The following is a 56374-nucleotide window of genomic DNA, read 5'->3' on the forward strand; positions in this document are numbered from 1 at the left end:
GGTTGTGCCCTTGGGTGCCAGGTCTTCGGACCGACTCGAGGAACTGCGGCCTTCGACCCTGGTGTTGCCGCACCGTGGGTCGAGGGCCGTCTCTTATCGGGCTTCCGGCGGTATCGCCTGCATCCAGGCGAACTCCTGCCCGAAGTACTTGACGGGATCCTTCAGTTGCTCGACAGGACTGATGCCCTCCTCCAGATAGAGCTTCCAGGCCTGACGCCAGAACCTGGAGCCGCCCAGCGCGTCTGTGCGAATCTCCTCGACGAGCTGGTGAACGTACGCCGATTCCGCCTGGAGCAGCGCCAGCCGGAACTCCGACTCGACCCAGAAGATCCGCGGGAACTCCATCGAGGCCATGTGGTCGTGTGCCGCGGTGATCTCCGAGATCTCCGTGTCGACCGCCTTGAGCCGCTGCTCGAGCAACTCGACGGCGCGATCGGGCGGCAGACCGGGCAGGTAGGCAAGCCCGGCCTCCAGCGGGTGGAACTCCCGAGCCGGCGTACCGACGAGCTCTGCCAGCCAGTCGCGGAACTCAGCGGAGCCCGCCTCGGTGATCTGGTAGACCGTCCGCTCCGGCCGGTTGCCCTCCCGAACCGTCTCCAGCGCCTCGACGAACCCGTGCCTCTCGAGCGCCGCGACGACCGAGTAGAGCGAGCCGTAGTTCACCTTGATGCTCTGGTCCTTGCCACGGGCCCGGAGCATCGTCGAGATCTCGTACGGGTGCATCGGCCGCTCGCTCAAACTCCCGAGCACCGCGAACGCGAGCGGGTTCGCCACCTTGCGCCGCGCCATGCGCCCTCCTCGATCTCGATTACTTGAAATCGAGTATTAGTTTGTGAGTATCCGATGTCAAGTATTCAGCCAGGCGAACGCGCGGGCCCCGAGACCGCGGACGCGGAGGTGGGCGAAGGCGCGGTACGCCGGCTCCTCGACGTACTTCGTCAGCAGCCAGGCGAGCCCGATCACGCCGATCACCGCGCCCGCGATCTGGGTGAGCCGGCCCGCGCCGAGCTCCATCAGGCGGTACGCGATCAGATAGCCGACCACCTGGTTGAGCAGGTACAGCCCGAACGAGATCCGCGCCAGGAACTGGATCGGCCGCCGGAAGCGGGTGAGCAGCGTCCAGTCCGGACCGCGTGCGGCCAGCGCGACGATCACGAGCAGCACCCCGATGCCCAGCGACGACGGCAGATCCGACGTGTGCGCGTGCTGCGCGAAGACGGTCGCCACGAGCAGGGCGGCGAGATGCACCACACCGATGCGCCGCTGGGCCCAGAGCCAGATCGCGATGCCGATCGCGAACAGTTGCAGGCGATGCAGTCCGAGACCGTTCCACGCCTGCTGCACCCAGAACGGGCTGTGGCCGATGCGGTCGTTCCACTGCAGCACGACCGGCGCGATGATCATGATCCAGAGCAGCGTGGTGATCCGCTGCCCGAGGCCGCGCGGCCAGAGCAGCGCCGCGGCGCCGAACGCCATCAGCTGCAACGGCAGCGTCCAGTACGAGCCGTCGATGAGCTGGACGCCCGGGTCGAACGAGGCGGCCAGCGTGAGGTTGCTCCAGAGATCACGCCGCGTCGGCAGCACCCAGTTGCTGGGCCCGAACCGCACCACGACCAGATAGGTGAACAGCACGGCGATCAAGTACGGCGGGAGCACGCGACACACCCGCCGCCACAACCAGCGGTACGTCGAGCCCTTCCGGACCGTCACGCAGACGAAGTACGCGCTGATCACCAGCAGAATGCTGGCACCGACCTGGAACGGGTACGGCCCGAGTGGTGCGCCGAGCTCAGGGTGCAGGAACGGGCCCATGTACGTCGTGTGCGTGAAAATCACTGCCAGTACCGCCAGGACCCGCACCACATCCCAGCTCAGTCGGCGTGCGGTCCTGCCCGGGGGGCGGTCCGGCGTCGTCACAACCACTCCATCTACGTTCGCCTGTTACCCCCCTGTGACCTTAGCCAGAGCGTGGGGTGGCGATGCAAATCCGCCCGGTGATGCCTTGCTCACATCGGGCGGGTCAGAGCGGCTTGACCCAGCGCGACCACTCGGGCTGCGGCGCGTAGCCCGCGGTGGACCAGACGCGGTGCGCGGGGGCGTTGTCGTCGAGCACCATCGCGTCTGCGCGGGTTCCGCCGTACGTCAGGAAGCGGGCCTCGGCGCGGGCGACGAGTTCGCGGCCGATGCCCTGGCGGCGATGGGTCGGCGCGACCGCCAGCCGGTACAGGTGGCAGCGCCACCCGTCCCAGCCGACGATGATCGAGCCGACGACCGTGTCACCGTCGACGGCAAGGATCAGCGCCTCCGGATCACGCTCGATCAGCCGCCGGACGGCGTCGGCCGAGTCCGGCGGGCGGTGCGAATCCTCGGCGGCGGTCGCCCAGAACCTCAGTACTGCGTCGATGTCGGTCGCGGCAGCGTTGCGGTAGGCAACCATCAGCCGGCGGTCCGGAAGGTGCGGCGGTAATCCTGTGGTGGCACGCCCACCACCCTACGGAAGTGGTGCCGGAGCAGCGCGGCCGTCCCAAATCCTGACTCGGTGGCGATCTGCTCGATGCCCATCCGGGTCTGTTCGAGCAGGGTGCGGGCCCGCAGGACGCGCTGGGTCGTGACCCATTTGAGTGGCGTCGTACCGGTCTCGGCGACGAAGCGCCGGGCGAAGGTGCGCTCGGACATCTGTGCGCGCCGGGCCAGCGCGGGCACCGTGTGGTCGACGGTCAGGTTGTCGACCATCCAGTCGAGGACCGGCTGCAGGCTCTGTCCGGACGACTCCGGCACCGGTACCTCGACGTACTGCCGCTGGCCGCCGTCGCGCTGCGGCGGGACCACCATCCGGCGGGCGATCCGGGTCGCGACCGCGCTGCCGAGCTCACGCCGTACCAGGTGCAGGGCGGCGTCGATCCCGGCCGCGGTGCCGGCGCTGGTGATGATGTTGCCGTCGTCGACGAACAGCACGTCCGGGTCGAGCTTCGCGGCCGGGAACTGGTCATGGAACTTGTCGATGTAGCGCCAGTGCGTCGTGCAGGCCCGGCCTTCGAGCAGGCCGGCGGCACCGAGCACGAACGCTCCCGAGCAGACCGTGAGCAGGATCGCGCCACGCGCCTCGGCCCGCCGGAGCGCGTCCAGGATCCGCTCGTCGTACGCGTGCCGCCAGGTGGTGGCCGGGATGCCGATCAGGTCGGCGTCCTCGAGCTCCTCCAGTCCGTACGGCGCGACCACCTGGGAGTGGCTGCTGGTCTCCATCGGCACGCCCGGCGTGGTCGAGCACACCTTGAAGTCGAAGGGCGGCACACCGTCGTCGGTGCGGTCGATTCCGAAGACCTCGGCCAGTACGCCGAACTCGAACAGGGCAACGTCCTCCATCAGAACGACGGCGATCTTCTGCAGCATCTCGCCAGTATGGCAGTAATTTGTCGGACTATGTCAATAGTGCCACTGGTGGCAGGATCTGATAGATAGAATCATTACTGCCATGACCGGATACATCGTTCTCGTAGTCACCGTGCTGGCCGTGATCGCGGCTCTGGAGATCAGCAACAGGCGCAACTCGACCGGTCCGGCTGCCGGACCGCGGGGCACCTGGATCGCCGACGACCGTGACGTGGCCCGGACCAAGCTCGACCTGCTCGCCCTTGGCGCAGCGGCCAAGCCCTTCAACCACAAGCCTGCTTCCACGACCGGGACCGTGCACAGCATCCGCACGGCCCGCCTGCACCACGGCCGTCACGCGGCCTGAGTGAGTTTTCGCCAGCTGGGGGTGGTCCCATTGGTGACCGCCCGCAGCAGGCCTTCGACCGGGCCGTAGCGGAAGCTGCTGAGCCAGACGTGGCTCAGCAGCACTTGCAGGACGAAGATGCCGACCGCGAGGCCCACTGTCTCCAGCGGAGACACCTGACCCGACAGTCCGAAGCCGACACCGGTGAAGATCAGCATGGTCGCCACCGACTGCCCCAGGTAGTTCGACAAGGCCATCTGGCCGGCCGGTGCTAGTAGTTGGCGGATCTCCTCCCCGCGGTCGGAGTGCATGATTCGCAGCAGTGAAGCGACGTACGCCGCAGTCAGGAACGGTGCTGTCATCACACTCATCAGCACTGCCCTGGTGTCGCCGTTACCGCCCGACGCGTAGACGAGCCCGCCGGTGATACCGATCGCGAACCCGACCAGCTGGATCAGCCGCAGCAGCGCATCGGCCCCGTGCGTATTCTGCAGCAGGCGCCGTCGACCGGCCACCATGCCGACGAGGAACGCGGCCAGTGTGGTCGGGCCCTGCACCGTCAGCAGCGACAGGCCGTACGTCGGGAGCGCGCGGACGTGCTCGCCGATGACGTCGCTGAACGAGCCCGCCAGGTTCGCAGTCGTCTCCTGTGCGGCTGCTACTGCCGTGGTGGGGTCGGTGAGCTGCGTGGTGTCGACGAAGAGCGCGGCGAGCGCGAGGGTGATGAAGAGGTACGCGTAGATGCCTCCTGCGACCAGGAGCGCCGTACGGTCCTTCACTCGGCGCATGGCGAGCAGGACCAGGCCGATGATCGCGTAGACGCTCAGGATGTCGCCCGTGATCAGGAAGACGCCGTGCAGTGCCCCGAGCACGAACAGACCGCCGAGCCGCCGCAGCATCCGTGGTCTGAACGCTGCACCGGCTCGCTGCGCCGCCTGCATCTGCAACTGGAAGCTGTACCCGAACAGGAACGAGAACAGCAGGTAGAACTTCATGTCCACGAACACCGACGACAGCCAGTGCACCGAGTGGTCGAGCCAGGAGTCGTACGCCGGATTCTGCGCCAGGTGGATCGGGAACCCGGAGGCGGCGAAGGTGATGTTCACGACCAAGATGCCCAGGAGGGCGAAACCACGCAGCGCGTCGATGTCCTGAATCCGCGTTCGATCGAGTACCTGGCTCATGTACTCCAGCACATCAGGGCAACCCTGAGTGCACAGTCAGGCTGAATCCTCCTCGACGGTGGAGGTAGCTCTACCCTCGAGCATGTGAGCGACTATCGCGACGTCAACCGGGCCAACTGGGACGAGCGGGTGCCGGCGCACGTGGCGTCGCCCAGCTACCACGTCGACGACTTCCTGTCCGACCCGTCGTACCTCAGTGCGGTGGTTCGGTTCGACCGGCCGCGGCTCGGTGACGTCAGTGGGCTGCGCGGCGTACACCTGCAGTGCCACATCGGCACCGACACCGTGTCGCTCGCGCGGCTCGGTGCGCGGATGAGTGCGCTGGACTTCTCGGAGCCGGCCATCGAGCACGGCCGATCGCTGGCAGCGCGGCTCGGGTTGTCGGTCGACTTCCACGTGGCAGATGCCTACGACGCGGTGCCGGTGCTGGGCGCGTCGGCGTACGACTTCGTCTACACCGGGATCGGCGCGCTGTGCTGGCTGCCGGACATCGAGCGCTGGGCCCAGGTCGTGGCCGGCCTGCTGAAGCCGGGCGGCCGACTGTTCGTCCGCGAGGGCCACCCGATGCTGGGCACCCTGGAGCCTGGTGAGCGGTACGCCGACGTGCGATACCCGTACTTCGAGACCGCAGCGCCGAGCGTCGTCGACGAAGGTGGGACCTACGTCGAGACCGACGCCGAGTTCAGCAGTACCGAGACACACGAGTGGAACCACGGGCTCGGCGAGACCATCACCGCCGTACAGACGGCGGGTCTGGTGTTCGACTCACTCACCGAGCACGACAGCGCACCGTGGAACGCCCTCCCCGGCCTGATGACCGAGGACGCCGAAGGTGAGTGGCGCCTGACGGAGAACCCGCACCGCCTGGCCGCCACCTACACCCTTCAGGCCCACAAGCCTCAGTGAGCCCGGCGCTGCTGCACCTTCTGCACTGCCTGCTTGATCTTCTGCTGGTTCTCCGGCTTGCTCAACTCGCGCTGCGCGACCTGAACCAACTTGGCCACGACAGCACCCTTGAGCATCGTCTTCACAAACCCCATCAGGGCCTCCCAACTCTGTTGTCACCGAAACTACCGGTACCCACAACCCATCCCCATGGGTGATCCACCGGAACTGTCCCTGGCATCAGGCACACTAGGAGGGTGCCTGAGTTGCCGGAGGTTGAGTCGCTGGCCGTGTTTTTGCGGGAGCGGGCGGTTGGGCATGCCTTTGTGCGGGCCGACATCACGGCGATCAGTGCGCTGAAGACCTACGACCCGCCGATCTCGGCGATGGTCGGGTTGCTGATCGACGACGTGCAGCGGCACGGCAAGTTCCTGGACATCTCCGCGCAGGGCGTGCACCTGGTGATCCACCTGGCCCGGGCGGGCTGGCTGCGGTGGAAGGACGAGCAGTCGACCGGCCTGGTGCGCCCGGGCAAGGGTCCGATCGCGCTCCGGACGGTCCTGGACGACGGCTCCGGGTTCGACCTGACCGAGGCCGGGACCCAGAAGAAACTCGCGGTGTACGTCGTCCGCGACGTCTCCGAGGTCCCGGGGATCGCACGCCTCGGCCCGGACCCGTTCACGCTGTCGCTCGAGGACTTCGGCGAGATCCTGAAAGGCCAGGGTCGCGTCCAGCTCAAGGGCGTCCTGCGGAACCAGTCCGTGATCGCCGGCATCGGCAACGCGTACTCCGACGAGATCCTGCACGTCGCGAAGATGAGCCCGTTCAAACCGGCGTCGAACCTGTCCGACGACGAGCTCGAGACGTTGTACGACGCGATGCGCGAAACCCTCAAGGACGCGGTCGACCGCTCCGCCGGCCTCGCCGTACAGGACCTGAAGTCGGAGAAGAAGTCCGGTCTGCGGGTGCACGGCCGCAAGGGCCAGAAGTGCCCGGTCTGCGGAGACATCGTCCGCGAGGTGAGCTTCGCCGACTCCTCCCTGCAGTACTGCGCGACCTGTCAGACCGGCGGCAAACCGCTGGCCGACCGGAGGTTGTCGAAGCTGCTCAAGTAGGTTCCCGCCCATGCGGAAGATCTACGTGGCAGCACACGTCTACATGATTCTCGGACTGATCAGCGGGCTGTTCTACCGCGAGTTCACCAAGCTGAACGACTTCACCGGCGACTCGCAGCTCAGCGTCGTCCACACGCACATCCTTGCGTTGGGCATGCTGTTCTTCCTGATCGTGCTCGCGCTCGAGAAACTCTTCACCCTGACCGCGGGCAAGCTCTTCACCGCGTTCTTCTGGGTCTACAACGCGGGCCTCGCGCTCACCGTCGGGCTGATGATCGTCCGCGGCTCGATGACCGTGCTCGGCCACGAGCCCGGCGCCGCCCTCGACGGCATCTCCGGCCTGGGCCACATCACCATCACCCTCGGCCTGATCTTCTTCTTCGTCAACCTCGGCAAGTGCCTGCCCGCCAAGGAGGAGGCGTCCCTCTCAGAGGTCCACGACGTACGGCGATGACGCCGAGCGCCGGCCCGCGTCCAGGCGCACTCGCAGTTCGCGTGCACCGGCCGGGCCGGCGATCCGTGTCGCCCATCCGATCGACCGGCCCGGGTCGAGACCGTCGAACGTCCACGCCTGCTTGCTCGCGGACCAGCCCGCCGGGAGGGGGAGCTCGACTTCGCCACGTGCCGGGGTCCGGCCGAAGTTCGTCACGACCACGGTGAGTTCGTCGCGGCCGGGGTGGATCGAGGCCAGCACTGTGCCGACCGGTGCGACGAGCACCCGCCGTACGCCGGCCGGCACAGGCAGCGGAAGGACGCGGAGTTCGGGCATCGGGAACGGGCCGATCGTGGTCCGGGTCAGGTCGTGACCGGTCACGCTGTACCTGCGACCGGCCAACCGGATCTGGTGCCGGGTGTCGGCATCGATCAGGCCGAAGAACCGTACGGCGACATCGGTGGCGCGGCGGGCGACGAGGTGGGCCGGCGTACCGGTCGGAGTCAGGTCCCAGACGCCGTCCGCGTTGGCGGTGACGGTGTCGGGCGGGACGATCCGCAGCTTGCCCTGCAGCGCGACGCGGACCACCGGTGGCTCACCCGCCTCCGGCAGCCGGACGACCAGGTCGTCACCGTCGCGGCGCCAGGTGAGCGCCTTCCCGGTGTGGTCCTCGACGACGTGCCGTGGCGTGGTCGCGAGGCCGGGCAGACGTACCTCGTGGTCCGGTGGCCGGCAGGCGATGCGGAGCAGGAGCAGCTCGCGACTCCGCAGGATCGCCTCGCCCCAGGGTTGCGGCTCGAACTCCCCCGGGATCCCCTGAATCAGTGCCACCGCAGCCTCCTTCGAGCCACGGTCCGAAATCCGCCGTCCGCTGTCAACGCCTTATCCGGACTCCGGGCAACCGCCTCGCCCCGGGTCTGACATGCTTGGGGCATGTTCCGGAACCAGGAGATTCCTTCGGTCGTGGTGGCCGAGCTCGACGACGACCTGCTGGCGGAGGCGTTCGTGCTCGACGTGCGGGAGCCGGACGAGTGGGACCGCGGTCACATCGAGGGCGCCACGCACATCCCGCTCGGCGAGCTCCAGGAGCGCGTGGGCGAGGTGCCGCTGGACCAGAAGGTGCTCTGCGTGTGCGCGGTCGGCGGCCGTTCCGGCATGGCCACCCAGTTCCTGAACCAGCTCGGCCGCGAGGCGATCAACCTCGACGGCGGCATGCACGCCTGGCAGACCTCCGGCCGCCCGGTCAGCACGAACTGAGAAGAAAACCTTCCACACGGTGATCGCAGGGGTTACTTTGTCACCGGTCGGTTGATCGGCGTACACCTGCGGCTCATGAGGCGGTAGCGCGCGCGGCGTCGGATGACCGCGTCCGTCCACCGTGGGGAGGCTCCTGTGTCGCTCATCCGTCCCTTGACCACAGCGATCGGCGTAGGTGGCCTGTTGGCCGGCGTCCTGGTCAGTCCAGCTGCAGCCGAAACGACTGCAGGCATCCCGGACGCCGCGATCGCCGAAACCGGCGTACTGACGTCCCGTGACGACAGTCCGGTCGCGCCAGGCGTGAACTACACCTCGTTCGAGCGTCTGGACGCGAAGGGCTGGCAGCGCGGGGACATCCTCGACACCGACCTGGACAAACACGGTGTGACCGTCGACCTGGTCAACACCGGCAAGGTCTCCGGCGGTCAGCCGCTCAGTCAGCAACTGGCCCGCAAGGGCGCGATCGCCGGCGTCAACGGCGACTTCTTCGACATCAACGACACGACAGCGCCACTGGGTGTCGGGGTCGAATCCGGCAAGTTGCTGAACGCGCCCGACGCCGGCCACAACGACACCGCGGTGATCGGCAAGGACGGCCTCGGCAAGATCGCCGAGCTCTTCCTGCAAGGTACGGCGACCGATCTCAGCCGACCCGACGACGCCACCAAGCTCGAGCTGACCAACCTCAACTCGCCGACCGTCAACGCCGGCGGCATCGGCCTCTACACCCCGGAGTGGGGCGATGCGGCCCGGACCCGGACCGTGGACGGCCTGCCGACCGTGCGCGAGGTGATCCTTCGCGACGGTGTGGTCGTCTCCTCGGTCACCACTCCGGCCACTACCCCGTTGGCAGCCAACGAGCAGGCGCTGATCGGCCGCGAGGCCGGCGCCGACGCGCTCACCGCGTTCGAGGTGGGCGACAAGGTCGGCGTCGAGTACGGCCTGCGCCCGGACGCGGGTGAGGTGGCTGCCGCCGTCAGCGGCAACTACCAGCTCGCGAAGGACGGCAAGGTTCCGGACACGGTGCCCGACGCCGACCTCGCGCCGCGCACCGCGATCGGGTTCGACGCCGACGGCAGCCGGATGATCCTGCTCACCGTCGATGGCCGCGCGACCGGTTCGCGGGGTCTGTCGCTGAAGGAAATGGGCCAGCTGATGATCAGCCTCGGGGCTGACGACGCGCTCAACCTGGACGGCGGCGGCTCCTCCACGATGCTCGCGCGGACCCCGGGCAAGGCCGCGCCGGAGGTCGTGAACGACCCGTCCGACGGCGGCGAGCGGCTGATCCCGAACGGACTCGGCCTGGTCCCGGTCAAGGGCTCCGGCCAGCTCAAGGGCTTCCGTGTCGAGGCCGTCGGCACGTCCGAGGAGAGCCCCGACACCGACCTCTCCCGCAGCTCCCGCGTCCTCACCGGACTCAGTCGAGTCCTCACCGCCACGGGCCACGACGAGACCTACGCTCCCGCGACCGGTACGCCGTTCTGGTACGCCGGCAGCAACGTCCGCGTCGACCAGAACGGTGTAGTCACCGGCCGCCGCGCCGGTGACGCGATCGTCACCGCGACCCGTGGTGCGGCGAACGGAAGGTTCCCGATGACAGTCCTCGGTACGCCGACCCGCCTGGCGCCCTCGACCCGGCAGGTCTCGCTCGCCGACGCCGCCGCCAAGGGCTTCTTCGAGGTCGACGGGTGCGACGCCGACGGGTTCTCGACCTGGATCGAGCCGCGCGACGTCAAGCTCAGCTACGACCCGGCACTGGTGAAGATCGTTGCGAAGGGCAATGGTTTCGAGGTCAACGCGGTGAGCGGAGAGGCCGTCTCGGCCGTCGTGACCGCGACCGTCGGCACGCTGAGCACGCAGCTAAGCGTCACGGCCGGCCTGACCAGCACGGTGGTCGACGAGCTCGACGACGTCACCAAGTGGGCAGCGAACGCCGTACCGGCCGGGAAGGCGACGGCATCCCTGTCCGCTGCGGAAGGGCATGACGGCGGGCAGGCGATCGCGCTCGACTACTCGCTGACGGGCAGCACTGCCACGCGCGCGGCGTACCTCTCGCAGACTCCGCAGCAGACGCTGCCGGGACAGCCGCAGAAGCTCGGCGCCTGGGTGTACGGCGACGGCAAGGGCGCCTGGCTGCGCGCCAACGCGTACGACGCCGCCGGTGGTACGGCGCAGACCCTCAACCTGGCTCCCACCGTCGACTGGACCGGGTGGAAGTACGTCGAGGCGGACATCCCGCCCGGGCTGGCGATGCCGCTGCGCTTCTGGCGGATCTACGTTGTCGAGACCTCGCCGACCCGGCAGTACGCGGGCCGGATCGTGGTCGACGATCTGACTGTCCGCAGCGCGCCGCCGGTGACGATGGACCCGCCGGCGAAGGTGATCGACCCGATGGTCGTGACCGACGGGACCGTGACCACGAGCGGTCGCTGGCGCTTCGCGGTGATGTCCGACGCGCAGTTCACCTCCGACGACCCGAACTCGGACTACGTGAAGCAGGCTCGCCGGACGATCCGCGAGGCGCTCGCCCAGAAGCCCGAGTTCCTGGTGATCAACGGCGACTTCGTGGACCGGGCGTTCGGACCGGACATCGCGCTGGCCAAGCAGATCATCGACGAGGAGGTGGCCGGCAAGGTGCCGGTGCACTACGTGCCGGGCAACCACGAGACCTACGGTCCGGGCGACCTGTCCGAGTGGAAGAAGGTCTTCGGCAACGCGACCAGCACGTTCGACCACTTGGGCACCCGGTTCGTACTGCGGGACTCGTCGCTCGGATCGCTGCGGGCCGGAGGATTCGACCAGATCCTCGATCTCCGCAAGCAGCTCGACGACGCGGCGACGAACAAGTCGATCCGGAACGTCGTCGTGATGGCGCACCACCCGATCGACGACCCGTCGCCGACCCAGAACTCGCAGCTCGGTGACCGCAAGGAAGCCGCGATGATCGTGAAGTGGCTGGCCGATTTCCGCGCCTCGACCGGCAAGGGCGCGGCGTACATGGCGGCGCACGCGGGCACGTTCGCCGCGACCCGGACCGACGGCGTACTGCTCCCGCTGACCGGCAACTCCGGCAAGAGCCCCGCGGCGGCACCGGACGCCGGCGGCTTCACAGGCTGGGCACTGGTCGGAATCGCGACGACACCCAGCTCGTCGGCGCACCCGTGGTTCCAGGTCGAGCTGCGACCACACGTCGATTCCCTCGAGCTGACCGCGCCGACATCCCTGCGTCGCGGTGAGACCGGCACGGCCGCGGCAACCGTCGTACAGGAGAGCCGTCGGGTACCGGTCGCGTTCCCGGTGTCGGCTGACTGGTGGGGCTCGTCCACCCTGCACATCGGTCCGGCGAAGACGGCCCCGTTCTGGGCGGTCGCCTCCTATGACCCGTCCACCGGCGTGGTGACCGCACTACGCCCTGGCACGGCCCAGCTGGGTGTAACGGTGAACGGGGTCTCCAAGAGCTCGACGCTGCAGGTCGGTTGGTAGCGTCGGCGGCGTGACTGACGTGGTGGTGCCGCAGCGGCTGCGGAGCGGGGACCGGGTTGCTGTAGTGGCCCCGTCGGGGCGGGTGGACGCTTCGCGGCTCGACGCCGGAGTGGTCCACCTCAGGTCCTGGGGCCTCGAGGTGGACGTGATGCCGTCGGTGCTGGCCGGGCACGAGCGGTTCAAGTACCTGGCGGCCGACGACAAGGCCCGTGCAGAAGACCTGCGGAACGCCTGGCTGGACCCGCGGTACGCCGCGGTGTTCTGCGCACGTGGTGGGTACGGCGTGCAGCGGATGCTCGAGTACGTCGACGTCGACGAGCTGGTCGCCGTACCGAAGTGGTTCGTCGGGTTCAGTGACATCACCGCGCTTCACGAGCCGCTGAACGCACGTGGTCTCGTGACGCTGCACGGGCCGATGGCTGCTGCTGTGGAGCAGCTGGACACAGATGCAGGGCGTGAACGGCTGCGGGCGCTCCTGTTCGAGCCAGAAACCGTCACAGACCTGCTCGCACCAGCTGGGGCACGCACCGTGGTGAACGGCGTCGCCGAGGGTCTGCTGCGCGGAGGCAACCTGGCGTTGCTGGCGGCAAGCATCGGTACGCCGACCTACGCGCCGCCGGTGGGTGTCGTCGTACTCGAAGAGGTCAACGCGGAGGCATACCAAGCCGATCGGCTGCTCACTCAGCTGCTGCGTGCCGGGTGGTTCGAGCAGGTGACCGGTCTGGTCATCGGTGACTTCAGCAAGGGCGGCGAGGGACTCGACGACACCATCCGCGAGCGGCTCGAGCCACTCGGCGTACCGACGGTGGAGGATGCGGCGATCGGACATGAGGCGCTGAACCTCGCCGTACCGCTGGGACTGCCGGTACGGCTCGACGCGACCGCCGGGTCCCTTATACCAAGTGGTCTCGCAGGAAACTGAACGCCTGCGGGTACGCGTCCAGGCGGTTCGTGAGCTTGGCCAGACCGTGGCCCTCGTCCGGGTAGACCAGCAGCTGGCACGGCACGCCGCGCTTCGTCAGAGCGTCCGTGATCTGCTCTGCCTCCGACAACGGGACCCGTGGGTCGTTGGCACCGTGGATGACGAACAGCGGCGCCCGGATGTCGTCGACCCGGCTGAGCGGACTCGCCGACTCCAGGAACTCCCGGTCCGTCGCCAGGTACCCGTACTCGCGCTCCCGCATCGCCCGGCGGTAGTCCGAGGTGTTCTCCAGGAACGTCACCAGCGAAGCGATTCCGACGATGTCCACGCCGGCCGCCCACAGGTCCGGCTGGAACGCGACACCGGCCAGCACCATGTACCCGCCGTACGAACCGCCCCAGAGCGCTGCACGCTGCGGGTCGCCGTCGATCGTCGGCAGCCACGCGTTGATCGCGGCCAGGTCCTTCACCGAGTCCAGCCGCAGCTCACGGTCGTCCAGCGAGTACCAGCGCTTGCCGTAGCCGGCCGAACCGCGGACGTTCGGTACGACGACTGTGTGACCCTCACCGGCCAGCGCCGAGATGATCGGGCTCCAGATCCGCATCGCGGCGCCTTCTGGACCGCCGTGCACATGGACCACGGTGGACCCCAGGCTCGGACCGGTCGGCCGGAACACGAACACCGGCACCTGCTCTCCGTCGAACGACGGAACACGCATGCTCTCCGGGTGCTGCAGCTCAGCCGGAACCTCCACCGGGCGTAGCGCAGTCAATTCACCGCCCGGCACGAACCGGTACACGGTCGGCGGGACGACCGGGGAGTTGTAGGTGATCGCCGCGAACGAGCCGTCCGGCGACCAGATCGGGTCCGGGGTGGCGTACTGCAGCCCCGCGCAGCCACCGGCGGGCAGGCCGACCGGAGCGATCGCCGACCCGTCCTCCAGCCGATGCAGCGCCAGGGCGACCTCGCCGTCCTCCAGTACGCCGACCAACAGGTGCTCGCCGTCCGGTGAGGGCCACCCGGCGAGGTCGCGGTCGTCGTCTGCCAGGAGTTCGCTCCACGCTGCGGTGCTGACGTCGTACCGGCGGATCGCCATCCGGTCGCGGTCGGCGTTGCTCGACACCAGGAACGCGGACGAGTCGGGCAGCCAGGCGACCGGCCCTTGGTCGTTGTGCGCGTCCTCCGCGGTGGGCTCGGTGACGGTGCGGCTCGATGTCTCGAGCAGGAGCAGTTGCCTCGAGTTCGCCGGGCTGCTCGCCTTCGAGAGGACGACCCACTTGTCGTCCGGCGACGGGTCGACGCCCATCACCCAACCGCCGCCGTCGTACAGGACGGTCTCGCGGCCGGTGGCCAGGTCATGGGTGACCAGGTCGAAGTCCACGCCGTTGCGGCGGTTCGTCGTGTAGAGAACACTGCCGGCCCGAGCTGCGACGAGGTGGTGGATGTATTCGGCGTCATGGACCAGTGGGGTCAGTGTGGGCAGACCGGGTTCGTCGAGGTCGAGCAGCGACAGCTGACCGCGCTCGTCGCCGCCTGTGTCGTGCTCGACGACCACGCGGCTGCTACCCGGAACGAACCGGGCGCCGCGGCACGTGTCGTCGAGATCGGTGAGTGCACGCCAGGTGCCGTCCGGGTCGACCTCGTTGACCTGACGGGTGCCGGTGTCGTCGTACAGGACCAGCATGCGGCCGTCGTCGTCGACGTCCAGGGCCATGGTGGTGGGCAGAGAGAAGAGCGTCGTCAGCAGCACGCCTTCATCCTCACACGACCAGGGGGTGTCCGACGGTGCTCCGCCGGACACCCCCGCGCGTTATCGGTCGCCGTGCCAGGAGTGCCAGAGCGCGGCGTACGCGCCTTGCGCATCGACCAGTTCGTCGTGGCCGCCCAGCTCGACGATCTTGCCGTCCTCGACGACCGCGATCACGTCGGCGTCGTGCGCGGTGTGCAGCCGGTGCGCGATCGCCACCACGGTCCGGCCCTCCAGCACGGTCGCCAGCGACCGCTCCAGGTGCCGGGCCGCGCGCGGGTCCATCAACGAGGTCGCCTCGTCCAGGACCAGCGTGTGCGGGTCAGCAAGCACCAGACGTGCCAGCGCGACCTGCTGCGCCTGCGCCGGTGTCAGCGAGACCCCACCGGAACCCACCTCGGTGTCCAGCCCGTTGTCGAACCCGGCCACCCAGCCGTCGGCGTCGACCGACCGCAGTGCCGCCCACAGGTCCGCGTCGGACGCGTCCTGCTTGGCCAGCCGCAGGTTGTCCCGCACGCTGCCCACGAACACGTGGTGCTCTTGGTTGACCAGGGCAACGTGACTACGCACCTGCTCGGCTGACATCCGGTCCAGCGCCGCACCACCCAGGGTGATCTCACCGACGCGTGGCGAGTAGATGCCGGCCAGCAAACGACCCAGCGTCGACTTGCCCGCACCGGACGGCCCGACGAGCGCCACGCGGGCACCTGGCTCGACCGTCAACGTGACCCCGTGCAGTACGTCGCGGCCCTCCAGGTACCCGAACCGCACGTCGTCGGCCAGCACCGTCCGCCCGTCCGGCTCGTCCTCGCTCGTCGTCGCCTCGGTCTCCACCTCACGGACGCCGACCAGCCGTGCCAACGACACCTGTGCCACCTGCAACTCGTCGTACCAGCGGATCATCATGTTGACCGGCTCGACGAGCATCTGGATGTACAGCGCACCTGTGGTCAGCGCACCGACCGTCAGCCAGCCCTGGATCGCGAAACCGCCACCGATGACCAGTACGGCGGCCAACGCGACCGTGTGGGTCATGTTGATCACCGGGAACAGGATCATCCGCAGGTACAGCGTGTACCGCTCCCAGGCGACCCACTGGCCGATCCGGGTGTCGCCACCGGCGATCCGGCGGGCGCCGAGCCGGTGCGACTCGACGGTCCGGCCGGCGTCGACCGTCTCGGCCAGCGCCGACGCGACCGCGGCGTACCCGGCCGCTTCCGACCGGTATCCCGCTGGTGCACGGCGGAAGTACCACCGGCCGCCGATGATCAGGATCGGCGCCGCGATCACCACGGCCACAGCCAGGGCCGGTGCGGTCACGATCAGCGCGCCGATCAGCAGCGACGCCCAGATGATCGCGATCGTCAGCTGCGGTACGGCATCCCGCATCGCGTGCGACAGCCGGTCGATGTCCGTGGTGATCCGGGACAGCAAATCACCCGTCCCGGCGCGCTCCAGCACGCCCGGCGGCAGTCCGACCGCGCGGACCAGGAAGTCCTCACGGAGATCCGCGAGCATCTCTTCGCCGAGCACTGCTCCGCGCAGGCGCGTGAGCCGTACGAACACCGTCTGCACCGCGAGGGCGATGACGAAGCCGATCACGACGTACGGCAGGTCGACGTCGGTGTGGCCCTCGGAGAGCTTCTGTACGACGTTGCCGAGCAGCCACGGCCCGACCATGCCGCTCAGCGCCGCTACCGCGTTCACCAGCGTCAGCCACAGGAACTGGCGCCGGTGCCGGCGGAACAGCTCCTTGATGTAGGCACGGACGGTCGCGCTACTGGCCACCGGGAGCCGCACTACCTCCTGCGGGGCTGCCGGGTCGTACTCCGGGCGCTTCACGCGAACTCCTCGAACGTCGGTTCTTCTTCACGGGTCACAACGGCGCGGTACCGCGCGTTGGTGTGCAGCAGCTCGTGGTGCGTGCCGACCGCGTCGACGCGGCCTTCCGGCACGAACACGACGCGCTCCGCCCGGTCCAACATCAGCGGACTGGACGTGAACACCACCGTGGTCCGGCCGGCGCGCAGCAACTGCAGACCGTCCGCGATCCGCGCCTCGGTGTGCGCGTCGACCGCACTGGTCGGCTCGTCGAGCACCAGCACCTGCGGGTCGACGTACAGCGAGCGAGCCAACGCCACCCGCTGCCGCTGGCCACCGGACAGGGACCTGCCGCGCTCGGTCAGCACCGCGTTCATGGCGTCGGACTCACCAGCAGGCAGCGTCTGCCGCAGTACGTCGAGGATGTCCGCGCACTGCGCCGCGTCCAGTGCTGTCTCGGGTGAGACCGCACCACTGGCCGGTACGTCGAACAGCTCGCGCACCGTCCCGGACAACAGGACCGGGTCCTTGTCCTGCACGAGTACGACGGTGCGCGCCGACTCCAGCGGGATGTCGTCCAGCGCGACGCCGTCGAGCAGCACGGACGCCTCGTCCGTGGCTGACGGGCTGTGGCCACCCAGACGGTCGGCCAGCAGACCGCCCTGATCCGGGTTGCCGCAGACGACCGCGGTGAAGCTTCCGGCCGGGACATGCAGCCCGGTGACCGGGTCGAGCACGTCGCCCTCCGGCAGCTGGGCCGCAGCGGTCCCCTTGGTGGCGTCGGTCCGCTGCAACGACAGCACGCGCGCGGCCCGGCGCGCCGACACCTTCGAGAAGATGAACGCGCTCGCGGTCTCCTCGAACGTCTGCAGCGGCACCAGCATGAACGTGATGAAGCCGTATGTCGTGACCAGCTCGCCGACCGAGATGTGGCCGGACGTCACCAGCCGGACACCCATCCAGACGACGAGCACCAGGAACAGCCCGAACAGCAGCACCTGCAGGGCCGCGATCAGCGACCACATCCGGGCACTGCGGACCGCACTGCTCCGGTACTCCTGTGAGGCGTCCCGGTACCGCTCCAGGAACAGCTGCTCACCGCCGATACCGCGCAGCACGCGCAGACCGGCGACGGTGTCGGCGGCCAGCTCGGTCGCCCGGCCGCCCTTGGCCCGCTGCTCGTCCGCGCGGCGCTCCGCGGGACCCATCAGCGGGACGATCGAGAACGCGAGCACCGGTACGGCGACCGCGACCACCAGACCGAGCTGCGGTTCGTACAGCAGCAGGCCGATCACGACCGCGAAGCAGGTCAGCAGCGCGGCCACGAACCGGCCGAGGACCTCGACGAACCAGCCGATCTTCTCGACGTCGCCGCTGCTCACGGCGACCACCTCGCCGGCGGCGATCCGGCGGGTCAGCAGCGAGCCCAGCTCCGCGGCCTTGCGGAACAGCAGCTGCTGCAGGCGGGACGCCGTACTGATCCAGTTGGTCACCACGGCCTTGTGGAAGTACGAGTCGGCGCCGGCCTTGGCCGCGCCGAAGGCGAGCAGCAGGGCACCGGCCAGCATCAGCTTGGGCCAGGACAGGTCGATCGCCGCCTGAACGGCGAGACCCACGGCGACCGGAGCGGCGGCGATGCCGCCGAAGTACACGAGGCCCCAGAACACTGCGAGGGCCTGCCCACGCAGTTGCTGGTGCTCCAGCCAGAGGATGAGTCGGAGGCCGGATCGGGTGTCGGGCACACCCGGATCGGCGAACGGGACAAGGCGCAAAGACATGACGTCTCACAAGGAGGCATAGAGGGGTGGAAAGAAGGCACCTGACCAGGCGAACAGATCAAGCCTAGGCGGCCCCGCCGACAGTCCGTCAAACCGTTTTCCCGGACACCCGGGAACCGTTTCCAGACCCGGTAGTAAAGTCTTCAACAGACGAAGGGAGCCGGGTGGAGGAGCTGACGCGGGGGCGGCGGCTGCTGGTGCTGGCGATCTGTTGCTCCAGCCTGTTCATCGTCGGTCTGGACTCGACGATCGTGAACCTGGCGCTGCCGGCGATCCGGTCCGAGTTCGGGGCCTCCGTCGCGAAGCTGCAGTGGACGATCGACGCCTACACGCTGGTGCTGGCCAGTCTGCTGATGGTCTCCGGGTCGACGGCGGACCGCGTCGGGCGGCGACGGACGTTCCAGGTCGGGCTGGTGCTCTTCGGGATCGGGTCGTTGCTGTGCGGAGTCGCGACGAGCGTCGACCTGCTGATCGCGTTCCGGGTGCTGCAGGCCGTCGGCGGGTCGATGCTGAACCCGGTGGCGATGTCGATCATCACGAACACCTTCACGGATCCGCGCGAGCGTGCGCAGGCGATCGGCGTGTGGGGCGGTGTGGTCGGGCTGAGCATGGCGGTCGGGCCGGTCGTCGGCGGGTCGCTCGTGGACGCGGCCGGGTGGCGTTTCATCTTCTGGATCAACGTGCCGGTCGCGGTGGCCGCCGTACTGATGACTGCGTTCTTCGTGCCCGAGTCGCGGGCCGCCGTGCCGCGGCGGATGGATCCGGTCGGGCAGGTGCTCGTCGTACTGCTGCTGGGTGGTCTGACGTACGGGATCATCGAGGGCCGGTCCGCCGGGTGGGGGTCGCCGCTGATCATCGGATGCTTCGTCGTGTGCGTGGTCGCACTGGCGACGCTCGTGTACTACGAACGTCGTCGGGAGCAGCCGCTGCTGGAGCCACGATTCTTCCGGAGTGCACCGTTCTCCGGTGCCACGCTGATCGCGGTGTGCGGGTTCTCGGCGCTGTCGGCGTTCCTGTTCCTCAACTCGCTCTATCTGCAGTCGGTGCGTGGTTTCACCGCGCTGCACGCCGGTCTGCTCACGCTGCCGATGGCTGCGATGACCGTGGTGTTCGCACCGGTGTCCGGTTGGCTGGTCGGTCACAGAGGTCCGCGGGTACCACTAGTGGTGGCCGGCACCATGCTGACGGCGTCCGGCCTGCTTCTGTCCCGGCTGACCACTACTACCGCCACCGTGCATCTGCTGATCAGCTACCTGGTCTTCGGACTCGGCTTCGGCATGCTGAACGCACCTATAACCAATGCCGCCGTCTCCGGCATGCCACGGGCCCAGGCAGGTGTAGCCGCAGCCATCGCCTCCACCAGCCGCCAGGTCGGCGCCTCTCTGGGCGTCGCTGTCGCCGGCACCGTCCTCACCGCTCGCCTGGTCGGCTCCTTCGAAACAGGTTTCGTCAGCGCCGCCGAGCTCTGCTGGTACATCATCGCGGGCTGCGGAGCCCTGGTCCTTGTCCTCGGCGTGATCACCACGAGCCGCTGGGCTCGCAGTACCGCGGAGGCGCTTGTCAAAGATCCCGGTGCTGCTCCGACCAGGTGACATGACAAACAACAAGATCGTGGTCTCGGTGCAGGCGTCGCTGGACGGCCGGGTAGCGGCGGAAGGCGGCGCACTCGACTGGATGCAGGTGAAGGACGAGTTGCACGCGCACTTCGTCGACGTACACCGGACGGCGGGGATGTTCGTTTACGGGCGGAACACCTACGACGGCATGGCCGGGTACTGGCCGACCGCCGAAGGGGCACCGTTCCTGGTGGAGTACGGCAAGGTCTGGACGGAGATGCCGAAGCTGGTGTTCTCGCGGACACTCGAGTCCGCGGACTGGAACACGACCGTGGTCCGCGAGCTCGATGCGCTCGAGGAGTACCGCAGGACCGCCGATGGCGACCTCTATGTGATCGGTAGCCCGCAGCTGGTCACCGCACTGGCCGATCGGGACCTGGTGGACGCCTACGAGATCTACGTGCACCCGGTGGCGCTGGGACATGGACCGTCGATCCTCGAGGGGTTGTCGTCGCGGCAGGGTCTGACGCTGACCGGTGCTCGGACCTTCGACGGGAACGTGGTCAAGCTGGATTACTGCCGCTAGCTCTCGACCAGCCCGGCGCGGGTCAGGGCCTTGAGGCGGCCGCGGAGGATCTTTTGCCGGCGCTCCTCATCGGGGAACAGCTCCAGGTAGACAGGTCCCTTGGCGGCGAGTAGGTCGTCGTCGAGGCGTCGTACTGTGCCGGCCGGGGCCCGGTGCGTCATTGCTGCCTGCACTGCTTCGCTGTCGATATCTGTGAGCAGTTCGGTGAGCTGCTCCTCCGTGGTGATGCCGAGGCGGTGCAGGATGCCCAGGATCCAGGCGTAGTGCGTGGTCTTTGCGTGCGGCGCGTCCGGGTAGCGGCGGGTCAGGTACGTCGTCAGCGTGCCCGTCGTGAGGTCCAACGGCGCCTTGTCCGACGCGGTCGCGGCCACCTCGCGGTACAGCCGGTCGATCTCGGTGAACTCGTTGTCGGCGAGCTCCATCAAGGCGGCGGCCAGCAGGAACCGCCGGTCGAACTCGGGCTTGCGGTCCGGCGGGATGTCCAGCTTGTACCGGATGTCGTGCTCGAACTCCGCCCACGCGTGCTGGACCGCCGTCCGGACCTGGATCTCCATCACCAGATTCTTCAGTACGGCGTACTCCGGCAGCTCCCGGCGGTGCTCGTTCAGCCGGACCAGGTAGTGCTTGCTGGCGTACCCGAAGACGCCCTGCGCCCGGGTGTGCGCGCCCATGTCGGTGTGCTCGACGATCTCGAACTCTTCCTCGATCACCTCGCAGACCCGGTCCACCGCCTCCACCAGGAACGTGATGACACGGGCCGCGACCAGGTCGGTGATCTGGTTCAGCGGGTCGTCGTACTTGGGTCTGGTGGGGTCGTCGGGATGCGGCTTCGACGCCTTCGCGAGGAACGACTCGGGATCCTTGGCCCGCGCGGTGGCGGTCAGGTAGTTGATGCCTTCCTCTTCACCGATCAGCTCGTTGATCAGCGCCTCGAGCTTGCGTGCGCCGCCGACGTACTGCTGGTGCACCCGCTCGTACAACGCACCAGCCTGCGGAACCCACTCCACCATGGGCGGAACCCTAGTGCTCTTGAGGTCGCTCGTGGTGTCTATTGGTTTCTAGTGATTTCGCTAGAAAGATGTAGAGACCTGTCGCGACACGCTCTGGTCCTTGATCGGTCAATCTACGGAAAACGCTAGACGGCCTCATACAGTGAAAGCATGGATCCGATCCGGAATCCCTATGCGCCCGGCGCCGGTCAGCGGCCGCCTGAGCTGGCCGGACGCGACACCGAGGTGCGGCAGTTCGAGGTAGTGCTCGAACGGGTCGCGGCAGGCAGACCGGAGCGGAGCTTGGTGCTCAGCGGCCTCCGGGGCGTGGGTAAGACGGTTCTGCTGAACACACTGCGCTCGCAGGCGATCAAGCGGGCGTGGGGCACCGGGAAGATCGAGGCGCGACCGGACCAGAGCATCCGGTTGCCGATCGCGCAGGCGCTGCACACCGCGATGCGGGAGCTGGGGCACCGGCACCGCGACGACGAGAAGGTCGACCAGTTCAGCGCCGTACTGAAGGCCTTCGCGTTGCGTACGGCGGCGAACGACCGGAAGGGGATCCGCTGGCATCCGCCGGTGGACGTGGCCGCCGCAAAGGGCCGGGCTGACTCCGGTGACCTGGAGATGGATCTGATCGAGCTGTTCACCGACGCCGCGGACCTGGCGGGTGACCTGACGGTCGGGGTCGGGCTGTTCATCGACGAGATGCAGGACATCAGTTCGGACGACCTGTCCGCGCTGTGCGCCGCGTGTCACGAGATCTCGCAGCAGAGCGCGCCGCTGGTCGTCGTCGGCGCGGGCCTGCCGCATCTGCCCGCCGTACTGTCGGCCAGCAAGTCGTACTCCGAGCGGCTGTTCCGCTACATCCGTGTGGACCGGTTGGCGCGGGAGGCGTGCGACCGGGCGCTGATGGTGCCGGCAGAGAGCGAAGGCGTGCAGTACGACGAGGAGGCGCTGGACGAGCTGTACGCGCAGACGGACGGGTACCCGTACTTCGTGCAGGCGTTCGCGCACTCGACCTGGGACCACGCGCCGGCCTCACCCATCACCATCAAGGACGTCGCCGTCGCGGGACCCGAGGCGTCCGCCGAGCTGACCGTCGGCTTCCTCGGCTCCCGCTACGAACGCGCGACCCCCGCGGAACGCGAGTACATGCGCGCCATGGCCGAGCTCGGCATCGGAGTCGACGACGGCTCCGTCCCCACCGCCGAGGTCGCCAACACCCTCAAGCGCAAACCCCAGTCCCTCTCCCCCGCCCGCGACGGCCTGATCAAGAAAGGCCTGGTCTTCTCGGCCGAACGCGGCACCGTCGCCTTCACCGTCCCGCACTTCGGGAAATTCCTGCGGACGAGGACGGCTTAACGAAACCGGGCTTTCGTGCTCTGGCAGGTATCGGTAGGGTCGACTGTCATGACCACCCGGCGGAGCGGCCAGCGCGGACACACGTCTGGGCGTCGGCGGAGTGGGCGGCACAGTCGGCGGAAGTCGTACAAGGGGCAGTGGCTTGTAGTGACTGCGTTGGCGGTGCTGGGGACTGCGGTGGTGGCGCACCCGGACGTCGCGCACCGCAACAGCCTGGCGGCGCAGGCGGTTGCAGGGGTCAACGAGGTTGCTCAGGAAGAGCCGGTGACCTCGGTCACGCCCAAGACGACGCCGGTTCCGATTGCCACGCCGACGCAGAAGTTCACCACTCCGTTGCGACCGGCACCGACCCTGACGCGCAAGCCGAAGGGTGCGAAGCCCAACGTCCTGGTGTCGACCGGGAAGCTTGCTGTGGTGCCTGGGCTCAACAAGGCGACCGGTGTGCGCGACAAGATGACGTACCGCGTGGAGATCGAGCAGGGCGTGTCGGTGAACGGTGCCGCGGTCGCGGCGGCCATCCACAAGACGCTGACGGACCCGCGCGGCTGGCAGGCGGTGCACGAGGTGAGTTTCGAGCGGACGGACAGCGTCGACGCCGACCTCCGGATCATCCTCGCGACGCCGACCCTGACCGACAAGCTCTGTCTGCCGCTCGACACCGGCGGTGAGGTCTCCTGCCGCGTCGAGGACCGCGTCGTGCTCAACGCGAAGCGGTGGCTCTACGCGATCCCGGCGTACAACGGGCAGGTCGACCTGTACCGCAGCTACCTGGTCAACCACGAGGTCGGGCACGCGCTCGGCCACGGGCACTCGACCTGCACGACCCCGAAGACCCCCGCGCCGGTGATGATGCAGCAGACCAAGGGGCTGGCCGGCTGCCTGCCGAACGCCTGGCCGACGATCAAGGCCACCTGAGAAACTGGGTACGACGGGAGGGAGCAGGCGATGTCATCACAGGACTTCCCGACGTACGGCAGGGACGAGCAGCCCGAGCAGCAGGGGTCCGGCGAGGAGCATCACTACGCGCCACCCACGCCGTACGGCGGCGCCACGTACGGCGCTGGTCAGCCCACCCCGCCCGAGCAGTTCCCGTATGCGCCGCCGCAGGCCTACGGAACGCAGCCACCGCCGCAGGGCAACCCGGCGTACCACCAGCCCCCGGCCTACCGTCCCGGTGCACCGTACGGCGCTCCGGCGAGCCCGCAGCCACATGAGCTCCCGACGTACGGCCGCGAGGAGCACTCGCGTGACCCGCGGGCCGCTCGGGTCGTCGGCCTGGCCGCGTTCATCGCCGCGATCTACGGGCTACTGGTTGTCTCCGTCCAGCGCGTCGCCCTCCGTGAGATCTCCCAGGCGCCCGGCTCGCCGCTCAATCACCCACTCCGCACGGACGTGCTCGACGCGATCGGCCAACTGCTGCTCGTGGTCGTCGGCACTGCCGCGCTGGTGATGTGGATCCGCGACGTCCTTGCCCGCCACAAGGTCGGTCGCCGGCCCGACCCGGCCGAGCTGGCCGGTCTGCTCCTCGTCGCAGTGTCCGTCATCCCGATCCTTGTCTGGCTGCTCATGGTGTTGTCCACAGGTCTCGGTGCCAGCGACGACGCGGTCCACCGGCTGCCCACGGCGTACGGCTGGGGTGGTTTCGGCCTGCTGATCCTCGCCGTCGGCCTCTTCCTCGGGTACCGCGAGCTGAAGCCCGACGTACCGAACCCTGTCGTCAAGAGCGCTCCTGCCAAGGCTCCCTGGGAGTGAACGCACCTATCGTCCTCGTGCCCGGCCTGGGCCTCGGCCCGGAGTCGTACGCGCGGACGGTCGAACACCTCGTCACGCCGTACCACGTGGTCACTCTGCCCGGGTACGGCGAACCGGCGGGCACCCGTGAGGACCTGCACCCTCGTGCCCTCGCGGTAGCGCTGGCCGGGAAGATCCGCGAGCGGTCCGTGCTGGTCGGCCACTCGGCGAGCTGTCAGATCGTCGTCGAGCTGGCGATCCGCTACCCCGAGCTGGCCCACGCGCTCGTGCTCGCCGCCCCGACCGGCGACATCCGGCTCTCGAGTTGGGTCGACCGCGCGGTCCGGCTCGTCGGCTCCGCCATCCCGGATGCGCCGAAGCTGGTCCGGATCAGTCCGCAATACGCCCGTACGACGCTGCCGTCGATCGCCCGCGCCGGCGAAGCGTCGAGACACCACGACCTGGCCGCAGTCATGCCCCACGTGCAAGCGCCGGTGGTTCTGGTCCGCGGCCGGCACGACCTGCTGTGTACGGCGGAATGGGTCGAACGGCTCGCGGAACTCAGCCACGGCGAGGCCCGCACGCTGGACTCCGGGGCGCACATGCCGGTCGTGACGAACGGGCCGGAGCTGGCCGCTCTCATAGAACGAGCGGCCGCTCTTCCGCACAGTAGCTGACGAGTTAGACTCATCAGCACAAACCTATGCGGGAGCTCGCACCGAGGATGCGCGGGCTGAGAGGGCGACAGCTGGGTCGCCGACCGCCTGAACCTGACCGGGTAATGCCGGCGTAGGGAGTGGGGTCACTCATGACCGACACAGCTGTTCGTCCTGCCAGTACTACCGAGGCGCCGCTCGTCCTCACCACCGATGCGCCGCGCACGCTCGGTTTCTTCGACCAGTTCACGCTCTGGGGCAACTTCGGCATCTCGCTGTTCGGCCCGGTGACCGGTGCGCTCGTGGCGGCGTACACCGGCTCGCTCTGGCAGGGGCTGCTCGCTGTGGTCGTCGGCTGTGGCATCGGCGCGTTGGTGCTCGGCGGTGCCGCCGTGTTCGGGTCGCACACGGGTGCGCCCGCGATGGCGAGTCTGCGCGGTCTGTTCGGCCGCCGCGGTTCGATCGCGCCGACCGTGCTGAACATCGCGCAGAACGTCGGCTGGGCGACGATGGAGATCATCGTGATCTCGCAGGCCGCGGTCGCGGTCACGAGTGAGCGGTGGCGCTGGCTGTTCGTCGTACTCGCCGGAATCATCGCCACCGCGATGGCGGTCCGTCCGCTCGGCAGCGTGAAGATCCTGCGGAAGTTCATGGTCTGGCTGGTGCTGCTCGCGTCGGTGTACCTGTTCGTGCAGGTGCTCAGCAAGCCGACGCACGCATTGCCGCAGGACAGTGTGTTCGGCTTCTGGCCGGCCGTCGACCTGGCCGCTGCCGGTGTCGTGTCGTTCGCGCCATTGGCGGCTGACTACACGCGGCACTCCCGGACCAACAAGGCCGCGTTCTCCGGGTCCGCACTCGGCTACGGCCTGGCGGCGATCGCGTACTACGCGCTCGGTGTCGTCGCTGTGGCAACGCTGCAGACCAACAGCGACGACGTGATCACCGCACTGGTCACACTGCCCGCGGGTGCGATCGCGCTGCTCGTACTGCTGGTGGACGAGGTCGACGAGGCGTACGCGAACGTCTACTCGACCACGCAGTCCGCACACAATCTGATCGGCCACGTCGACCGCCGCTGGATCTCGGTCGCGATCGGCGTGATCGCCACCGGTATCGCGCTGTTCATCGACCTGGGCAACTACACCCAGTTCCTGTACCTGATCGGCTCGGTCTTCATCCCGTTGTTCGCGGTCGCGATCGCGGACTTCTTCGTGGTCAGCAAGATGAAGTGGGACGTCTCCGGTACGGCGAAGTTCCGCTGGCAACCGACCGCCGCGTGGCTGATCGGCTTCGTCGCGTACCAGTTGGTGAACCCCGGAACCGTCTCCGGCTGGTCCCCGTTCTGGACGAAGGTCCAGCAGGCCCTCTTCAACGACCACCCCGTCCCCACCTGGCTCGGCGCGACGTACACCTCGATCATCGTCTCGATGGTGGCTGCTGTGCTTCTCGGCCGGATCGGTCGCCGGCAGGCTGCCTGAGCAGGGCGAGAGCGACCACCGGGAACACGAGCACGGACAGCAGCCCGGCGCAGACCAGAGCGGCGGCGGTGACCGGTGTCATCAGCCCGGTCGCCACGCCGATCTGCGTCGCCGTCACGATGAACGGCAGCGACGTCGCCTGCAGCAGCGCGGTCGCGGCCGTCGCGCGAGCTCCCAGCGTCCGCACCGCGAGGTACGCCGGTACTCCGCGAACCGCTAGCAGCGCTAGCAGGAACAGCGGCACGCGGACGAGTGCGGCGTCGTGCCACGGGCATCCCCCCTCGCGACACAGACCGTTCAACAGGTCAGTGCCGGCCAACGCTCAGGCGTTACAGGAAGCTCGCCCTGCTGGACAACTGACCCGGAGCACGCGGAATACTGGCGGTCATGCTGAACTCCGCACTGCGTAGTCGGGCCGAGTATGCCGAACTCGGTGCCGACGGACTGGCCGCGCGTACGTCGCCCGAGCGGGACGCGCTGATCGTCAAGGCAGTGGAGGAGCTGCTGGAGGGCCGCGAGTCGGTGCTCGACCTGTGCTGCGGGTACGGACGGGTCGCGCTGCCGCTGCGCCGCGCCGGCAAGGTCGTGCGCGGGCTGGACATCTCGCCGAACCTGCTCGAGGCCGCTCGCGCCCGGGCCGCCGAGGAGGACCTCTCGATCGACTGGGCGATCGGCTCGATGACCGATCTGCCGTACAAGTGGGACTCGTTCGACGCGGTGATCTGCCTGTGGACGGCGTTCCACGAGCTGTTCGCGGAGGACGAGCAGATCTCCACGATCTGCGAGATCTCCCGGGTGCTGAAGCCGGGCGGGATCGCGATCATCGAGGGCCCGGTCTGGGGACCGGCGACCGCGGCCGAGATCGCCAACGGGATGCGGCAGGGCCCGGAGCACCGGATCGTCACCACCGAGCACGACGACGACCGCAGCAGCGTGCACTTCATCCACGACGAGATCAGCTACGGCCGCCTCTGCGCGGCCGCCGGCATCACGGACTACAAGGTCTACAAACGCGACTGGGGCGGCCGCCGCCGACTCATCCTCGAGATCCACCAGCCGGCAACCGACTAGTACGACGACCAACCTCGAATCTCTGACGTGTCAGTTTCTCGATTCGAAGACAGTCCCGGATCCCTTGCAGGCAAGGGGAAGCAAAGAAGCAGATCCCCACTCCACATTGGGGATCTGCTCCTTATTTCATCGAGTGTAAATCCATTACCGGAAATTCCGGAAAACTCAGCTTTTTGCTTCGAGATTCAGCAAGAATCGTTTTGCGTCCAGTCCGCCGGCGTACCCGGTGAGGGCGCCGTTCGCGCCGACGACCCGGTGGCAGGGCAGTACGACGCAGACCGGGTTCGCGCCCAGCGCCGTACCGACCGCGCGCGCCGCCTTGGGCCTGTCGATGTCGGCGGCAACGGTTCCGTACGTCGTCGTGGCGCCGTACCTGGTGTGTGTCGGCAGATCCGTCAGCACGAGCCGCTGGAACGGCGTCGCCAGCGCGAGGTCCACCTCCAGATCGAAGGCGTGACGGCTACCGGACAGGTATTCGTCGAGTTGCCGTCGTACGTCGTCCAGCGGCCGAGGCTGCCGTAGTACCCGCGGGGACACGGCCCGGGCGAGCCGCGCGGTCATCGTCTCCTCGTCGCCGAACGAGCTGGCGACGACCCGGCCGTTCGCGATGGCGAGCAGGAGAGTCCCGATCGGGGTGTCGTGCAGTGTGTAGGCGACGTCGGCGTCGGGCAGGACGGGTGGTTTCAGGTCAGTGGTGTCGAGCCGGGTCAGCCGGCTCTCGAGGTCAGTCATCGTGTACTCCGAGTTTCGTGCGCAGGGTCGCCAGCGCGTCGCTGACGAGCCGGCGTGACGCGGCGGGCGTGGTGTCCAGAGCGGCGGCCACGCCGTGGTGGTCCAGGTCGCCGACGTACTTGAGCGTGATCGCGAAGCGTTGCCGCTCCGGGAGTTCGTTGACCGCCCGCCACAGGTCGGGATCCGGCCATGCCGTGGCCTCCGGTCCGTCGACCGCGACCGGCGGCGCCTCGTCCAGCGGGCGCTGCGGTTTCCGCGCCCGGTGTACGTCGGTCGCGCACCGGGCGGTGATGGTGAGGAGCCAGCTGCGCAGGTTCTTCGCCGAGGTCAGCTCCGGATACGCCGCATACGCCTTCTCCCAGGCGCGTTGCGCGACGTCGTCGCCGTCCTGACCGGCCATCGCCCGCGCCAGCCTGGCGACGTCCCGCCAGTGCGCGTCGATCAGCGCCTGGAACGGCGGCAACCCGACCTTCTCCCGAGTCATCACGTAAGTAGAACGCACGGCGCCTGTCGGGTGTGAGTCCGGATTCCGAGATTGTCTAGTTAGCCGATAGACATTGGTGCGAAGATAGCTGACATGACGACGACACTCCTCACCCGCCGTCGCGTCATCGACCTGCTGCGGACGGCGAGCGCCACCTGTCGGTGACCCGTTCTCTTGCTGCCGCCTGCATGAGGCCTGTCTGATCACGCCTCACATCACCTGTGGTCCCTGCCCCGTTCCGAGGGAGAGACATGTCTGTACCTGCCCTGAACCGTCCTGCCCTGGCCGTAGTACCTGACCGTTCCGAGGAGCGGATCGTAGACGCCGACGTCTACCGCTCCGTGTTCCGTCGCCACGCCGCCGGCGTCGTGGTGATCACGGCGGACTCCGGGCACGGCCCCGTCGGCTTCACCGCGACCTCGCTGGTCTCGATCAGCCTGCTGCCGCCGCTGGTCTCGTTCGCGATCGCGACCAGCGCCTCCAGTTGGCCGACCGTGAGTACGGCGAGCAGCGTGGTGATCAACTTCCTGTCCGCCGACCAGCACGCGATCGCCGGCCGGTTCGCCACCAGCGGGATCGACCGGTTCGCCGAACCGACCCGCTGGTCGCGGCTGGCCACCGGCGAACCCGCGCTTGACGACGCCCCCAGCTTCCTCCGCGCGCAGATCGCGCACCGTTTCGCCGTCGGCGACCACTACCTGGTCGTCGCCCGCCTGGCCACCCACACCGAACGTCGTGAGCACGAGCCGCTGCTCTACCACGACGGCCGCTACGCGAAAGCCCACCATGTCTAGAAAACGCCTCTACTCCGCCCTCGCCCTGCTCGCGCTCGTCACCGGCTGCAGCGGCAACGCGGCCGCCGACGGCGCCGCCAAGCTCTCGCTGGACGCTCCGCTCCCGACCTCGGTCCCCGACGGCACGAAGATCGTGGTCGGCGACCCCGCAACCGAAGTCGCGCTCAAGCTGTCCGGTCAGCTCGACAAGGTCTCGAAGTTCGTCCAGTTCGCCAACCTGAGCGGCGGTCCGCAGACCACCGAGGCGTTCCGGGCGCACGCCCTCGACCTCGGCTCGGTCGCCGAGATCCCGCCGATCCACGCGACCTGGACCGGCCTGCAGGTCAAGATCGTCGCCTCCAAGTTCCGCAAGGACCCGCTGAACCACCCGATCTACCAGCTGGGCATCGCGCCGGGCGTCTCGGTCAAGACGCTCGGCGATCTGCGCGGGAAGAAGATCGCGTACAGCCCCGGTCAGGCGCAAGGCGCACTGGTCCTCAAGGTGCTGCAGAAGGCCGGCCTGACCAAGGAGGACGTGAAGCTGGTCGAGCTGCCGAGCACGGGTGACGTCTACTCGAACGCGCTGTCCGGCAAGCAGGTCGACGTCGCCCCGATCGGCGGAGTACAGATCAAGCGCTACCTGGCGAAGTACGGCAAGGACGGGGCCAGCACGATCGCCCACGGCCTGCGCGACGACGCCGGTCACCTCTACGGCCCGGTCGAGTCCCTCGAGGACCCGGCGAAAGCCGCCGCGATCCGCGCGTACGTCGCCGCGTGGGGCGTCGCGCAGGACTGGATCGACAAGCACCCGAAGGAATGGATCCAGGGGTACTACGTGAAGGACCAGGGCCTGACCGAGGCCGACGGGCAGTGGCTCGTCGACAATGCCGGGCACCCGGACATCAGCGCCGACTGGAGCGACGCGATCGAGCGTCAGCAGCAGACCATCGAGCTGCTCGCCAAGGAGACCGGCAACAAGGTGATCCAGGCCAAGGACCTGTACGACCTGCGGTTCCAGAGCGTCGCCGCGGACGCGATCAAGGGAGGCGCCAAATGAGTGCGACCACGCTGCCCGGACTGCGGCCGCGCACGGCCTCGGCCCCCGTCGTACGGCGCCGGCGTCTCGGACCGGGCAAGCCGATCAGGTTCGGGGCCGCGATCGGGCCGGTGCTGCTGCTGGTGGTCTGGAGCATCGGCTCCGCCACCGGTTGGATCGACCAACGAGTCCTGTCCGCGCCGTGGACCGTGGTGACCACGGCCGGCGACCTGATCGCCGACGGCCGCCTGCAGTCGAACCTGTGGACGTCCGCGCAGCGGGCCCTGATCGGTCTCGCGTTCGGCATCGTGCTGGGCGTGGTCCTCGCGCTGATCTCCGGCCTGTCCCGGCTCGGTGAGGCGGTCCTCGACGGGCCGATCCAGATCAAGCGCGCGATCCCGTCGCTGGCGCTGCTGCCGCTGCTGATCCTCTGGCTCGGCATCGGCGAGTCGATGAAGATCGTCACCATCCTGCTCGGGGTGTTCGTGCCGATCTACATCCACACCCACAACGGCCTGCGCACCATCGACAGCCGGTACGTCGAACTCGCGCAGACCGTCGGACTGTCGCAGTGGGAGTTCGTCCGGCGCGTGGTGCTGCCTGGCGCACTGCCCGGGTTCCTGCTCGGGCTGCGGTTCGCGGTCACCGGCGCGTGGTTGTCGCTGGTCGTCGTCGAGCAGATCAACTCCACCAGCGGCATCGGCTACATGATGGAACTTGCCCGCACGTACGGGCAGACCGACATCATCATCGTCGGCCTGGTCGTCTACGGCATCCTCGGGCTGCTGTCCGACGCGGTCGTCCGCCTGATCCAGAGGAGGGCCCTGTCATGGCGACGAACGTTGGCCTCCTGAGCGCGACCGTGCAGGTCCGCGACCTGGTACGCCGGTACGACGAGCGCGCCGTACTGGACGAGCTGGACCTGGACATCGCACCTGGTGAATTCGTTGCCCTGCTGGGAAAGAGCGGCTCCGGGAAGAGCACGCTGCTCCGGGCGCTGGCGGGTCTTGATCACGACGTGGAAGGTTCCGGGGAGCTCGCCGTACCCGCACAGGTCTCGGTTGTCTTCCAGGACTCCCGGTTGTTGCCATGGGCAAGAGTGTTGGACAACGTGGTGCTCGGGATCCCACAGGCTGTGGAGCGGGGCCGCGAGAGTCTCGAAGAAGTCGGGCTGGCCGGTCGCGAGAAAGCTTGGCCGAACGAGTTGTCCGGTGGTGAGCAGCAGCGGGTCGCGTTGGCGCGGTCGCTGGTGCGGGAGCCGGAGCTGTTGCTCGCCGACGAGCCGTTCGGTGCGTTGGACGCGCTGACCCGGTTGAAGATGCACGTCTTGCTGCGGAAGTTGTGCGCGGCGCACCAACCCGCCGTACTGCTGGTGACGCACGACGTCGACGAGGCGATCGTGCTGGCCGATCGGGTGATCGTGCTCGACGCGGGCCGGATCGTCGCCGAGGAGACCATCACGTTGCCGGCGCCGCGGAGTGCGGCCGATCCAGGATTCGCCGCGGTTCGCTCGCGGCTTCTCGACGCCTTGGGAGTCTCGATATGAGTAGGCAGTTGCATCTGAACGCGTTCCTGATGAGCACCGGGCACCACGAGGCGTCGTGGCGGCTGCCGGAGAGCGATCCGTTCGCGAATACCTCGGTGGCGCACTACCAGGCCCTGGCGCAGCTGGCCGAGCGCGGCAAGTTCGACTCGATCTTCTTCGCGGACTCGCCGGTGCTGTTCGGCAACGTCGGGCGGCGTCCGGCCGGTTCGCTGGAGCCGACTGTGCTGCTCACCGCGATCGCGGCGGCCACCTCCCGGATCGGGCTGATCGCCACGGCGTCCACGACGTACAACGAGCCGTTCAACCTGGCACGGCGGTTCGCCAGCGTGGACCACGTGAGCGGTGGGCGTGCGGGCTGGAACGTGGTCACCACGGCTGGTCCGGAGGCGGCGCGCAACTTCAATCTGGCCGACCAGCCCGCGCATGCGGAGCGGTACGAGCGCGCCGCGGAGTTCCTCGAGGTCGCGTACAAGCTCTGGGACTCGTGGCAGGACGACGCCGCGATCGCGGACAAGGCCGAGGGCATCTGGGCGGTCCAGGAGCGGGTACAGCCGATCGACCACGTCGGCCGGCACTTCCAGGTCCGCGGGCCGCTGAACCTGCCGCGATCGCCGCAGGGGCACCCGCTGATCGTCCAGGCCGGTTCGTCCGAGGACGGCAAGGGACTGGCGGCGCGGTACGCCGAGGCGGTGTTCACCGCGCAGCAGACCCTGGAGGACGCGCAGGACTTCTATCGGGACCTGAAGGCGCGTACGGCGGCGCTCGGGCGGGATCCGGAGACGATCAAGATCCTGCCGGGGATCGTGCCCGTGATCGGATCCACGGTCGAGGAGGCCCAGCGCTTGGAGCAGCGGCTGGACGAGCTGATCCGGCCGGAGTACGCGCGGTTGCAGCTCGCGAAGACGCTGCGGGTCGACCCCGAGGACCTACCGTTCGACCAGCAGCTCCCGGCGGATCTGCCCGACGAGGACGAGATCGAGGGCGCGAAGAGCCGGTACACGTTGATCGTGACACTCGCCCGGCGCGAGAACCTGACCGTCCGCGAGCTGATCGGCCGGCTCGGCGGCGGGCGCGGGCATCGCACGTTCACGGGTACGCCGGAGCAGGTCGCAGACGCGATCCAGCACTGGTTCGAGGCCGGTGCGGCCGACGGCTTCAACGTGATGCCGCCGGTGCTCCCGTCCGGCCTCACGACGTTCGTGGACGAGGTGATCCCGATCCTGCAGGCGCGTGGTCTGTTCCGGACCGAGTACACAGGCACGACGCTGCGGGACCACTACGGCCTCGCACGCCCCGCCGGCCGGACTCCTCAGCTGCAGGAGGCCACTGCCTGAGGTCCGTTGAGGGTCCCGTCAGGTGGCGGGACCCTCAACCTCGCACGACCATGTGAAAGAGTTTCCTTTCATGGGGAAGCTCCCACGGGTGGTCGCGCACCGCGGTGCCAGCGACGTGGATCCCGAACACACGCTGGCGGCGTACCAACGAGCGATCGACGTCGGGGCGGACGGGCTCGAGTGCGACGTCCGGCTGACCGCCGACGGCCACCTGGTCTGCGTCCACGACCGCCGGATCGACCGCACCTCGAACGGCCGTGGCGTGCTGTCCACGATGAGCCTCGACGAGCTGGAGAAGTACGACTGGGGCTCCTGGAAGCGCCCGTGGGCCGAGCTCGACGACGAGGCCGAACTGCCGGGTCTCGACGTCCGAAAGGTGCTCACGCTCGACACGCTGCTCGCGACCGTGCGGGACGCGGGCCGGCCGGTGGAGCTGGCGATCGAGACCAAGCACCCGACCCGGTACGCCGGGCTGGTGGAGCGGCGCCTGATCGAGGCCCTCGACCGCTTCGGCTGGGCGCACCCGAAGGTCGGAACGGAGTCGCCGGCCCGGGTGATGAGCTTCTCCTGGCTCTCCCTGCGCCGGCTGCGGACCGCGGCGCCCGGCCTGCGCACCGTCCTGCTGATGGACCGCGTCCCACTGCGCTTCCGCGACGGCTCGTTACCGACCGGTGTTTCGTACGCCGGACCGAGCCTGGAGATCGTCTCGGCGCACCCGGAGTACGTCGATCGCGCGCACAAGCACGGACATCAGGTCCACGTTTGGACCGTGAACGCCGAGAACGACATCCGGCACTGCCGCGAGATCGGCGTCGACGCCGTGATCAGCGACCGCCCGGACGTCGCGTTACGGGTCCTCGCGGAGGGCGCGGAGCAGGTAGGACGCCGTACCTGACCCTGTAAATGCCGCGACTCCGTCGCGGCGGGTCATGGGCTGTAACTCCCGTCCTTCCCTCGTCGCTCCGGTCGCTGCGCTCCCTCCGCTCCTCAGTCCAGGCCGGGAGGCCCATGACCTGCGGGTTTGTGACACGACGGAACGAATTTGTGTGGGTTGTGTCACGCCGGTCTGGATACGTAACGAGGCGAATGCGGGCGGTTATTGCAACGTTCAATACCGTCGATTTCATCACGGTTTCCCCGTGTTTAGGCGTGATCTTCGCTCGGCTGTGTAACGGAATATCCGCAGGTGTTTTCCGGGCCGGAATCGTGGGGAGAAGTCCTTGTGGCTGAACCCATCACTGAGGAGACCCTGCTTGTCCTCTGCGACCCTGCCCGCCGACGTGAGCGTTGTGGACGTCGTACTGCCGCACGAAGTGTCCGCGGTAGCGGACGCCCGACGCCGTCTGGCCGCCTACCTGAAGCGCTACCGGATCACTGCCGCCGCCTGCGACGACGCGCAGCTGGTGCTCTCGGAGCTGCTCTCCAACGCGATCCGGTACGCGCCCCCGCTGCCGGCGGGTGAGGTGCGGGCCGCGTGGTGGATCGACCGGGCCGGGATCCATGTCGAGGTGACCGACGGGCGCGGCGACACCGAGCCACGGCGGATCACGGACCCGCATCCGGAGTCGGTCGGCGGCCGCGGCCTGGCCATCGTCGACGTCCTCACCTCCAGCTGGGGCGTTCGCACCGCCGCCCGCCACCGCACGGTCCACGCGATCGTCCCGAGCTAGTTCGCCCTGGACCACTCCCGGCTGCAAGACTGCGGGGTTATGGGAAAGAAGTCGCGGCAGCGCGCGAAGAACACGACGACGACCGTCACGCTCGACCCGGCCGATCTGGTCGACGTCGGGCCGCGGGAACCCTGCCCGTGCGGTTCGGGCAAGCGGTTCAAGCAGTGCCACGGCAAGGACCGGGCACAGGCCGCCGACACCTTCGTGGTGCGGCCGTTCGAGGGCCTGCCGTCGGAGTGCGACCTGATCGCGTTCCGCGAGATCGTGCCGTCGGGCACGGTGCAGGTCGAACTCACCGGTGAGAATGCCGGAAGGGTCATCAACCTGGTCACCTTGCTGCCGATGGCGATGCCGGGCCTGGTGCGCGACGACGAGACGATCTGGATCGGCTTGCAGACGCACGCCTCGTCCGGCGACCCGAGCCGCGACCTCGGCCATGCGATCACCGCCGCGCTGAAGACCGACCCGGGCAACCCGGTCCAGGTCGGCGACCTGATGAAGGACGGGCCGCGGCTGCAGGACCTGATCGACACCAGCAAGCCGATCGAGATCAAGGTCCACGAAGGCTTCGACTACTGGGTCGGCGAGAACGTCGAGGACCCGACCGGTGAGGTCGCGGCCGGCCTGGAGCGCGCGAACGCAGCGGCTGCTCCGACGGTCCGTCTGGAGTCGGTCGAGGCGGCGTACTGGACGCAGATCGGCGACCGCATCTACCTGCGGTGGGTCATGCCGCACACGGAGGACACGCTGCTCGACGCGCTCGCCCGGCTGCACGCCGCCGGTGGGTCCGCGCTCATCGACGGCAGCCGCCTGATCGGCTCGTTCCGCGCCCTCGGCGTCCTCGCGCCGGTCTGGGAGCTGCCCGCCGGCACCGAGGCGGCCGACGTCGAGAAGCCCGCCGCCGACTTCGCCGCCGCCCTCGAGAAGGCCCTCGCCACCGAGGCCCCGCTGACCACCGAAGAGCGCGCCGCCCGCGCCGGCCTCGCCAGCCGCCAGCTCACCATCCGCTGAACAGCAGAACGCCCGGCTGAATGCTCAGCCGGGCGTTTCTGTTCACTCAGAGTGGTCTAGGCCATGATCGTTCAAATGGGCCTGGAACGTGGACGGCCCAAGTCCTGCTGACGGGGGAGCAACAGGGCCTGGGCCTAGGCATGAAGAGTACTCAGGCCGGGGGCTCGGCACAAGCCCCGATTTCACTCCGCGTGTCGTAGGGCTTACGGGGCTGCGGGCGCCCGCAGAACCGGGCACGACATGCACCGCGGACCGCCCCGCCCGGAGCCGAGCTCGGAGCCGGAGATCCGGATGACCTCGATCCCGGACTCCTCCAGGCGCGCATTGGTCTCGACGGTCCGCTCGTACGCGATGCACACCCGCGGCGCCAGGGCCAAGGTGTTGTTCCCGTCGTCCCACTGCTCCCGCTCGGCCGTCACCGGGTCCAGCCCGGTGTCGATCCGCCGCAGCGTGTCGATCCCGAGCGCCTTCGCCGCCGCGACCAGGAACGGCTCGGACTCCGCGACGTGGAGCTGGTCGCCGTCGGTCGTGACCGCGAGCGCCCGCATCTCCTCCGCCATGTTCGGGTACATCAGCACGGCATCGGTGTCGACCATCGTGCACACGGTGTCCAGGTGCATCGTCGCCCGCTGCTGAGCGATCGGTACGGCGAGAACGGTGTGCGCGAGCCCCTTCGCGAAGACCCGCCGCGCCAGCCGCTCCACACCGGCCGGTGTGGTCCGCTCCCCGACCCCGACCGCGAGTACGCCGGGACCGAGCGCGAGCACGTCTCCGCCCTCGACATGCTCCAGTTGGTGGTCGTACACCTTGTCGGCGCCCGCGAACCGCGGGTGGAACGTGTAGATCAGCTCGGTCAGTTGCGTCTCGCGCATCCGGGCGGGCATCGCCAGCGAGGTGACCGCGACCGAGTCCCGGATCCAGACACTCGAGTCGCGGGTGAACAGCAGGTTCGGCAGGGGGTCGATCAGGAAGTCCTCGTGGGCCAGCAGCGATGTGACCAACCCGCCTGCGTGCACCTCGTCGTTGCGTACGCCGGCCATCAGCGCCTCCGCCAGGGCAGCGGCATCCAGATCGCCGAGCGCCGCCTGCAGGTAGTCGCGGAGGGTGTCGCCCAGGCGTAGGTCCTCCGTCGCGCCGGCGACCGCCTGTGCCCGGGCCTCGGGGTTGGTGAGCGACTCCGTCAGCAGCTCGCCGAGATACAGCACCTCGACGTCGCGGTCGCAGAGCGCCTGGGCGAACGCGTCGTGCTCGTCCTGCGCCCGGCCGACCCAGGGGATGCCGTCGAACAGCAGCTTGTCGTTGTTGCGCGGGGTGAGCCGCCGGAGCTCGTTGCCCGGCCGGTGCAGCATCACCGTCCGCAGCGGACCGACCTCACTGTCGACGCCGTACGCCGTACTGCCCTGTCGCGTCTCGGTCATCCGTCCGCCCTTCGCTTGGCCGTGCCCACCACGCTACGACAACCCGATCAATCTGTCTGATTGTCCGACAATATGCGTCCGATGGCCAATCGGGGTCAGGCGCGGACCCGGTCGTAGAGCAGGCAGAGGGCGCCGGACTCGGTCGGGGTCGAGTCGGTCAGCTTCCACGACGTGGCCGGCAGGCCGTCCTCGAACAGCCGGGCCCCGCCGCCGACCACCTCGGGGTCGAGGGTGATGCTCAGCCGGTCGATCTCGTCGGCCGCCAGCAGGGCCCGGATCACGCTCGAGCTGGCCAGCACGATGATGTCGCCGCCGTCCTGGTCACGCAGCTGCTTGACCACGTCCGCGGGCTCGCCGTCGGCGATCCGGGAGTTCTGCCACGGCGCCTCGGTCAGCGTCGTCGAGAAGACCACCTTCTCGGTCTCGTTCAGCCAGCGGGAGAAGGCCCGGTCCTGCGGCGACGCGTTCTCGTCGTCGGCCACCGCCGGCCAGAAGCCGCCGAAGCCCTCGTAGTTCTTCCGGCCGAGCAGTGCCGTGGTGGCTGGCCCGGTCACCCGGATCATGTGGTCCCGGGCACCCTCGGTGATCGCGTGCGGGACGATCCAGCTCATGTCGTAGTCGCCACCGGCGCCGTTCACCCGTCCGTCGAGCGAGAGCGAGATGTTGGCGGTCACTGTGCGGGTCATTTCTTTACCTCTTCCAGTTCGTTTCTTCCTGACACCGGAAATCCTGCCGCCGCTGCGACCCGGGAACATCTGCCACCTGGCCGATATCGATCGTCCCCTGGCTGACCGTCGTACGAAAGGACGAGAAATCCGCGGGCAGCGGCTGCTGACGAGGTCGATCGGCTGGAGAGGAACTAGGCTGCGGTGCTGTGCCCGATGAAGACCTGTCTCACGAACCGTTCGAGCGTGCCGTCGCCTGCGTGATCCCGGCGAAGGACGAGGCCGACCGGATCGCGGCGACCGTCGACGCGGTGCACAAGATCATCGGCGTCGACCTGGTCGTGGTCGTCGACGACGGTTCCACGGACGGTACGACGGAAGCGGCCGAGCGGGCCGGTGCGGTCGTCGTACGGCACGAGCACAACCGCGGGAAGGCCGCCGCGATGGAGACCGGTGCGGCCGCTGTCGCGGAGCGGGACGGTGCGCGGCCGCGGCACCTGCTGTTCCTCGACGCCGACCTGACCGACACCGCGTCCGGAGCGGGTCCGCTGATCGAGCCGGTGCAGACCGGCCGCGCGGACATGACCATCGGGACATTGCCGGCACAGGTCCGGGCCGACGGGTCGAAAGCCGGCGGGCACGGGTTCGTGGTCCGGCTGGCGCGAGCCGGGATCCAGGAGGCGACCGGCTGGGCGCCGGAGCAGCCGTTGTCCGGGCAGCGCTGCATCACCCGGGCCGCGTTCGATTCCGCCGTACCGCTGGCTGCCGGGTTCGGTGTCGAGACCGCGTTGACGATCGACCTCGGCCGGAAGGGCTTCCGGATCCTGGAGGTGCCGATCGAGGTCCGGCACCGCGCGACCGGGACGGATCTGCGCGGCCAGTTGCACCGCGCGAAGCAGTACCTGCACGTCCGGCGTGCTCTCGCCGCTCGCAGTGCGCTGCCCGCGGACGGTGGTGGGCCGTCGCTGCGCAGTCTGTTTCCGCGGAGACTGCGCAATGAGCACTGAGCTGGGCCTGAAGTACGGCCGCCGAGCTGTCGCTCTCTACCTGGCCTGTACGGCGCTGATCGTCGCGGTCGGCCTGCTCGGTCCGTCGGTGGTCGTGCTGACCCTGACGAACCGGCACGCGTGGCTCCCGTCGTACTGGTTCGACACCAAGCCGAACGACTGGCTGGTGTCGGTGATGATCTACGTCGCGATCGCACTCGGCGGGTACGGCGTTTTCCTTGCCACCAAGGCGCTGAAGCACGGCTGGGCGCCGCGCGTCGACCGGTTGATTGCCTTGGGCATCGGTACGACGGCGGCGATCACGTTGGTCCCGCCGATGGCGTCGGGCGACGTGCTGATCTACGCGGCGTACGGGCGCATCATGGCGCTCGGCGGCGACCCGTACACGGCCTCACCGGCGGACACCATCCGGCTCGGGTACGACCCGGTGATCGCCGCGACCGAGCGCCCGTGGCAGGGCGCGCGCAGCGTGTACGGACCGATCGCGACCTGGATCCAGTGGCTGTCCTCGCTGATCGGCGGCGACTCCGCGCAACTGACGGTGTGGATGCTGCAGTTGTCGGTCGCGATCAGCCTGGTCGTCACCGGGCTGCTGCTGGTCAAGCTGGTCGGCAAGGACCTGCCGGCCAAGCGGCGCGTGATCATGCTCAGCCTCGCCAACCCGCTGCTGCTGTGGTCGGTGCTGGCCGGTGCGCACAACGACGCGATCGCGGTGATGTTCGCGGTGATCGCGCTGGTGCTGTTCCGGCGGCACGTGTTCCTGGCCGGCATCCTGATCGGCGTCGCAGGCTGCACCAAGCTGTCGATCGGCCTGGTCGGGATCGCGATGCTGTGGGCGCTGCGGGCCGACCGTCGCAGGTGCCTCTACTTCTGCGGTGGCGGCGCGATCGCGATGGGCGGGCTGTACGCGATCGTCGGGCTGCAGGCGTTCCAGCAGGCACGGTCGCAGACGTCGTTCATCTCCACCGGTACGCCGCACAAGGTGCTGCTGAGCTTCTTCACCCTGTTCCTGCCGAACGGTCTGGTGCGGACCGTCCTGGCGATCCTCGCCTGGGTCGGCCTGATCGTGGTCGCGATCCTCCTGACGCAGGTGCTGCCGAAGTCGTTGGTGCCGCAAACGCACCCGGACGACCCGACGCCGGCTGCGATCCGCTACACCGCGATCTACGCGATCGCCTGGGTGCTGACCGCGATGTACTCGCTCCCCTGGTACGACGTGATCGCCTGGGCCGCCCTCGCCGCGGTCGCCGCGTCGAAGGTCGACGGCTTGATGGTCGTCCGTACGACGATGCTCGCGATCGCGTACGTCCCCGGGCGGGATCCGCACGCGCGCCAGGTCGCCGCGAGCCTGTCGGACTCCCTGGAGTTCTTCAGCGCGCGCCTGCGCGACACTCTCTGCCCGGCGATCGAACTGGCCGTCCTGATCGGCCTGATCGTCTGGGCCCGCCGCAACGGCGCCCAGTGGTGGCCGTACGACTGGCCCCGCCGCAAGCAGAAGGTTGTCGCGCAGAACGCCGAAGCGCGCTAGCTCCAGAGGTCGTGGCCGGCTGCGATCGCCTTGGCGAGGACCGACTTCACCGGCTTCTTCAGGACGTTCGCGGCCGCGGCCACGTCGTCGTACTCCGGCTGCACGTTGATCACCTGACCGCCGTAGCGCGCGATCTTCACGTGGATCGACTGGCCGTCGACGTCGACGGTCGCGAACTCGCGGTCCGCGGCGTGCTTGCGGATCCCGAACTCGCGCAGCCCGATCGCCGAGGTCTCGGCCAGGATCACCGCGCGGACCGTCTCGGCGTTCGCGCTCCCGACCAGGACCGACAGCGTGTGCGCCGGACGGCCCTTCTTCATCAGGATCGGGGTCAGCCACGCGTCGGCGGCGCCCGCCTCCATCAGCCGGGCCAGGACCTGCGGCCAGATCCGCGGGTCGAGGTCGTCGACGTTGGTCTCGTAGACGAGCTCAGTGGCCAATTCGTCGGCCGACGCACCGAGCACCACGCGCAGGATGTTCGGCACCTCGACCGGGTCCCGGCCGCCCGCTCCGACGCCGGTCTGCTCGATCCGCATCGGCGGCAGCGGGCCGAACTCGTCCGCCAGCGTCGCCAGCAGTGCGGCGCCGGTCGGTGTCGTCATCTCGTACGGCGCCGGACCGCCGGTCACCGGTGCTTCGGCCTCGGACACCAGATGAAGGACCGCGGGACCCGGGATCGGGATGCCGCCGTGCTGACCGCGCACCTGACCCCCGCCGCCCAGCACGATCGTCGAGACCACGATGTGATCGAGGTCGAGAGACACGGACGCGGCGGCGACGCCGACGATGTCGGCGATCGCGTCCAGCGCGCCGACTTCGTGGAAGTGCACGGTGTCCGGCTCCACCCCGTGAGCGGCAGCCTCCGCGCGGGCGAGACGCCCGAAAGTATCCAGCGCACGCGCCCGCACCGCGTCGTCGAGCTGAGCCTCCTCGAGCAGCCGCCGAACCTCGGCCCAGGCCCGCGTCGGACCCGAGTGCCCGTGCCCATGCCCATGCCCGTGCCCGACGCCCGCCTCCTGCCCGTGCCCGTGTCCGGCGTCCGGGATGTTCTCCGGATGTGGCGTGCCGTTGACCTCGACGGTGGCTTTGGTGGCGGCGATCTGGTGGCGGGCGGTCTGCGTAACGGTGACGGACAACGACGGGTCTATGGCAGCGACCGCCGCGTTCACCGCGTTCAGGTCGGCACCTGCCGAGATGAACGCGCCCAAGAGCATGTCACCGGAGGCGCCGGCCGAGCAGTCGATCCAAGCGACTCTCATCACGCCTCCTTCGTCTCGCGAGGAACCGACTGCCGAGCGACGCGTGCCGCGAACACCCCGGCCCCGAAGCCGTTGTCGATGTTGACGACCGTCACCCCAGGCGCGCACGAGTTCAGCATCCCGAGCAGCGCAGCCAGTCCACCGAACGAGGCGCCGTACCCAACTGATGTCGGCACCGCCACCAGCGGCACCCCGACCAGCCCGCCGACGACGCTCGGGAGCGCGCCCTCCATCCCCGCAACCACGATCAAGCAGTCCGCCGCGTCAAGCCGCTCCCGCTCCCCAAGGATCCGGTGCAGCCCCGCGACGCCCACATCGGTGATGACATCCACCCCGGCGCCGAACACGCGAGCCGTCGTCGCCGCCTCGGCAGCCACCGGAGCGTCCGACGTACCGGCTGCCACGACGGCGACAGTTCCCCGCCGCGTCGGCGGTTCGCCGAGCACCGCCGTACGGCCGACCGGGTCCACCACCGCATCCGGCAGCGCGGCAGTCACCGCCGCCTGGGCCTCGTCCGTCAACCGGGTCGCCAGTACGGCGTGACCGGGGTGTGTGGCGTGCAGGGTTCGCAGCAGTTCCACGACCTGAGACGGCGTCTTGCCCGCGCCGTAGACGACTTCGGCGTCTCCCGTGCGCCCGAGCCGGTCGGTGTCGAGCCGTGCGTAGCCGAGGTCGTGGACGCCCGGTTGTGGGCCCTGATCAGGCAAATGTGTCACGCCGCGAATCTACGTTGCCCCGGGCCGAGGTACCGCATCCGTCCCCGGTCGTGCACGCTGTGCGATCACCTGAACACTCAGGAATAACACTCGATGCCTTAGGCTCTCGTGCTGTGTCTTCGACGTTAGCCGGTGCCTTCGGGGTCGCCGCCCTCTTCGTGGCGGTGCTTGCCCTGGTGTTCGCGATCCAGGCCCTCCGGGCCCGGACGGTCTCGTCGGACCAGGTCGCACCCGCCCCAGTCCCCGAGCCGGAAGCCCAACCGGCCCAGCCGGAGGCCAAACCCGGCACCGTGAAGTCGGAGCTGCGCAGGCTCGGCAAGGACCTCGAAGTCACCCGCGGCGAGCTCAAGGGAACCCTCCAGCACCTTGCCGTCGTCCGGTACGACGCCTTCGGCGAAACCGGCGGCAAGCTCTCCTGGTCGATGGCAATCCTCGACGACAACGGCGACGGCGTCATCCTCACCTCGATCAACAGTCGCGCCGACGCCCGCACCTACGCCAAAGAAATCAAGTCCTTCACCAGCGAATCCAAACTCTCCCCCGAAGAGGAAGAGGCCTTGGAGAACCTCCGCAAGGAGTCCGAGCAGCCCTAGCGGCGTTTGGGAACGCGGGCGGTCAGGGCTCCGGGTTCTATTTCGGTGAACAGGGAGCGGCCGGCGCCGATGGGATCGCCGTCCAGTTGGCGCTGGACGTCTACGGCAGCGACGAGCTCGACCTTGCGGCCGGTGAAGCGTTCCAGGTACATGTCGGTGCGGTGGGTGCGGGTCAGGAGCCGCCAGACGACGATCGGCCACTGGGTCACGCGCCGCGGGGCGATCACGACGACGTCGAGGAGCCCGTCGTCGGGACGGGCGTCGGGGAGCAGAGGGATGTTGGCCTGCAGCATGCCGACGTTGCCGATCACGACCGTCCGGACGCGGCGTTCGATGGTCTCGGCGTCGTCGATGGTGATCTGGACGCGGACCGACGGGTGGTTGATGTTCTTCGCCGCCGACACCAGGTACGCCGTCCAGCCGATCTGCTTCTTCAGGTGCGGCGGGGCGTCGGAGATGATCGCGGCGTCCAGCCCGAGCCCGGCCATCACCGCGAACCGGTCGGTGTCGAGCCCGTCACCGTTGACCCGGACCAGGTCGATCCGCCGGTCGCGTCCCTCGAGGATCCGCTCCAGCGCGTCGTCCAGGTCGAGCGGGATGTGCAGGTTGCGCGCCAGCAGGTTCCCGGTGCCGGCCGGGATCACCCCGACCGGGATCCCGGTGTGCGCGAGCGCCGAGCACACCACGCGGACCGTCCCGTCACCGCCCGCGACCAGCACCAGGTCGGACTCGTTCTCGATCGCCAGCTTCGCCATCGCGTTCCCGGCGTCGTCCACGCGGGTCTCCAGCCAGAGCGGATCGTCGAACCCGCGGACCGCGAGCGCCCGCGTCACCTTCCGCCGGAACGCCACGCCGTCGCCGACCTTGATCGGGTTCACGATGACGGCCGCCCGGGGCGGAGCCGTCGTACCGTCACCATCCGACGGGGTACGCCGACGGCGCCGCCGCAGCCCCGGCCGGAGGCCGAACCCGATCGACGTCGCGGTCAGGATCGCCAGCCCGAGCGCCCAGCCGCCGAGTACGTCGGACACGTAATGGACGTTCAGCGCGATCCGGTCGGCCGACGCGATCCACACCACCGCGATCACCGGCAGTAGCACCAGCAGCCGGAACCGTCGCCGCCAGCCGCGCACCGACGGCAGCACGACACCGAGCGCGCCGGCCATCACGAACGCGGCCGTCGCGTGACCGGACACGTACGAGAAGCCGCCGTTCTCGACCAGCATCAGCGCCGGCCGCTCCCGCTCGAAGATCGCCTTGACGGCCTGCACCAGGCCCAGCTCGGCGCCGGCGGAGGTGAGCAACCAGACGGTCAGCAACCGCGCCCGGCGATGCCACAGGTACGCCGCGACGACCACGATCACCGCCCGCGACGTCCAGGGCAGCACGACCGCCCCGATCACCTGCCAGACGTCCACGACGCTCTCGTGCGCAGCGCCGTACGACGCAGCTCGAGCGGCGACCGACTGGTCCCAGCGGGCCAGCGGCGGCCAGTGCCCGAACACGAGCACCGTGATCACGGCGAACGGCAGCGCACCCAGCACGACCGTGAGCACACGACCGATCGGACCGGGTGGGTGATGGTTCATGGCCCGCTCAGATCCCCCTAGGTGGTCACGTGTACCTAGATCATCATCCCGAATAGACTTCGCCGGTTCTGACACGCCCCGATACCCTCAGGGTGTGATTGACGCGAAACTGCTCCGTGAGACCCCTGATGTCGTGCGCGCCGCCCTGACCAAGCGCGGCGAGAGTACGGACCTGGTCGACCAGATCCTGGTCGCCGACGGGGAGCGTCGATCGTCCATCTCCGCCTTCGAGGCGCTCCGGGCCGAGCAGAAGTCGCTCGGCAAGCAGGTCGCCCAGGCCAAGGGTGACGACCGCACCGCGCTGCTCGAGCGCACCAAGGCGCTGGCCGCCGAGGTCAAGGCCAACGAGGCCGCCGCGAACGACGCCGCCCGCCGCTTCGACGAGCTCGCCGCCGCCCTGCCGAACCTGGTGTCCGACGAGGCCCCGGTCGGCGGCGAGGACGACTACGTGGTGGTGGAGGAGGTCGGCAAGCCGCGCGACTTCGCGGCCGAGGGTTTCGAGCCCCGCGACCACCTGGCGCTGGGCGAGCTACTCGGCGCGATCGACATGGAACGCGGCGCGAAGATCAGCGGATCCCGGTTCTACTTCCTCAAGGGCGTCGGGATGCTGCTCCAGCTCGGCATGCTGCAGCTGGCCGTCCAGCAGGCGGTGGAGAACGGCTTCACCCCGATGATCACGCCGACGCTGGTCAAGCCCGAGGTGATGGGCGGCACCGGCTACCTGTCGGCGCACGACGACGTGTACCGCCTCGAGGACCCCGAGCTGTACCTGACCGGTACGTCGGAGGTCGCGCTGGCCGGCTACCACATGGACGAGATCCTCGACCTGAGCAACGGCCCGATCCGGTACGCCGGGTGGTCGTCGTGCTACCGCAAGGAAGCCGGGTCGCACGGGAAGGACACCCGCGGGATCATCCGCGTCCACCAGTTCGACAAGGTCGAGATGTTCTCCTACTGCAGGCTGGAGGATGCGGCCGCGGAGCACCTGCGGCTGCTGGCCTGGGAGAAGGAGATGCTCGACAAGATGGAGCTGAGCTACCGGGTGATCGACACCGCGACCGGTGACCTGGGCGTCTCGGCGTACCGGAAGTTCGACTGCGAGGCGTGGGTGCCGACGCAGGGCCGGTACCGCGAGCTGACCTCGACGTCGAACTGCACGGACTTCCAGGCCCGCCGCCTGAACATCCGGCACCGCGACGCCGACGGCAAGACGCAGCCGGTCGCGACGCTGAACGGCACCCTGGCGACCACTCGCTGGATCGTCGCGATCCTCGAGACGCACCAGCTGGCCGACGGCTCGGTCCGGGTGCCGACCGCGCTGCAGCCGTACGTCGGCGGCCGCGAGGTCCTCGAACCGGTCGCCAAATGACGGATGGTCCGCGGCCGACGGCCGTTGCCCTGGACATCGATGGGACGCTGATCGACCACGACGAGGGGATGTCACCCGCGGTCGTCGACGCGGTCCGCCGTACCGCCGAGCAGGTGCCCGTGATCCTGGCCACCGGCCGGGCCTGGTCGACCACCAAGCCGGTGGCCGAGCGGCTCGGGCTGCGGTCCGGCGGATTCGTTGTCTGCAGCAACGGTGCGCGCACGCTGCGCTACCCGGACGGCGAGGTCGTAGACGAGCGGACCTTCGACCCGTCGACGGTGATCACGTCGGTGCGCCGGTACGCGCCGAAAGCACGGATGGCGGTCGAGGACCAGGACGGCAGCTACCTGGTCACCGCGCCTTTCCCGGACGGCGATCTCGGCGCGAACGCGCGAATCCGTGTCGTCGGCGACGACGAGCTCGCACCGCAACCCGTGACCCGGTTGATCATCCGGGACCCGGACCAGTCCGAGAGCGATTTCGTCCACCTGGCAGAGCGCCTCGGCCTGCACGGGGTGAGCTACTTCGTGGGCTGGACCGCGTGGCTGGACATCGCGCCCGAGGGTGTGGACAAGTCGACCGGCCTGAAGGTGGCGCTCGCCCAGCACAACCTGGACCCGGCCGGCCTGCTGGCGATCGGTGACGGACGCAACGACATCGAGATGCTCACGTACGCCGGTCTCGGCATCGCGATGGACTCCGCTCCGGACGAGGTGAAGGTCGCCGCCGACGAGGTCACCAAGTCCGTCCAGGACGACGGCGTCGCCGCCGTACTCAACCGCTGGTTCTAGGCAACCTTTTCGGGCAGAACCGAAACCACTTGACAAACCACATGCCATAGGCAAGCGAAAGGCCCGGACTCCCTGTGATCACGGGGCGTCCGGGCCAAGCTCATACCCTCTCTCCTTCTTTCTTCAGTTCAAAAAGAGGAAGGAGAGGGTGGGGTGTCCGATAGTCCGCTGGCGGGCCGAGTATCGGATCAGGCGACTCGGCTGCCGCCGGTGCGGCGCGGCTGGTGCTGCTGGTCGACGACGGTGTCGAACGCGTCCAGCACGGCGCCGAGCTCGGGCCGCGGCCGCGGCGTCTTGGCTGCCGGGCTCTGACCGCGACGGGCCCGCCGCAGGTGCCTCTTGACCGTCGACAGCGAGCAGCCGAGCCGCATGGCCAGGGACTCCAGGCTGTCGTTCGGGTACTGGGTGCGCAGCCGCAGGACTTCTTCGTGGCTGACCGGACGGCGGGTGCCCCGCGCGCCGGCAAGCTGGTCGAAGTCGTCCGCCTGCACCTCGACGTCGAGCAGGTTGCGGATCGAACGCCGTTGCGCAGCAGTGGTTCCGGCGACGAAGCCGCTCACGTCGTGCTCGGCGACGGCGCTGTACAGGCAGTCCGTGAAGAGCGGGCACGACGCGCAGATCGTCTTGGCCTCGCGGACGAGCTGCTCGTAGCGCTCCCTCGTACGACGCGTTGCGGACGCCGGCGGCGGCTCCTCCATCAGGCGGTGCTGGAAAATGTCGGAACGCGCGATGCAGCCGGTCATTGCCCCCTCCCCCTTGGAACATGTGTCGACAGCCGCTCGGGAGCTACTGCCCCCCGGCCCCGCTAGATTGGCGCTGTTGACGATCATCAAGGCTCCCCAAGTATCAAGACCCGAATGAACGAACGGTGAACGACGTTCGTCCGCACGGATCCGCTAGCTGATGGACCTGCGCAATGTGCCTGCCCACCGTGTCGTCCCGGGCGCGGGACGGACCGATCCATAACTGTTGACGTCGCTGCCGCGGTTTTGGTTGCAGCCAATTCCACAACAGTTCTTCGACGCTTGTATGTGCTTCCGGAGGTGGGGCGGCATCAGTCGCGCTGATCCAGAACAGGCTTACGACGCGAACGAACAGCCCCCGGTTCCCCGCCAGGCCACCGCATGAAATCACGCGTCCCCCGGGTGGCGCAGGGGAACTAGCTGCCTTTGCAGCATCCTGCCGTAACGGTCTGGTGACGTTGTCAAAAGCTCAATCAGATAAGTCAAAAAGACTTGAAACCAACGTCTTACCGCTTGCGCCCGAGGCACCTGGAAGGGTAGTGCGCGACCAGCTCGCGCGAAGGTGCCGTGGCGATATCGTTACCCGGTGACGGTTCCGCGAAACCCCCGCTTGATAGCCACCGATCTCGACGGGACGCTCGTCCGTAGTGACGGCACCGTGTCCGACCGGACCCGCGCCGCGGTGCTCGCGGCGCAGCAGGCGGGAAGTGTTTTCGTAATGGTCACCGCCCGGCCACCTCGCTGGCTGCACGACCTGTCGTACCTGGTCGGCGAGCACGGTGTCGCGATTGTTGCCAACGGCTCCATTCTGTACGACGTCCTGCGCCGCAAGGCGATTCGGACCAGGTTGATCGAGCCCGCGGTCGCACTCGAGGTGGCGCAGGCGATCCGGGCGGCGATTCCGGACGTGCAGTTCGCCATCGAGCGACCGGACCGCTACGGACAGGAACCGGTCTACCTGAATCGCTGGCCGACACCGGACGACACCTTGGTCGCCGCGGTGGAGGAGTTGCTCGCGGAGCCGGCCGCCAAGCTGCTCGTCCGGCATCCGAGCCTGCAGTCCGACGAGCTGCTCGGACTGGTGAATCCGTTGGTGGGCCAACGAGTGACCGCCAGTCACAGTGGAGGTCACGGTTTGGTGGAGATTTCGGCCAGTGGCGTCTCGAAGGCCACGATGCTGGCCGATTTCGCCGCCACACAAGGGATCTCGGCTGCTGAGACGATCGCGTTCGGTGACTCGGTCAACGATCTTCCGATGCTCGCCTGGGCCGGAACGTCGTACGGCGTCGCGAACGCGCACCCCGAAGTCCTCGCGGTGGTGGACAGAATTGCCCCCGCAAACGACGAGGACGGCGTCGCCGCCGTCCTCGAGGAGTTCTTCCAGCCTTTGAAATAAGGCGTTACAGGTACATCCCGCCGCTGCCCGGGCCGTCGGTGTTGGCGGCCTGGGGTGCGCCGGGAAACGCGGGGTGCTCTTCGCCGGGCAACTGCTGGCCACCCGGCAGTGCACGACGCATCTGCTCCAGCTGCTGACGCGCGGCCATCTGCTGCGCGAACAACGCTGTCTGGATGCCGTGGAACAAGCCTTCCAGCCAGCCCACCAGCTGCGCCTGCGCGATCCGCAGCTCGGCGTCGGTCGGCGTGCTGTCGTCGGTGAAGTCGAGGCTGAGACGCTCCAGCTCCTCGACCAGTTCCGGCGCGAGGCCGCTTTCGAGTTCCTTGATCGACGCCTCGTGGATCGAGCGCAGTCGCGCCCGGGAGGCTTCGTCGAGCGGTGCCGACTTCACCTCTTCCAGCAGCTGCCGGATCATGTTCGCGACCCGCATCACCTTGGCCGGCTGCTCGACCAACTCCGTCACCGAGCGCGGTTCGTCGTCGTGCTCGTCCTCGTCGGAGCGCGGCGGTCCCTCGACGGCCATGCCGTCCGGTCCGACGATGAGCACCTTGCCGTCTTCGGTGCGCGCCCCGGCCATCGGGACTTCCTGGCCCTCGCTGCTGCTCTCACTCATCTGCCCATCCTAGGCCGGGGTCATGAGGCGCGGGCTCGGTGGCGGCGTACGGCGTCCCGGTTGGCGCAGGCGGGGCTGCAGTAGCGTTGGCGCCCGGTGCGGGCGAGGTCGGCGTACACGTTGTCGCAGCCCTCGGTGGCACAGCGGCCGAGCCGGGTGATTCCACGGCCGGCCAGGTGCAGCGCCGTACCGGTGCTGATCAGTGTCGCGACCAGTCGCCCGACGGGCACGGTGTCCGGGCGGTAGTGCATGTGCCAGCCGTCGCCGGCGTGGTTGGTGAGCCGCGGATGCTCGGTGTACTTCGCGAGCATCGCATTCAGTAGGTCGACCCGCGCCTGCTCGTCCGGTGCGTCCACGACCAGCAGCCACTCGTCGAGCGCGGTGCGTACGGCGGCCAGATCCGCGGCGGTGACGTGCCGCTCGCGCACCAGGCGGCTCTCGACGCCGCTCTCCTCGCACCGCTCGGCCAGCTCGTCCGGTGTATTCGCCGGGCGCGTCACCAGGTTCACCGCGAGCAGGACCGCGTCCGCGCCGTAAGGGTTGAGATGCATAATGCCATTACATCACGATGGATCCATGACCGACCTCCACCGCCATCGCTGGTCCACGATCTCGAGCCACCACGTCAGCGAAGGGCTGGTCGTGTACCAGCGGTGTGCTTGCGGCCAATGGCGCATCACAAGCACACCGCCGTACCCCGTTGCCCACCCAGAGATCGCGTTAGTCGATACGGCTGACCATCGGTAGGCGGGAACGGGTGAGCAGCCAGGCGAGGAGGCCGGCGAACAGCGGTACGACGATCACGATGCCGCCGATCTCCGCCCACGGGACCACGAAGTGCGGTGACCCGAACGCCGCGTGCGCGGTGTAGCCGTACAGCGCACCGACTCCCACGCCCAGCACGCAGCCCAGCTGTCCGAGCACCCACGCCTGCGCCGCCGCGAGCGACCGTCGGCGCCTCGGGGGCGCACCGATCGCAGCGAGTGTGGCGAGATCGGCTCGTCCCTCGGCAGCTGACAACGACACCGAGATCGCGACGCCGAGCAGCGTGACCACCGTCGCCGCGAGCAGGATCCCGATCAGGAACAGCCGTCCCGGGCTCTGGTACCCCTTCTCGACCTGAAGCCCCTCATCCGTCCCGAGCGTCCGGGCGACCGCGGCGAGCTCGTCCTTGGACGGCTCCCTCGTCAGCTCGAAATGCACCTCGCTGACCCGGATCGTGCCCAGCTCGCGGGCCGCGTCCCGACTGATCAACGCGGTGTCCCGCAGGAACTGGACCGCGGGCGGGCCACCGAACGACACGGCGTCGAGGTTCCGCAGATAGTTCTGGTCGTCATCGTTGTGCATGGCAACCTTCTGCCCGGGCTCGAGCTCGACGCCCGGAACCACCACCTTGCCGGCCCGCAGTGCGGCGGCAGCCTTCTCGCCGTACTCCCCGAACCGGGCGATGAACGCCGGATCCACTGCCTGCAGACTGAATCCGGCCATTCCCTCGGAGCTCTCCGGCGTCGCGACCGCAAGGATCGGCAGGTAGCCGTATTCGTTGGGCTTTGCGTTCGGCAACAGTACGTCGCCGAGCTCGTACTGCGTCCGCACCGGCAACTGCGCGTTCAAAGCCGAGACGAGCGCCGGCGTAATCGTGGTCTCACCCAGAACGCCTTGGTTGACACGCAGTACGGCGTCACCGTGCCGGCCGGCTGCGACGTAGTTCGCGGCGTCGGCCGCAATCGAGTTGGACGCGGCGAACGCGACGGCAGCCGTGCCGGCGACGGCCATCATGATCGCCGCGGTCGCGGGACCCGTGCGATGCCGGTGCCGTGCGGCGTCGCGCATCGCCATCCGGCCGCTCAACGGCAGCGACCGCGCCAGGCCGGCGACCTTCACGACCAGACTCGGCAACATCCACACCAGTGCGATGATCGACGCCGTGATCCCGAGCAGGACCAGCGCGATCGGACCGCTCGGCGTCGCGCTCGCCTGCTGACCCATCGGCGAGTGCCGCGCCGACCTCAACGCGGCGGCGATCAGCGCGCTGCCCGCGAAGACGCACACCAGCCCGCCGGCGAGCAGGACCACCGCGGCGAGCCGGATCCGCGCCGCCTTCGCCGTCACGGTGAACCGCCCGGCCAGCGCAGCCATCGGCGCCTGCCGACCGGCACTGATCGCCGGTACGACGGCAGCGGCGAGTCCGGCGCCGAGACCGAGGACGGCGATCGCCACGATCGTGCCCCAGGGGATCTGCCAGGCCGTGAAGATCGTGTCCGTCATCCGTTCCCAGACGGGCTTCGCGCTGACCACCGCGATTGCGGCGATCACCAGTCCGCCGGCCACGCCGACCAGTCCGGCGAACAGACCTTGCAGCACGACGATCCGCCGGACGTCACCCGGCGTACCTCCGGCCGCCATCACCAGACCGAGTTCGCGGGTCTGGCGGCGCGCGCCGACCGCGAACGCCGTACCGGCGAGCAGCACGATCTCCAGGATGCCGAAGCCGATCACCAGCGCCATCGCGGCGTACGGACCGATGTCGTCGGCGGTCGTGCCGTACGGGTCCGGTGGCGGATCGACGATGGTTGCTCGCGGCAAGAGAAACAAGCCCTTGTCGACCAGCTCGGCGCTGAGCTGGTCGGTGTCGGCCGAGTCCGGCAGGTCGACGAGGTACTGGACGGTGCGCGTCGGGTCGACATGGTTCAGCGCGGAGTCCGGCGTGGCGAAGATTGCCGGCGTGCTCTGTGTGGTGAGCATCCGGGCGATGCCGACGACGGCGTACCTCTTGCCGTTCGTGCTCTCGACTCTGTCGGTCCGGCCGAGCTTCTCGGCGAGTGACGGCGAGATCGCGACCTCATCGGGCTTCGCCGGGAGCCGGCCCTTGTCGAGCTTGACGGTCCCGGTCGTCAACGGGTTCGCGCCGTCGCCCGTGAGCAGCGTGACCGTGGTCCTCGAGTCCGGGATACGGACTTCGACCATGCCGGAGTCGACGAACTGGCGGGCCAGCTTCGTCCCCGCTGGGAGCAGTGGACTCGGGTCGAACGCCGACGGTGTCCGGACCGCCTTGTCGTGGCCCTCGGCCGGCGACGGTTCGCCGTACGTCATCTCCCGGCCCGGCGGCACCTGAAGCTTGTCGTACTGCGTGACATCGAGCCGGCCGTCCGCGCGGCCGATCGTGTTGGCGGCCAGCGTTTCGCCGCTCGGGCTCGCGGACTTCAGCACGATGCCCAGCCAGCTCGCGGCCAGCACCGGCAGGCCGATCAGGGCCGCGACCAGTAACGTGCGGCCGAGCGATCTTCGCGCCGTACGCCGAGCGATGCGCAGCGGCGCACTCCACTGGCCCATCAGCGGCTCTCCTGCAGCAGCGCATCCGCATCCGGAAGCGGGCCCGCCTGTCCTACCAGTACGCCGTCGCGCAGGTAGACCACGCGGTCGGCCCAGGCGGCGTGCCGGGCGTCGTGGGTGACGAGGACCCCGCCGATGCCGTGCTGGTCGCAACGGTCCCGGAGCAGCCGCAGGACGGCCTCGCCGGTGTCGGAGTCGAGCGCGCCCGTCGGCTCGTCCGCGAGCAGCAGGCGGCGTTCGCCGACGATCGCGCGGGCGATCGCCACTCGTTGCCGTTGGCCACCGGACATGTCGTCGGGAAAGCGGTCGGCGAGTTCCTCGATTCCCACCTCCTGCAGCGCGGTGACGGCGCACTTGCGCGCAGCCCGGCTCCGGGTGCCGTCCAGCTCCAGCGGGAGCGCGACGTTCTCGGCCGCGGTCAGCGCCGGGATGAGGTTGAAGTCCTGGAACACGTAGCCGATCCGGCGACGACGCAGCGCCGCCACGGCGTTCCGGCTGAGCGTGGTGAGGTCGTTGCCGTCGACAAGTACCTCGCCTGCGGTCGGCTGGTCGAGACCGCCGGCGCAGGTGAGCAACGTCGACTTTCCGGACCCGGACGGTCCCATCACGGCGACGAGCTCCCCCGGCGCAACGGCCAGATCCACCCCCCGCAAGGCATGCACGGCCTGCTCACCCTGACCGTGCGTCCGCGTCAACTGGCGAATGTCGAGGATCACGAGTGGGCCTCCTGCTCATCCGGTACGTCGTACCTCTGGGGAGCCGGCCGTGGTTTGCCGCGGTGGCGTAACAGCATCGCCTCGCAGTGGTCGAGCCAGCGGATCTCGGCCTCGGCGCCGAAGATCATCGATTCGATGACCAGCTGCCAGGAGATCTCCCCCTCGGCGCTGTTGCGCTTCTGCCGGGTGAGTTCCTGCAGCGACTGCATGGTCGACATCCGCTGCCGCTGGACCACGGCGCTGACATCCACACCCGGCACCGCGAGCGCCAGGGCGAGCTTGATCGCGAGCTCGTCCCGCGGGCGCGACTCCCGGGCGACCGGGGTCTGGAACCACTTCGCCAACTCGTCGCGCCCGGCGTCGGTGATCTCGTACATCGACCGGCCGTCGCCTTCCGACGACGCTGCGCGGACGAGGCCGTCACGTTCGAGGCGCGTCAACGTCGTGTAGACCTGCCCGATGTTCAGCGGCCAGGTCGCCCCGGTGGCGGCCTCGAACTCACCGCGCAGCTGGTAGCCGTACTTCGGATTGTCCTGGAGCAGCGCCAGCAATCCATGCTTGATCGACATGGATACTGAGTATGCATACTGAGTATGTGGCCGTCAATCCTCGCGGGTCAGGCGGCGGACCAGGCGGGCGGTGATCGCCTTCACGTCGTACGGGCGTCCGGTGCCCGGGGTCAGCTGATCGAGGACGAGGCCGTCGATCGCGAAGTGCAGCAGGCGGATCTCCTCGGCGCCGCCCGGCAGGCCGGCGTTCGCGTTGAAGGCGACGTCGGCGTCGAAGCCCTGGCGAAGGGTGCGCGACAGGATCTCGTGCAGGCCGGGTCGACGGGCCGCTTCGAGGCGCAGCTCGAGTAGGGCGAGCGTGAGTTCCGGCCGGCCGAGGAGGCGCTCGACGATGTAGTGGACGTAGTCCGTCATCAGTTCGAGGCCCGGCTCGCGAGCGGCGAGCGGCTCGAGGACGGCCTCGTCCGGGGCGAGGCGCTCGAAGATCCGCTCGCCGAGTGCGCCGAGCAGGGCGTCGCGGGTCTTGAAGTAGTTGGACGCCGTACCGGCCGGGAGTCCGGCGGCGGCGTCGACGGCTCGGTGGGTCAGGCCGCGGGCGCCGGCCTCCGCGAGCACGGCGAGGCCTGCGTCGGCCAGTCGAGTACGGCGTTCCGGATTCCGGGGCATGTTGACAAGGCTAGCAGAGTTCCACTACAACTGTCGTACAGAACAACAACAGCTGTAGTAGTCAGGAGAGTTTATGCAACCCGCGGCATTCGGCGCGACCGTCGTCACCGACAACCCCTCGGAGGTCGCCGCCTTCTACACGCAGTACCTCGACCTGCAGGTCGGGATCGATCTCGGCTGGTTCATCACGGTCCGCCGCGGCACGGCGGACTGGGAGCTCGCGATCATGGAGCGCGGCCACCCGACGATTCCGGCGGCGGTGTCGGCGCAGACCGAGAGCGGATGCGTCTTCGGCTTCGTCGTCGACGACGCCGACAAGATCGCCGCCGCGCTGCGTGCGGGCGGCGTGAAGCTCGAGGGCGACCCGAAGACCGAGGTCTTCGGCCAACGGCACTTCTTCGTCCGCGACCCGGCCGGCACCTGGATCGACGTGATCCAGCTGGTCGAGCCCGACCCGGAATGGGTCGCCGCCAACCTGCCTACAGAGTGAGGAGGACCTTGCCCAGCTGGGTGGACTTCTCGAGGGTTTCGTGCGCCTTCGCGACCTCCTCGAGCGGGAACGTGGAGTGGACGACCGGAAGGACCTTCTGCTCCGCGATCAGCGGCCAGACGTGGCCGACGACCTCGGCGATGATCCGGCCCTTGTCCGCCACCGAACGGAACCGCAATCCAGTAGCGATCACGGATCCGCGCCGGCTGAGCAGCCGTCCGAGGTCCAGTTCGCCCTTCGCCCCGCCCTGCATCCCGATCACCACGAGGCGCCCGTCGTACGCGAGCGACTTCACGTTGTCGGTCAGGTACTTCGCGCCCATGATGTCGAGGATCACGTCCGCGCCCGCGCCCTTGGTCGCCTCGCTCACCACGGACGCCCACTCGGCGTCCTTGTAGTTGATCGCGACGTCCGCGCCGAGACGGGTGCAGAACTCCATCTTCTCCTTGGTGCCGACCGTGGTCAGCACCCGCGCACCGTGCGCGACGCCGAGCTGGATCGCCATCGTGCCGATCCCGGACGAGCCGCCGTGCACCAGCAGGGTCTCGCCCGCCTTGAGGTGCGCGGTCATGAAGATGTTCGACCAGACGGTCGCGACGACCTCGGGCAGCGCGG

At 68.8% G+C, this 56374-nt stretch carries 57 protein-coding genes and 1 riboswitch (1 of these 58 running past the window's edge); of the genes, 30 read left to right on the forward strand and 27 right to left on the reverse strand.

Features of this window, described 5'->3' with window-relative positions:
• Positions 1-93: 93 nt before the first annotated feature.
• The 4 genes from EV647_RS01105 to EV647_RS01120 form a co-directional block, all read right to left on the reverse strand.
• Positions 94-789 carry a PadR family transcriptional regulator gene (locus tag EV647_RS01105; RefSeq protein ID WP_133996951.1) on the reverse strand — a complete coding sequence of 232 codons (696 nt, stop codon included), beginning with the start codon at positions 787-789 and terminating at the stop codon, positions 94-96.
• A gap of 57 nt (positions 790-846) precedes the next feature.
• On the reverse strand, positions 847-1917 hold the full coding sequence (locus tag EV647_RS01110; RefSeq protein ID WP_166680174.1) for an acyltransferase: 1071 nt from the start codon (positions 1915-1917) through the stop codon (positions 847-849).
• A gap of 103 nt (positions 1918-2020) precedes the next feature.
• Complete coding sequence (locus EV647_RS01115) at positions 2021-2437, reverse strand: GNAT family N-acetyltransferase (protein ID WP_133996958.1); 417 nt, start codon at positions 2435-2437, stop codon at positions 2021-2023.
• Positions 2437-3390: a GlxA family transcriptional regulator gene (locus EV647_RS01120; RefSeq protein WP_133996961.1), complete on the reverse strand. Its 954-nt coding sequence runs from the start codon at positions 3388-3390 to the stop codon at positions 2437-2439. Before EV647_RS01120 ends, EV647_RS01115 begins: the two co-directional genes overlap by 1 nt.
• A gap of 82 nt (positions 3391-3472) precedes the next feature.
• Here EV647_RS01120 and EV647_RS01125 point away from each other — a divergent pair, with 82 nt between their 5' ends.
• Complete coding sequence (locus tag EV647_RS01125; RefSeq protein ID WP_133996964.1) at positions 3473-3736, forward strand: hypothetical protein; 264 nt, start codon at positions 3473-3475, stop codon at positions 3734-3736.
• On the opposite strand, the gene EV647_RS01130 is transcribed toward EV647_RS01125, so the two are convergent.
• The gene (locus EV647_RS01130; protein ID WP_133996967.1) at positions 3724-4899 is read right to left on the reverse strand and encodes a DUF418 domain-containing protein; all 1176 of its coding nucleotides are present in this window, start codon (positions 4897-4899) and stop codon (positions 3724-3726) included. The two genes, EV647_RS01125 and EV647_RS01130, sit on opposite strands and share 13 nt — an antisense overlap.
• 84 nt (positions 4900-4983) lie before the next feature.
• Between EV647_RS01130 and EV647_RS01135 the strand changes: the two genes are divergently transcribed.
• Positions 4984-5805 carry a bifunctional 2-polyprenyl-6-hydroxyphenol methylase/3-demethylubiquinol 3-O-methyltransferase UbiG gene (locus EV647_RS01135; RefSeq protein ID WP_133996970.1) on the forward strand — a complete coding sequence of 274 codons (822 nt, stop codon included), beginning with the start codon at positions 4984-4986 and terminating at the stop codon, positions 5803-5805.
• Here EV647_RS01135 and EV647_RS41805 read toward each other — a convergent pair.
• Complete coding sequence (locus EV647_RS41805; protein ID WP_165546414.1) at positions 5799-5939, reverse strand: hypothetical protein; 141 nt, start codon at positions 5937-5939, stop codon at positions 5799-5801. The two genes, EV647_RS01135 and EV647_RS41805, sit on opposite strands and share 7 nt — an antisense overlap.
• Before the next feature lie 102 nt (positions 5940-6041).
• Between EV647_RS41805 and EV647_RS01140 the strand changes: the two genes are divergently transcribed.
• Together EV647_RS01140 and EV647_RS01145 are read left to right on the forward strand one after the other, a co-directional pair.
• Entirely contained in the window at positions 6042-6899 is an 858-nt protein-coding gene (locus tag EV647_RS01140) for a DNA-formamidopyrimidine glycosylase family protein (protein ID WP_133996973.1), read from the forward strand.
• Between the two features lie 10 nt (positions 6900-6909).
• Positions 6910-7353 carry a DUF2871 domain-containing protein gene (locus tag EV647_RS01145; RefSeq protein WP_133996976.1) on the forward strand — a complete coding sequence of 148 codons (444 nt, stop codon included), beginning with the start codon at positions 6910-6912 and terminating at the stop codon, positions 7351-7353.
• Here the strand turns inward: EV647_RS01145 and EV647_RS01150 are convergent.
• Positions 7327-8163, reverse strand: a complete 837-nt coding sequence (locus EV647_RS01150; protein WP_133996979.1) for a hypothetical protein — start codon at positions 8161-8163, stop codon at positions 7327-7329. The two genes, EV647_RS01145 and EV647_RS01150, sit on opposite strands and share 27 nt — an antisense overlap.
• A gap of 102 nt (positions 8164-8265) precedes the next feature.
• Between EV647_RS01150 and EV647_RS01155 the strand changes: the two genes are divergently transcribed.
• The 3 genes from EV647_RS01155 to EV647_RS01165 all read left to right on the forward strand — a co-directional run bounded on the left by EV647_RS01155 (position 8266) and on the right by EV647_RS01165 (position 12994).
• Complete coding sequence (locus tag EV647_RS01155) at positions 8266-8589, forward strand: rhodanese-like domain-containing protein (RefSeq protein ID WP_133783548.1); 324 nt, start codon at positions 8266-8268, stop codon at positions 8587-8589.
• A gap of 135 nt (positions 8590-8724) precedes the next feature.
• Complete coding sequence (locus EV647_RS01160; RefSeq protein WP_238176956.1) at positions 8725-12072, forward strand: phosphodiester glycosidase family protein; 3348 nt, start codon at positions 8725-8727, stop codon at positions 12070-12072.
• Between the two features lie 10 nt (positions 12073-12082).
• Positions 12083-12994 carry an LD-carboxypeptidase gene (locus EV647_RS01165; protein ID WP_133996985.1) on the forward strand — a complete coding sequence of 304 codons (912 nt, stop codon included), beginning with the start codon at positions 12083-12085 and terminating at the stop codon, positions 12992-12994.
• Here EV647_RS01165 and EV647_RS01170 read toward each other — a convergent pair.
• From EV647_RS01170 to EV647_RS01180, 3 genes are read right to left on the reverse strand one after another with little or no spacing between them, the layout of a single operon-like run.
• The gene (locus tag EV647_RS01170; protein WP_238176957.1) at positions 12966-14744 is read right to left on the reverse strand and encodes an alpha/beta fold hydrolase; all 1779 of its coding nucleotides are present in this window, start codon (positions 14742-14744) and stop codon (positions 12966-12968) included. The genes EV647_RS01165 and EV647_RS01170 overlap by 29 nt on opposite strands.
• Before the next feature lie 60 nt (positions 14745-14804).
• A complete protein-coding gene (locus EV647_RS01175) occupies positions 14805-16583 on the reverse strand; it encodes an ABC transporter ATP-binding protein (RefSeq protein WP_133996988.1) in 1779 nt (592 codons plus the stop codon).
• Complete coding sequence (locus EV647_RS01180) at positions 16580-18340, reverse strand: ABC transporter ATP-binding protein (protein ID WP_133996991.1); 1761 nt, start codon at positions 18338-18340, stop codon at positions 16580-16582. Before EV647_RS01180 ends, EV647_RS01175 begins: the two co-directional genes overlap by 4 nt.
• A gap of 164 nt (positions 18341-18504) precedes the next feature.
• On the opposite strand from EV647_RS01180, the gene EV647_RS01185 reads away from it, so the two are divergent.
• Together EV647_RS01185 and EV647_RS01190 are read left to right on the forward strand one after the other, a co-directional pair.
• Positions 18505-19932, forward strand: a complete 1428-nt coding sequence (locus EV647_RS01185) for an MFS transporter (protein ID WP_133996994.1) — start codon at positions 18505-18507, stop codon at positions 19930-19932.
• Between the two features lies 1 nt (position 19933).
• Positions 19934-20482 carry a dihydrofolate reductase family protein gene (locus EV647_RS01190; protein WP_133996997.1) on the forward strand — a complete coding sequence of 183 codons (549 nt, stop codon included), beginning with the start codon at positions 19934-19936 and terminating at the stop codon, positions 20480-20482.
• Here EV647_RS01190 and EV647_RS01195 read toward each other — a convergent pair.
• The gene (locus tag EV647_RS01195; RefSeq protein WP_133997000.1) at positions 20479-21492 is read right to left on the reverse strand and encodes a GTP pyrophosphokinase family protein; all 1014 of its coding nucleotides are present in this window, start codon (positions 21490-21492) and stop codon (positions 20479-20481) included. The genes EV647_RS01190 and EV647_RS01195 overlap by 4 nt on opposite strands.
• 150 nt (positions 21493-21642) lie before the next feature.
• On the opposite strand from EV647_RS01195, the gene EV647_RS01200 reads away from it, so the two are divergent.
• The 5 genes from EV647_RS01200 to EV647_RS01220 all read left to right on the forward strand — a co-directional run bounded on the left by EV647_RS01200 (position 21643) and on the right by EV647_RS01220 (position 26701).
• A complete protein-coding gene (locus tag EV647_RS01200) occupies positions 21643-22836 on the forward strand; it encodes an ATP-binding protein (RefSeq protein ID WP_133997003.1) in 1194 nt (397 codons plus the stop codon).
• A gap of 48 nt (positions 22837-22884) precedes the next feature.
• A complete protein-coding gene (locus tag EV647_RS01205; protein WP_133997006.1) occupies positions 22885-23751 on the forward strand; it encodes a DUF3152 domain-containing protein in 867 nt (288 codons plus the stop codon).
• A gap of 30 nt (positions 23752-23781) precedes the next feature.
• Entirely contained in the window at positions 23782-24588 is an 807-nt protein-coding gene (locus EV647_RS01210) for a hypothetical protein (RefSeq protein WP_133997009.1), read from the forward strand.
• Positions 24585-25244 carry an alpha/beta fold hydrolase gene (locus EV647_RS01215; protein ID WP_133997011.1) on the forward strand — a complete coding sequence of 220 codons (660 nt, stop codon included), beginning with the start codon at positions 24585-24587 and terminating at the stop codon, positions 25242-25244. The genes EV647_RS01210 and EV647_RS01215 overlap by 4 nt, the downstream gene beginning before the upstream one ends.
• An 18-nt stretch (positions 25245-25262) precedes the next feature.
• A riboswitch (TPP riboswitch) is annotated at positions 25263-25380 on the forward strand.
• Complete coding sequence (locus EV647_RS01220) at positions 25376-26701, forward strand: cytosine permease (protein WP_133997014.1); 1326 nt, start codon at positions 25376-25378, stop codon at positions 26699-26701. Its footprint overlaps the riboswitch before it by 5 nt.
• On the opposite strand, the gene EV647_RS01225 is transcribed toward EV647_RS01220, so the two are convergent.
• Positions 26640-27020, reverse strand: coding sequence for a hypothetical protein (locus EV647_RS01225; protein WP_238176958.1), 381 nt, complete (start codon positions 27018-27020; stop codon positions 26640-26642). The genes EV647_RS01220 and EV647_RS01225 overlap by 62 nt on opposite strands.
• 68 nt (positions 27021-27088) lie before the next feature.
• Between EV647_RS01225 and EV647_RS01230 the strand changes: the two genes are divergently transcribed.
• Positions 27089-27772 carry a class I SAM-dependent methyltransferase gene (locus EV647_RS01230; protein ID WP_133997017.1) on the forward strand — a complete coding sequence of 228 codons (684 nt, stop codon included), beginning with the start codon at positions 27089-27091 and terminating at the stop codon, positions 27770-27772.
• 165 nt (positions 27773-27937) lie between these two features.
• Here EV647_RS01230 and EV647_RS01235 read toward each other — a convergent pair whose 3' ends face one another.
• Positions 27938-28504 carry a methylated-DNA--[protein]-cysteine S-methyltransferase gene (locus EV647_RS01235; RefSeq protein ID WP_133997020.1) on the reverse strand — a complete coding sequence of 189 codons (567 nt, stop codon included), beginning with the start codon at positions 28502-28504 and terminating at the stop codon, positions 27938-27940.
• Positions 28497-28988 (reverse strand): RNA polymerase sigma factor, encoded by a 492-nt coding sequence (locus tag EV647_RS01240; RefSeq protein ID WP_133997023.1) that lies wholly within the window; start codon positions 28986-28988, stop codon positions 28497-28499. Before EV647_RS01240 ends, EV647_RS01235 begins: the two co-directional genes overlap by 8 nt.
• Before the next feature lie 251 nt (positions 28989-29239).
• On the opposite strand from EV647_RS01240, the gene EV647_RS01245 reads away from it, so the two are divergent.
• The 8 genes from EV647_RS01245 (at position 29240) to EV647_RS01280 (ending at position 36358) form a co-directional block, all read left to right on the forward strand.
• Positions 29240-29782, forward strand: coding sequence for a flavin reductase family protein (locus EV647_RS01245; RefSeq protein WP_133997027.1), 543 nt, complete (start codon positions 29240-29242; stop codon positions 29780-29782).
• Positions 29775-30818 (forward strand): ABC transporter substrate-binding protein, encoded by a 1044-nt coding sequence (locus EV647_RS01250; RefSeq protein ID WP_133997030.1) that lies wholly within the window; start codon positions 29775-29777, stop codon positions 30816-30818. Before EV647_RS01245 ends, EV647_RS01250 begins: the two co-directional genes overlap by 8 nt.
• On the forward strand, positions 30815-31651 hold the full coding sequence (locus EV647_RS01255; RefSeq protein ID WP_133997033.1) for an ABC transporter permease: 837 nt from the start codon (positions 30815-30817) through the stop codon (positions 31649-31651). Before EV647_RS01250 ends, EV647_RS01255 begins: the two co-directional genes overlap by 4 nt.
• On the forward strand, positions 31627-32343 hold the full coding sequence (locus tag EV647_RS01260) for an ABC transporter ATP-binding protein (RefSeq protein WP_133997036.1): 717 nt from the start codon (positions 31627-31629) through the stop codon (positions 32341-32343). Before EV647_RS01255 ends, EV647_RS01260 begins: the two co-directional genes overlap by 25 nt.
• Positions 32340-33677, forward strand: a complete 1338-nt coding sequence (locus tag EV647_RS01265) for an LLM class flavin-dependent oxidoreductase (protein WP_133997040.1) — start codon at positions 32340-32342, stop codon at positions 33675-33677. Before EV647_RS01260 ends, EV647_RS01265 begins: the two co-directional genes overlap by 4 nt.
• A 70-nt stretch (positions 33678-33747) precedes the next feature.
• The gene (locus EV647_RS01270; RefSeq protein ID WP_133997043.1) at positions 33748-34572 is read left to right on the forward strand and encodes a glycerophosphodiester phosphodiesterase family protein; all 825 of its coding nucleotides are present in this window, start codon (positions 33748-33750) and stop codon (positions 34570-34572) included.
• A gap of 358 nt (positions 34573-34930) precedes the next feature.
• A complete protein-coding gene (locus tag EV647_RS01275) occupies positions 34931-35347 on the forward strand; it encodes an ATP-binding protein (RefSeq protein WP_133997047.1) in 417 nt (138 codons plus the stop codon).
• Positions 35348-35386: 39 nt separating this feature from the next.
• A complete protein-coding gene (locus EV647_RS01280) occupies positions 35387-36358 on the forward strand; it encodes a DUF5926 family protein (protein WP_133997050.1) in 972 nt (323 codons plus the stop codon).
• A gap of 203 nt (positions 36359-36561) precedes the next feature.
• Here the strand turns inward: EV647_RS01280 and EV647_RS01285 are convergent, their stop codons facing one another.
• Entirely contained in the window at positions 36562-37776 is a 1215-nt protein-coding gene (locus tag EV647_RS01285; protein ID WP_133997053.1) for an arginine deiminase, read from the reverse strand.
• A 95-nt stretch (positions 37777-37871) separates the two neighbouring features.
• A complete protein-coding gene (locus EV647_RS01290; protein WP_133997056.1) occupies positions 37872-38462 on the reverse strand; it encodes a dihydrofolate reductase family protein in 591 nt (196 codons plus the stop codon).
• A gap of 188 nt (positions 38463-38650) precedes the next feature.
• On the opposite strand from EV647_RS01290, the gene EV647_RS01295 reads away from it, so the two are divergent.
• On the forward strand, positions 38651-39448 hold the full coding sequence (locus EV647_RS01295) for a glycosyltransferase (RefSeq protein WP_133997058.1): 798 nt from the start codon (positions 38651-38653) through the stop codon (positions 39446-39448).
• Positions 39438-40976 carry a DUF2029 domain-containing protein gene (locus EV647_RS01300; RefSeq protein WP_133997061.1) on the forward strand — a complete coding sequence of 513 codons (1539 nt, stop codon included), beginning with the start codon at positions 39438-39440 and terminating at the stop codon, positions 40974-40976. The genes EV647_RS01295 and EV647_RS01300 overlap by 11 nt, the downstream gene beginning before the upstream one ends.
• Here the strand turns inward: EV647_RS01300 and larC are convergent.
• On the reverse strand, positions 40973-42235 hold the full coding sequence (gene larC / locus EV647_RS01305) for a nickel pincer cofactor biosynthesis protein LarC (RefSeq protein ID WP_133997064.1): 1263 nt from the start codon (positions 42233-42235) through the stop codon (positions 40973-40975). The genes EV647_RS01300 and larC overlap by 4 nt on opposite strands.
• Positions 42235-42951, reverse strand: coding sequence for a nickel pincer cofactor biosynthesis protein LarB (gene larB, locus EV647_RS01310; protein WP_133997067.1), 717 nt, complete (start codon positions 42949-42951; stop codon positions 42235-42237). The genes larC and larB overlap by 1 nt, the downstream gene beginning before the upstream one ends.
• 113 nt (positions 42952-43064) lie before the next feature.
• On the opposite strand from larB, the gene EV647_RS01315 reads away from it, so the two are divergent.
• Positions 43065-43544: a DUF4446 family protein gene (locus EV647_RS01315; RefSeq protein WP_238175401.1), complete on the forward strand. Its 480-nt coding sequence runs from the start codon at positions 43065-43067 to the stop codon at positions 43542-43544.
• Here EV647_RS01315 and EV647_RS01320 read toward each other — a convergent pair.
• A complete protein-coding gene (locus tag EV647_RS01320) occupies positions 43541-45133 on the reverse strand; it encodes a diacylglycerol kinase family protein (protein ID WP_133997070.1) in 1593 nt (530 codons plus the stop codon). The two genes, EV647_RS01315 and EV647_RS01320, sit on opposite strands and share 4 nt — an antisense overlap.
• Positions 45134-45227: 94 nt before the next feature.
• Here EV647_RS01320 and serS point away from each other — a divergent pair, with 94 nt between their 5' ends.
• Positions 45228-46502, forward strand: a complete 1275-nt coding sequence (gene serS / locus EV647_RS01325; protein WP_133997073.1) for a serine--tRNA ligase — start codon at positions 45228-45230, stop codon at positions 46500-46502.
• A complete protein-coding gene (locus EV647_RS01330; RefSeq protein WP_133997076.1) occupies positions 46499-47293 on the forward strand; it encodes an HAD family hydrolase in 795 nt (264 codons plus the stop codon). The genes serS and EV647_RS01330 overlap by 4 nt, the downstream gene beginning before the upstream one ends.
• 188 nt (positions 47294-47481) lie before the next feature.
• Here the strand turns inward: EV647_RS01330 and EV647_RS01335 are convergent, their stop codons facing one another.
• Complete coding sequence (locus EV647_RS01335; protein ID WP_133997080.1) at positions 47482-48036, reverse strand: WhiB family transcriptional regulator; 555 nt, start codon at positions 48034-48036, stop codon at positions 47482-47484.
• 586 nt (positions 48037-48622) lie between these two features.
• Here EV647_RS01335 and EV647_RS01340 point away from each other — a divergent pair.
• Complete coding sequence (locus EV647_RS01340; RefSeq protein WP_133997083.1) at positions 48623-49432, forward strand: HAD family hydrolase; 810 nt, start codon at positions 48623-48625, stop codon at positions 49430-49432.
• 4 nt (positions 49433-49436) lie between these two features.
• Here EV647_RS01340 and EV647_RS01345 read toward each other — a convergent pair whose 3' ends face one another.
• The 6 genes from EV647_RS01345 to EV647_RS01370 form a co-directional block, all read right to left on the reverse strand.
• A complete protein-coding gene (locus EV647_RS01345; RefSeq protein WP_133997086.1) occupies positions 49437-50045 on the reverse strand; it encodes a bacterial proteasome activator family protein in 609 nt (202 codons plus the stop codon).
• A gap of 20 nt (positions 50046-50065) precedes the next feature.
• On the reverse strand, positions 50066-50596 hold the full coding sequence (locus tag EV647_RS01350) for a CGNR zinc finger domain-containing protein (RefSeq protein ID WP_133997089.1): 531 nt from the start codon (positions 50594-50596) through the stop codon (positions 50066-50068).
• 169 nt (positions 50597-50765) lie between these two features.
• A complete protein-coding gene (locus EV647_RS01355) occupies positions 50766-53378 on the reverse strand; it encodes an ABC transporter permease (RefSeq protein WP_133997091.1) in 2613 nt (870 codons plus the stop codon).
• Positions 53378-54094, reverse strand: coding sequence for an ABC transporter ATP-binding protein (locus EV647_RS01360; protein ID WP_133997093.1), 717 nt, complete (start codon positions 54092-54094; stop codon positions 53378-53380). The genes EV647_RS01355 and EV647_RS01360 overlap by 1 nt, the downstream gene beginning before the upstream one ends.
• A complete protein-coding gene (locus EV647_RS01365) occupies positions 54091-54663 on the reverse strand; it encodes a PadR family transcriptional regulator (RefSeq protein WP_133997095.1) in 573 nt (190 codons plus the stop codon). Before EV647_RS01365 ends, EV647_RS01360 begins: the two co-directional genes overlap by 4 nt.
• 33 nt (positions 54664-54696) lie before the next feature.
• Positions 54697-55269, reverse strand: coding sequence for a TetR/AcrR family transcriptional regulator (locus EV647_RS01370; RefSeq protein WP_133997097.1), 573 nt, complete (start codon positions 55267-55269; stop codon positions 54697-54699).
• A gap of 73 nt (positions 55270-55342) precedes the next feature.
• Here EV647_RS01370 and EV647_RS01375 point away from each other — a divergent pair, with 73 nt between their 5' ends.
• Positions 55343-55759, forward strand: coding sequence for a VOC family protein (locus tag EV647_RS01375; protein WP_133997099.1), 417 nt, complete (start codon positions 55343-55345; stop codon positions 55757-55759).
• Here EV647_RS01375 and EV647_RS01380 read toward each other — a convergent pair.
• On the reverse strand, positions 55749-56374 hold the 3' portion of the coding sequence (locus EV647_RS01380; RefSeq protein WP_133997101.1) for an NAD(P)H-quinone oxidoreductase. It continues 352 nt past the right edge of the window; only the last 626 of its 978 coding nucleotides appear in the window; the start codon falls outside the window, past its right edge; its stop codon occupies positions 55749-55751. The two genes, EV647_RS01375 and EV647_RS01380, sit on opposite strands and share 11 nt — an antisense overlap.

The sequence above is a fragment of the Kribbella sp. VKM Ac-2566 genome (genome assembly GCF_004366005.1).
Classification (GTDB): Bacteria; Actinomycetota; Actinomycetes; order Propionibacteriales; family Kribbellaceae; genus Kribbella; species Kribbella pratensis.

Coding starts and splice junctions, on each gene's coding strand:
- EV647_RS01105 (WP_133996951.1), bottom strand. CDS start 789: ATGGCGCGGCGCAAGGTGGCGAACCCGCTCGCGTTCGCGGTGCTCGGG.
- EV647_RS01115 (WP_133996958.1), bottom strand. CDS start 2,437: ATGGTTGCCTACCGCAACGCTGCCGCGACCGACATCGACGCAGTACTG.
- EV647_RS01120 (WP_133996961.1), bottom strand. CDS start 3,390: ATGCTGCAGAAGATCGCCGTCGTTCTGATGGAGGACGTTGCCCTGTTC.
- EV647_RS01125 (WP_133996964.1), top strand. CDS start 3,473: ATGACCGGATACATCGTTCTCGTAGTCACCGTGCTGGCCGTGATCGCG.
- EV647_RS01130 (WP_133996967.1), bottom strand. CDS start 4,899: ATGAGCCAGGTACTCGATCGAACGCGGATTCAGGACATCGACGCGCTG.
- EV647_RS41805 (WP_165546414.1), bottom strand. CDS start 5,939: ATGGGGTTTGTGAAGACGATGCTCAAGGGTGCTGTCGTGGCCAAGTTG.
- EV647_RS01145 (WP_133996976.1), top strand. CDS start 6,910: ATGCGGAAGATCTACGTGGCAGCACACGTCTACATGATTCTCGGACTG.
- EV647_RS01155 (WP_133783548.1), top strand. CDS start 8,266: ATGTTCCGGAACCAGGAGATTCCTTCGGTCGTGGTGGCCGAGCTCGAC.
- EV647_RS01180 (WP_133996991.1), bottom strand. CDS start 18,340: ATGTCTTTGCGCCTTGTCCCGTTCGCCGATCCGGGTGTGCCCGACACC.
- EV647_RS01190 (WP_133996997.1), top strand. CDS start 19,934: ATGACAAACAACAAGATCGTGGTCTCGGTGCAGGCGTCGCTGGACGGC.
- EV647_RS01195 (WP_133997000.1), bottom strand. CDS start 21,492: ATGGTGGAGTGGGTTCCGCAGGCTGGTGCGTTGTACGAGCGGGTGCAC.
- EV647_RS01200 (WP_133997003.1), top strand. CDS start 21,643: ATGGATCCGATCCGGAATCCCTATGCGCCCGGCGCCGGTCAGCGGCCG.
- EV647_RS01205 (WP_133997006.1), top strand. CDS start 22,885: ATGACCACCCGGCGGAGCGGCCAGCGCGGACACACGTCTGGGCGTCGG.
- EV647_RS01210 (WP_133997009.1), top strand. CDS start 23,782: ATGTCATCACAGGACTTCCCGACGTACGGCAGGGACGAGCAGCCCGAG.
- EV647_RS01220 (WP_133997014.1), top strand. CDS start 25,376: ATGACCGACACAGCTGTTCGTCCTGCCAGTACTACCGAGGCGCCGCTC.
- EV647_RS01230 (WP_133997017.1), top strand. CDS start 27,089: ATGCTGAACTCCGCACTGCGTAGTCGGGCCGAGTATGCCGAACTCGGT.
- EV647_RS01235 (WP_133997020.1), bottom strand. CDS start 28,504: ATGACTGACCTCGAGAGCCGGCTGACCCGGCTCGACACCACTGACCTG.
- EV647_RS01240 (WP_133997023.1), bottom strand. CDS start 28,988: ATGACTCGGGAGAAGGTCGGGTTGCCGCCGTTCCAGGCGCTGATCGAC.
- EV647_RS01245 (WP_133997027.1), top strand. CDS start 29,240: ATGTCTGTACCTGCCCTGAACCGTCCTGCCCTGGCCGTAGTACCTGAC.
- EV647_RS01250 (WP_133997030.1), top strand. CDS start 29,775: ATGTCTAGAAAACGCCTCTACTCCGCCCTCGCCCTGCTCGCGCTCGTC.
- EV647_RS01255 (WP_133997033.1), top strand. CDS start 30,815: ATGAGTGCGACCACGCTGCCCGGACTGCGGCCGCGCACGGCCTCGGCC.
- EV647_RS01260 (WP_133997036.1), top strand. CDS start 31,627: ATGGCGACGAACGTTGGCCTCCTGAGCGCGACCGTGCAGGTCCGCGAC.
- EV647_RS01265 (WP_133997040.1), top strand. CDS start 32,340: ATGAGTAGGCAGTTGCATCTGAACGCGTTCCTGATGAGCACCGGGCAC.
- EV647_RS01270 (WP_133997043.1), top strand. CDS start 33,748: ATGGGGAAGCTCCCACGGGTGGTCGCGCACCGCGGTGCCAGCGACGTG.
- EV647_RS01280 (WP_133997050.1), top strand. CDS start 35,387: ATGGGAAAGAAGTCGCGGCAGCGCGCGAAGAACACGACGACGACCGTC.
- EV647_RS01285 (WP_133997053.1), bottom strand. CDS start 37,776: ATGACCGAGACGCGACAGGGCAGTACGGCGTACGGCGTCGACAGTGAG.
- EV647_RS01290 (WP_133997056.1), bottom strand. CDS start 38,462: ATGACCCGCACAGTGACCGCCAACATCTCGCTCTCGCTCGACGGACGG.
- EV647_RS01300 (WP_133997061.1), top strand. CDS start 39,438: ATGAGCACTGAGCTGGGCCTGAAGTACGGCCGCCGAGCTGTCGCTCTC.
- larC (WP_133997064.1), bottom strand. CDS start 42,235: ATGAGAGTCGCTTGGATCGACTGCTCGGCCGGCGCCTCCGGTGACATG.
- EV647_RS01320 (WP_133997070.1), bottom strand. CDS start 45,133: ATGAACCATCACCCACCCGGTCCGATCGGTCGTGTGCTCACGGTCGTG.
- EV647_RS01330 (WP_133997076.1), top strand. CDS start 46,499: ATGACGGATGGTCCGCGGCCGACGGCCGTTGCCCTGGACATCGATGGG.
- EV647_RS01335 (WP_133997080.1), bottom strand. CDS start 48,036: ATGACCGGCTGCATCGCGCGTTCCGACATTTTCCAGCACCGCCTGATG.
- EV647_RS01345 (WP_133997086.1), bottom strand. CDS start 50,045: ATGAGTGAGAGCAGCAGCGAGGGCCAGGAAGTCCCGATGGCCGGGGCG.
- EV647_RS01350 (WP_133997089.1), bottom strand. CDS start 50,596: ATGCATCTCAACCCTTACGGCGCGGACGCGGTCCTGCTCGCGGTGAAC.
- EV647_RS01355 (WP_133997091.1), bottom strand. CDS start 53,378: ATGGGCCAGTGGAGTGCGCCGCTGCGCATCGCTCGGCGTACGGCGCGA.
- EV647_RS01365 (WP_133997095.1), bottom strand. CDS start 54,663: ATGTCGATCAAGCATGGATTGCTGGCGCTGCTCCAGGACAATCCGAAG.
- EV647_RS01370 (WP_133997097.1), bottom strand. CDS start 55,269: ATGCCCCGGAATCCGGAACGCCGTACTCGACTGGCCGACGCAGGCCTC.
- EV647_RS01375 (WP_133997099.1), top strand. CDS start 55,343: ATGCAACCCGCGGCATTCGGCGCGACCGTCGTCACCGACAACCCCTCG.